This is a genomic window from Candidatus Persebacteraceae bacterium Df01 (assembly GCA_030386295.1).
GTDB classification, from domain to species: Bacteria; Pseudomonadota; Gammaproteobacteria; order Tethybacterales; family Persebacteraceae; genus Doriopsillibacter; species Doriopsillibacter californiensis.
This window is the reverse complement of sequence record JANQAO010000001.1, coordinates 461,372-519,042: the sequence shown is the minus strand read 5'-3', so window position 1 is coordinate 519,042 and position 57,671 is coordinate 461,372. Positions and strand designations below refer to the sequence as shown.

Here is a 57,671-nt window from a genome sequence, read left to right as displayed (position 1 = left end):
GATCACCAAGCCAGCCGCATGTTAATGTACCTATAATATTAAAAAGACCGATAAAAGCCAGTGCCGTTACCGCCGACGCTGGTGACAAGCCAGCATCGGCGGCGTACGCCGGCAAGTGTGTGGCCACGAACACCACTTGAAAACCACAGACAAAAAAACCGGTTAGCAGCAACACATAACTATGCGAACGCAGTGCGTAAGCCAATACCGTCCAACTTGATATCGATGTTTGCGTTCGCGGCACCGTAGTAGGCAATTTGAACAAAGGCGCGCACAATATTATTAAAAATGAAACCCCGCCTAATATCAGCAAACTAGAACGTGCGCCCAGTGCAGCAATAACCATTTGCGCGAGCGGCACAATGACGAATTGGCCGAATGAGCCGGCGGCGGTCACAATGGCTAACGAAAAAGCGCGGCGTTTGGGAGGAACAATCTTGCCCACTGTGCCCAGCACTACCGAAAACCCGGCGCCAGCGACGCCAAGCCCCACAAATATTTGTGCCAGTGTCAGCGTTCCGCCGCCGCCTGCCATCGCCATAAGCAGCATTCCCAGCGTAAACAAAACACCGCCCAACGTAACAGCAATTGTCGGCCCGCGGCGATCGGCCAAAGCGCCAAAAAAAGGTGAAGCGATACCCCACATGATGTTTTGCAGTCCGATAGCCAACGAAAAAGTATCGCGACCGATACCTAACGTTTCCGTATAAATGGGGAGATACAAGCCAAAGCTCTGTCGCACTCCCATCGTAACGCAGATAAAAAATGCACCGACAGCGATAATTACCGCCACACGGTCTTTGCCAGTCAATAACATGCAATCATTATAATGTGCCATCCACACACCGCTTGACATAATTCGCTAACAAAGTGTGCTAGCATTAAAGTCTTGCAAAAGGAGAAAAAATGGCAGCACATGTACCTTTGTTAATCAATGGGCGATTTATAAAAAGTCGCTCCAAACAAACCCTACCGGTCATTAATCCGACTAACCAAAAAATACTGGCAGAAGTACCGTTGACCACACCGGCGGAAATTAATGCCGCAGTACGCGGCGCACAAGAAGCTCAGCGAGCATGGCGTGAAGAATCATTGCCAACACGCATGCGCTTAATGTTGGAATACCAACGCTTACTCAAAAATAATCTACTGCCGCTAGCAAAAATCGTCGCCGAAGATAATGGCAAAACGTTGGAAGACGCCAAAGGTGATGTTTTTCGAGGCATTGAAGTAGTGGAGTTTGCCTGTTCGTTACCAACATTAATGATGGGGGAAACGGCGGAAAATGTTGCTAAGGGGGTAGACACTTATAGCATTCGCCAACCGCTGGGGGTGTGTGCCGGTATCTGCCCGTTTAATTTTCCGGTCATGATACCGCTGTGGATGTTTCCGCTAGCAACAGCCTGCGGCAATGCATTTATATTAAAGCCGTCTGAGCAAGTGCCGCTGGCGGCGATACGACTAGCCGAATTATTCATGCAAGCTGGCGCACCCAAAGGCTTACTGCAAGTGGTGCATGGTGGTAAAGAACAAGTGGACGCCTTGCTCACACACCCCGATATTCGCGCTTTGTCTTTTGTAGGTTCAGTAGCGGTAGGTCGCCATGTGTACGAAACCGGCTGCCGTCATCACAAACGAGTCAATGCACTAGCCGGCGCAAAAAATCATATGATAGTTATGCCCGACGCTGACAAAAATCAAACAATTAACGCACTGGTCGGTGCTTCTTGCGGCGCTGCAGGACAACGCTGCATGGCCATCAGCGCTGCCGTACTGGTCGGTAAAACCCGACAATGGCTACCCGACATCACCCGCGCAATGAAAAACGCTCAACCCGGCCCATGGAAAAACCCCAAAGCCGATTTTGGTCCAATCATTAATAAAATTTCTTTAGAACGCATCCGCTATCTAATTGCCGAAGGAAAAAAATCCGGCGCACAATGTCTTTTGGATGGTTCAAAATGCAAAGTGACAGGATATGAAAAGGGGAACTGGCTTGGGCCGACACTGTTCGCCAAAGTCACGCCCGACATGTCCATTTATAAAGAAGAGATATTTGGTCCAGTACTGGTGACACTAGAAGCTCCTTCGTTAGAAGCAGCAATTGAACTGATCAACGCCGATCCTCGCGGTAATGGCGCGGCGATTTTCACTTCATCGGGCGCTGCGGCACGGCGGTTTCAACATGAAATAGAAGCCGGACAAGTTGGCATTAATGTACCAATTCCAGTTGCGCTGCCGTTTTTTTCCTTTACCGGTTGGAAAGATTCGTTTTACGGCGACTTACGCACATATGGCAAACAGGGCGTAATGTTTTACACCGAAACCAAAACGGTCACTACGCGATGGCTGGATAGTAACAAAAAAACTGCCGCCAACATGACGATTCGGTTAAAATAGCGGCTGTTTATTGGCGGAGTAGCTCAGCAGGTTAGAGCAGCGGAATCATAATCCGCGTGTCGGGGGTTCGAGTCCCTCCTCCGCTACCGCTTTCGAGGAATAATATGACATTGGCTTTAATTTGTTGCGGCGGCACCATTGACACCGTTTACACCAACGATGCTGGCTTTCACGGCATTGGCGAACCAGCAGCGGTGGAAGCTTTTGTCCGTGCCGGCGTTGTCGCACCGACCATCACCTCGTTAATACGCAAAGACAGCAAAGACATGGACGACGCTGATCGCGCCTCCGTAGTGGCCGCTGTTCATAGTTGTTCGGCAACGCAAGTGATAGTAACCCACGGCACTGATACCATGGCACAGACCGCTTGCGCCGTTGCTTCATCCATTAAAGAAAAAACGGTGGTTTTTGTCGGTGCTTTTTTACCTGCTGCGTGCAAAAACAGTGATGCCGATTTTAATTTAGGTTTTGCCTTAGCGGCAGTGCAAACCCTGCCCGCTGGCGTTTATATTGCGATGAACGGCCGTCTGTTGCCGGCGACGGCAGCAGTAAAAAATTACGCGGCGGGACGGTTTGAAATGGCTAAGAATTAATAATCACCTAACGGGAAAAACCTACATAATGCAACAACGAGAAAAGCATATTGAGTGCAAAAGTTAACATCACCATAAATTTTAACAATAACTTTATTTAAATTTCTTCAGCAGTTTGACTTTGTCAAAAATACAGCGCCAAAAAATTGCCTCTATTTGCGCGCACTCATATAATTCATCTATGCAACACATTGTGCTCGCTTCAACTTCCCCTTACCGCCGGCAATTATTAACACGATTGCAGGTGCCATTTGACTGTGTCTCGCCAAATGTTGATGAAACACCGAATATTGCCGAGCCACCCGATGCGCGTGCCCTAAGACTGGCCGAAGAAAAAGCTCGTGCCGCCGCCGACACTCATCCGCACGCCCTAATTATTGGTGGAGATCAGACCATCTCCAGCGGTGGCACTATTTTTGACAAACCTGGTACCACCGCCAACGCGGTGCGCCAGTTGCAATATATGAGCGGCCGTGAACTACATTTTTTTACTGCAGTCGCTGTTTTTAATGCACCACGCAATCTAATACAACAACGGTTGATAAGCCATCGAGCCCGTTTTCGGCATATGAGTAATGATGAAATTGAGCGCTATGTGCAAAAAGAACCAGCACTCAATTGTGCTGGCGGTGCGCAAATTGAGGGATTGGGAGTCAGCTTACTGGAAACGATGGAAGGCGGCGACCCTACCGCTATTATCGGGCTACCGCTCATGCATGTGGCAGCTATGTTGCGCAATGCCGGCATCGCCATTCCCTGAGCAGTTACCTCCCGCACAACATAAAATTATTTCTGTGCGTGCGCGACAATCGTTGGCAAATGACGTTCAAAGCCGACAAAAGAATGATTGCCACCATCTTCCACAATCTGTTGGACACCAGCATAGTATGTCACCGCTTCACGATGGTCCAGTACTTCATCGCCAGTTTGCACCATAAGAATATATTTTTCTAATTGCGCTGCGCGCATTACTTCCAATTCTCGCAGCTCCTGCACGTGAACATTGGTAAATTGATAACTTTCATCGCTATGATACAGTTTTTGCTCTTTACCCACATAGTCACTAAGCTTATCAGCCAATCGCACAGCGGGATTAACAAGCACGGCGCGTACCGTGTCATACCGCTCACAAAACCAAGTGGCATAATAGCCACCCATAGAGCTACCTACCAACGTGTGATTGCCGCCGTCTTGCAATATGCTTTTAATTTGTGCTACCGCCTGACTGGGTCTGTGACGCAGCTGTGGCACGGCACAATCTATACCATGTGCTGCACAATATTCAGCCAATAAAATCGCTTTACTGGAGAGCGGTGAGCTGTTTAATCCGTGCAAATAAATAATCATGTAAGTTTAATCGCGAACGCCTTTACATTAAAGCATACCGCACCCGCTAACTTCTACGCATTATCAAGTATTTTATAATGCGTTAATGAACTTGCCGTCACTGTTAAAAGTAGACCGCGCTGGCGCTATTGCTTTACTGATGTTAATCATTTTTAGCTATTTATCTCTGCTAAATTTGAACGCGCTACCACTGTGGGACGATGAGGCAGTACAAGCATTTATTGCCCGCAATCTGCTAGAAACCGGATTACCAACCGTGTGGGACGGGAGAAATTTGTTCGCCGATGCCAATGGTAAAAATATTACATCTGATTTACGACAAATTTATCCACAGTTGGTTTATTACACTAAAGCTTTAGTTTTTTGGCTGCTCGGTGACAGTCCAGCATCGGGACGATTAATAAGCGCGTTATTTGGTATTACCTCTATGTTCATAGTATGGCGAATTTTGTGCCGTGAATTTTCTACCCGCCCACGTTTGGTACTTATGGCATTTGCGCTTACTTGTTTTTCACCACTTATCCTTCTGCATGTACGGCAACTGCAATATTATGCAGAATCGCTTTTTTTCAATGTGCTGCTCTTTTGGCTTTATCTTTGCTATTTAGAACGCCGTCAGACGTGGATTATTGTCGCCATTACTGTTGTTGCCATCCTTTCCTTTCACGCCAACTATCTCACTTGTGCCGCTTTTCTTATCAGCCTTGCAGTCATGCATTTTTCTTTTTATGCCCGCTCCTTAAATCTGCATGACTATATTTGCTTTGCAGTTGCTAGCATTGTCTGGATAGCTACGGCAGCACCTGCCCTTGCTTTCTTGACGGGATTCACTGAATTTAGCGGCACCGACCCTTTGCTGCGAATGACTAATGCACTAACCGCTGCTATTGCCCATATTTTTGGACTAAATCGAAATGCCGTATTGCCTTGGCCAATTTTTATATGGCTTTTTTGGTTCGTTATCAACTATTTGCGAAAAATCCGAAATACACCCTCTCCAACTACAAAAAACCCGACAGTTCCTTTTTCCACCGCTGGAAATGAACCGATTATGCGCTACGCCTGCATCACACTAATATATGTCATTATTGTCGGTATAGCTACCTCATCTCACACTTATTACCACTGGAGGGGAGTCAGCGCACGTTATCTGGTCCCCATTGTTCCTTTTACGGCGATAGTATGTTCCGCCGCTGCTGACTGGTTAATGAAAAAAACAACCCCTTTATGGGGATGGCTGTTGTTTGCCGTCATGCTGCTTTCAAACGTTTTGAGTGTGCCATTTATAAACCACATTGAATACGGCAACAAACCACTACTCACATTACCGTTGCTGGTCAGAGAAATCCACCAGTCCAATCGCACCACTGGTGTTTCCATTTCCGTAGATTATCTCGCACAACACGCAAAACAAAATGACAGTGTGCTAACTCTTCCCCATCATTACGCCAATCCTTTGCGCTATCATCTAGGTGACAAATTGCTAATATGCTGTTTGCTAGATGAAAATTCACATCTACATAATCGCTTCAAGCAATATCCGTATTTGTTCAAAGGCCATAGTCCAAATTGGATTATCGGCTACGGGTACCCAATAACAACGGATGATCTGAATAGTATAAATAAATCAACGGGGAAACAGTACCTACTTCGCATCGCATTTCCCATTTATGAAAACGGACTTCACCCTCAACGACCAGAACCAACGGCACACATTTATGAAATACCAAAAACATATGATCCAAATTATGGGGTGTACATTTATCATGCTGAGCCAACGCTAGATTCTCCGTCAGAATTGACTAAAAAATCACCCACGTCCGGCAGCAGTAAATAATTCATAAGAAACGCGGCCGGCAGCGGTAGCCACTTCATCAATACTTGGCGTTTTTCCCCAGCACACCACTTCATCTCCCACTGCTGCATCAGGCAAATTTGTTAAATCAATAATGATTAATTCCATGGACACACGCCCCAGCACCGGCACCAACTGTCCGTTCACCGCCACTTGCAAACCTTGGGCGCGTGGATAACCGTCACCGTAACCACAGGCGGCAACACCCACCCGCGTATCTTGAGCGGCACACCAAGTTCTGCCATAACCAACAGAATCCCCAACGCAAACAAGACGTATAGAAATTAATTTAGTTTTGAGCGTCATAACAGAACGCAATCCCAAGCTGTCGCGGTGGCACCACGTCGGTGCCGGCGAAGAACCATATAATGCAATCCCTACTCGTGCCCAATCATCACCAATATCTCCATGCAACAACGTAGCAGCGGAGTTACCCAACGACAACATTGTCACTTGTTGCCGCAATTCTTGTAGCCGATCTAACGGCACCTGCAAGCCGGCTGGCTCATCTGCATTGGCAAAGTGCGCCATTAATGCCGTGTGTTTTACTGCCGGCGCACACGTGATGGCGTCCAACACCATTTTTGCTTCGTCAACTGCAATACCAAGTCGGTTCATTCCGATATCTACCTTCACAAATACGTTAATATCAGCACTCGCTGGCAATGCGGAAACCCACTGCATTTGCTGCACATTGCATACCGCCGTCCATAACCGAAGTGAAGCCAACTCGGCAACCTCTTCAGTACTAAAGGGACCGCTCATCAATAAAATCGGCTTGTCAATACAAAGCGCGCGCAAAGCTCGTGCATCCGCCATTTCCACTACAGCAAAACCGTCCGCTAACCCACGCAGTGTTTCAGCAACAAAAGGCAATCCGTGCCCGTAAGCACGAGATTTAACTACGGCGAAAATATTTTTCGCCGTAGCGCGAGCACGAATAGTGTGCCAATTGTGGCGCAGCGCAGCGCTATCAAGCGTTTTTTGCAGTGGCCGCATCAATAATTCCAGCCGTTAATTGTTGTTGTGCCGTCAGCGAATCATAAATAATCTTAATATCTCCATCTCCCAATGGCTCAATCTGACGCAATGCAAAAGTAGGCGCTTCTGCCGGCGTTGATGGTGCAGGCGCGTCAAACATAGAAAAAGCACTGTCGCCAAAAACACGCGGCGCTTGGTACAAAACAATTTCGTCCACCAACCCAGCAGCCAGCAATGCACCAGACAAACGCCGTCCTGCCTCTACCAACACTTCGTTAATTCCCCGCGCACTCAGTTCACACATTAATTGCAGCAAATCCACCCGCCCACTGCTATCCGGCAGCGACAGCACTTCCACTCCATCGGCAAAAAAATCCGGCACCGATTGTGCACTGGCAACGATAGCACCACCTGCAAATAAGCGCAATGTCGAAGTAGCTTGCAAATGCCGATCCACCAATATTCGCTGCGGCTGACGCGGGGTGTGCACATGGCGCACGGTCAATTGTGGGTCATCCGCTTGTGCCGTGCCAATACCGGTTAGTATGGCACAGGAGCGCGCCCGCAAATAATGCGCATCAATACGCGCACGCTCACCGCTAATCCAGCGGCTAAGACCGGACGATAGTGCCGTTTTGCCGTCCAACGTGGCGGCAATTTTGAGTTGTAACCAAGGCCGCTTTCTCACCATACGGGAAACAAAACCAATATTGAGTGCCAACGCTTGTTGAAAAATAATATCACTTGGCGGCACCACTACAACGTCAATACCAGCATCACGCAACAGTGCCACCCCCTTGCCCGACACTGTCGGATTGGGATCAAGCGTGGCAATGACGACTCGTGCTGGCCGTGCTGCGGCTAGTAATGGTGCACACGGTGGAGTACGCCCTTCATGCGCACAGGGTTCAAGATTTACATACACATCGGCGTCGCGTAAATTATTATCGCATTGCCGCATTGCTATTATTTCAGCGTGCGCTTCGCCGGCAGCGCGATGCCAACCTTCACCAATAACACGTCCACTACGACAAATGACGCACCCCACGCGCGGATTAGGTGTAGCAGTGAACAATCCGTTTTCAGCCAACGTCAACGCGCGAACCAGCCAACGACGGTCAACCGCGCTTACCGCTTCACTCACCGCTTGCCTCACCCAACCGTTTGATAAGCGCAATAAAATCGGCGGGTGAATTTAATTCTTCATGCACGGAAGCATAGCGCAAATATCCCATATCGTCATGTTCACACAACCACTCCAACACTTGTGTCCCTAATTCAGTAGAGGAAACATTTTCACCAATACTAGCTTCTATTTGCTGGATAAAATTGTCTATAGGTAAATCGTCGCGTTTTGGTTTGCGCACTGCCATAGCAATGCTGTTGTGTAATTTTTTTTTGTTAAAAACCTCTAGAGTGCCATCTTTTTTTTCTACCATTGGCTGAAGCAAAGGCAAGTCCGCCGTTCGTAATCCAACAACTTCAGTGGTGGAAAAACGATATTTGCATGCGCTACATTCGCGCCGCCGCACTCGCTCTGCCTGCCGTTGCCGCGAATCTACAACGTTGGTATTTAGACCTTGACAGCGCGGGCATTTCACACCGACTTAGTTAGTCTCGCTGATAAATAGGGAATTTCGCACACAATGCACACACCTCATCGGCCACCGTCTTCAGATTAGTTTTATCATCTGGTGCGCGCAATACTCGCAAAATAAATTCACCAGTTTGCCGAAACTCTTTTTCTCCAAAACCACGTGTCGTCGCTGCTGGAGAACCGATACGGACACCGCTAGTCACCATCGGCGGCTGTGGGTCATTGGGAACCGAATTTTTATTGAGCGTGATGTGAGCAACATCCAAGACGTCAGCAGCGACCGTGCCGGTGACATTAAGTCCACGCAAATCCACCAGAACGATGTGTGAGTCGGTACCACCAAAGACCACGCGCAAACCACCGTCCATTAAAGTTTTTGCGATAGCACGAGCGTTACTTATTGTTTGTTTTTGATATTCTCGGAATGATGGTTCCATCGCTTCTTTAAAGCCCACTGCTTTGCTAGCAATAACATGCATAAGTGGTCCACCTTGCAATCCCGGAAAAAGCGCGCCGTTAATTTTTTTAGTATAAGCGTCATCACTCCACATTACCATACCACCCCGCCCCGAACGCAGCGTCTTGTGCGTGGTAGTGGTAACAAAGTGAGCATGCGGCACAGGATTAGGGTACAAGCCAGCGGCGACTAACCCCGCATAGTGAGCAATATCGGCTAATAACAACGCGCCAACGGAGTCAGCAATAGCACGAAAACGAGCAAAATCAATCTGTCTTGAAAAAGCAGATGCCCCACAAATAATAAGCTTAGGTTTGTGTGCTTCGGCTAATTGCGCGACTTCTTCATAGTTAATATCTTCAGTTTCTGGGTGCAAGCCATAACCGATAGCGTTGAACAGTTTGCCGCTTTGGTTAACTGCTGCACCGTGTGTGAGATGACCACCTTGAGCAATGGACATACCGAGAAGAGTGTCGCCTGCTTTGAGCACAGCGGCAAATACGCTTTGATTCGCCTGCGAACCGGAGTGTGGCTGAACATTGACAAAAGGCGCGCCAAATAACTTTTTTGCCCGCTCAATAGCCAACCGTTCAACTTCGTCCACATGAGCACAGCCGCTGTAATAACGCTTTCCCGGATAGCCTTCAGCATATTTGTTAGTCAGCACCGAGCCTTGTGCTTCCATAACTAACGGCGAGGCAAAATTTTCCGAAGCAATAAGTTCAATGTGAGACTCTTGTCGCAGCCGTTCAGCTTCCATAGCAGCACATAATTCAGAATCGTATGTGGCAATTGTTACATTTTTTGAAAACATGTGCTTATTCCTTCAAAATAAATTAATAAATACAAGCGATATTTTATCACTTGGTAACGATGGTTACTGGTGTTTTGATTTCCTCGATTTTTGCCGTTCGGCGATGGTTTGTGCCACTTGTGTACGGACGTACAGCGGCGTGGCGGCAAGCACATCCGTTGTTTCTTCGTGCATCAACATATTTGCAGCTATTGTCGCCACGGCAGCCGCGGTTGGATATGGCGCGGTCGTATTCAGCGTTCCCGCTGCTGACAAATAGCGCATAAAACCCTCACCACAACAATGCTGCCGGCGACGGTTTATTTTGACTGCACCGACTTCCAGCAATTGTGGACGGGAATTGTGCCAGCGCCCATCGTACTGCTGACACAATGCCAGATAAAGATGTCCACGATGCGCTGGCAATGCAGCATACGCTGCCGTTTCCGTCTCACCGTAATTTGCTTGTGCCAATGCCGCCAATGACGGCGTTGCTACTAGCGGGCGCTGCGAAGCATACGCAAATGTCTGCGCCAGCCCACAAGCCAAGCGCAAACCCGAAAATCGCCCAGGTCCGGCACCAAAAGCAAAGGCGTCGCATTGTGCTAAAGTCATTTCCACAGTCGCCAATAACTGCCTTACTAACGGTAATGCGTGTTCGGAATGCGGCGTTTTGTCAACAACCTTTTGTTGAATAACCTCATCGTTCGACCACAAAGCAGCAGAAAACATCGGCCCACCCGAATCAACGGCCAAAATAGTACTCATGTAAAAATTGCGCTGTTCATAACCGTCGCACATCCTGTTTGTAGCAGCGGCTCAACCCGTTAATACAAGCCTCCGCACCGCGTATATTAGAAAAATCGTCCCCGACAATATCCGCCAACGGCAATAACACAAAACCGCGCCGATACATGCGCGGGTGTGGCAGTGTTAATTTCGGGTGACGCAGGCGGGCGTTGCCATGCAATAAATAGTCCATATCAATACGGCGCGGGGCATTACGGCGGCGGCGGCGGCGTTGAATGCGGCGTTCCGCCACTTGCAATAAACGAAAAAGTCGCCCCGGCGGAAGAACGGTCTGCAATTGCACAACCGCATTGCAATATCGCGCCTGCCGCCCGGGACAGTCTAGTGGAGCGCTCGTGTATAACGACGACACCGCCGCCAATCGCGCACCGGGCAACAATTGCAACCGTTTTGCTGCCAACTGCACATCACGCGCCGCACGCCTCCCGTTACCTCCCAGCCCAATGTAAGCACAAGTCAACGATTTGGTGTGCCTGGGTTTTTAGTAGCAATCATCGTTTTGCGCTCATCGTCGCCGGCTAATTGATAATCACTCCACCATTGCACCACTTCTGGCTCAATATCACCACCACACAGAGTACCAAAAGCAATCGCGCGATCAAATAGCGGGTTTCGCAACACGCCACGGGTACGACGTAAAGTAACCTTTCCTACAAAACGCGCCACCAAAAAATATAAATCCACTGCGCGCGCAACAACGCGCCGCGGCACAATATTGTTGGCGGGAAAGTTTGCCGCTTCCAACGCCTGCTCCATAGCAGCAACACTTAGCATTCCTTCTTGTTGCAAGGCAAGCCAGCGACATCTCACTGGCATCCAAAATAGCGCCGCGATGATGAAAGACAAAGATATGTCCTTACCGCTTTGATGCCGGAGGTCGGCTTTTTTAAGCGCATTCATAAAAAAATCACCGCCAGAAGACACTGCGGGCAAAATGTGGTCGGTAATGCCGCATTCGGCACACCGTTGAATAATGTTGGCGCTCGCACCGGAATTGATGATTTTTGCAAATTCATCAAACAAGCGCGATGTCGTGATAGCGGTGAGCAAGGGCGCGTAAAGCGCAAACGTTTTTTGCGTAGCTTGGCTAATAGTGAGATTGAGCTTAACTCCCAACCGTAACGCTCGCAATAACCGCACTGGGTCCTGTCTGAAACGAATAGCCGGCGCGCCGATAAGACGCAAACGCCCTCGGCGAATGTCGTCATAGCCACCAGTATAGTCAATAATATTTTCCGTCGTCGGTTCATAAAACAAAGCGTTACAAGTAAAATCACGACGCACGGCATCGTCGGATGCGCTACCAAATAAGTTATCCTGCAAAATTCGGCCGCTATTTTCATCGCTGATAACTTCGTCACCGTCGGCACGAAAAGTAGTAACTTCAATAATACGCATTTTTTTCCCACGATAAAAATACAAATGTACGATTTGAAACCGCCGTCCAATAATACGTGAACGACGAAAAAGACGGCGTACTTCGGTCGGCGTGGCGTTGGTAGAAATGTCAAAATCTTTGGGCACAATATCAAGCAATAAATCACGCACCGCACCGCCCACCACATAGGCCTCAAACCCAGCTTTTTGTAACCGGCGAACGGCACTCACGGCATCTTCATCAAACATCGCCAACGCAATACCATGTTTTTTGACCGGAATACGGTTCGTCCGCTTCAACCACTTCGGTACTCTAATCATACTCGCGCCCCCGCATACACATCATCCGCAATAACAGCCAACAACGGGTACTTTCCTTCCAGCGCCCGATGCGCCGCTTCGTGAGAGTCAGCAGCACGCTGTTGCGCCGCTGACTCTCCCAACACGGTGACGTAAGTTTGTTTACCGCCGGCAGCGTCTACCGCCGCGTCTTTAATATCATTAGCAATTTGATACAACAGACCAAAAGGAGACGCAAACGCTTCCAACCGCGCATCTTGTTCTCGGCGACACAAAAGTCCCAGCTGTAAGGCACAATAAAACAAGGCACCAGTTTTCATCTCATGCATACATCTTAATGCAACTTCATCTGCAGCTACAGCTTGCAAATCCAGCGCTTGTCCGCCACCCATGCCTTTACTACCAGCCGCTGCCGCTAGCAAAGCAACTGCCGCCACCGGCAAACCGCTTTGCGCAACGATAGAAAATGCCAATGTTTGTAGGCAATCACCCGCCAAAAGCGCCATAGCTTCACCGTACGCACGGTGAGATGATGGTCGTCCACGCCGCGTGTCAGCGTTGTCCATGCAAGGTAAGTCGTCGTGCACCAAAGAATAACAATGTAAGCACTCCAAAGCACAACCCGCTTCCAATGCAAGTGCTAATGAGTCAGCGGGCGCACCATCAACGTCGGCAACAGCCATAACCATCGCCGGGCGCAACCGTTTGCCACCAGCCAGTACCGCATCACGCATTGCCGTTTGCAATAGCTCAGGCGCCGGTTGTTGCATAATTTCTTCCAATCGCCGCTCCACGCGACCGTTAATTTCCGCAAACCAAAAACGATAGTCAGCCGTCAACATTGTCCTTATCAATTAACGATTGTTTTTCTAGTTGTTGAATTTTCCCCCGCGCCGTTTCTAGTTGAAAACGACAAAAAGAAATCAATACAGCTCCCCGTTCACAAGCTGCCACCACTTTATCCAGCGGCACATCTCCGTTTTCCAACGCTGCCGTCATGCTTTCTAATTCGTGCAACGCTGCCTCAAAATTCTTGGGCACTTTTTTAATAGGCGCAGGTGGTGACATTACGGTGGGATTATAGCGTGTCGTTTTTTTTGTATTCTATAAAATGTGCAAATAACAATGCGTAATGCAGTTTTGTAACATTTTGTGCCTTCGTCAAAATTACCATTATTTTGTACCTGCTTCACACTTTTTGTTGTCTCGGGCAACACAGCTACTTGACATGGTGTTTTTATTTCTAATACAATGATAATGATTATCATTTTCATTGTATTGCATTTAGAAACTGCCTTATGTCACATTACACCAAATTCATCATTGCCGTTACTTTGCTGCTGTCAACAACCGCCCATGCGGGACAAATCAATTTGTACACCGACCGACAAGAAGTATTTATGCAACCCATCATTGCCGCTTACGAAAAACAAAGTGGTGATGAAGTGAAAGTTTTATTTATCAAAAAAGGTTTGCTGGAACGCCTCAAAGCTGAGAGCGACGCTTCGCCAGCAGATGTTATTTTGGTTAAAAATCAGTTACTGGATTTTGTTAAATCAGGACTCACCGCACCAGTAGTAGATGACAAGTTAAACCAAGCCGTCCCCGCCAACTATCGCGGTAATAATTGGTTCACTATAACTAAGCGGGTGCGCGCACTATTTACGGCACCTAACATAAACATTCAAAATTATGTTGATTTGGCGATGCCCGAATATAAAGGTGTGTGTTTGCGTAGCGGCACGCACGCTTACAATATTGCTTTGTTTGCCGACATGCTCTCTCGGCTTGGTGAAGAAAAAACCGAAGCGTGGCTACAAGGTGTTCACAACAATCTCGCCCGCCAGCCACAAGGCAAAGATCGCACACAAATTCAAGATGTAGCAACCGGCACTTGCGCCATTGGCATAGCCAATTCTTATTATTATTTCAATTTAATTAATCGTGCCGACGACGACGAACGGAAACAACTGCAAGAAAATGTACGTATGGTGTTGCCAACACAACCACATATCAACATTACCGGCATGGCGCTAGCCAAAAACGCACCAAACCAAGATGCTTCCCTGCGTTTTATGCGCTTTTTAGTAAGTGCTGAGGGACAGAAAATTTTTGCCTCACAAAATTTTGAATTCCCAGTACGTGATGACATCCCCTATCCTGATATGCTAGAACCTTACCGAACACAAATGCAAAACGCCCTTCCCACTACTGACGACTCTGCACTACGGCAGCGTGCATCCGAATTAGTAGAGGAAGTTAATTTCAACCGCTAACTAAACAAGTTTAGCGCCGCAAAAGAAACCGGTGAATATCAGCCTGCCGCTATTTCTTCGAAATCGCCGTTTTTCTTTGCGTTTGCGTGCTCCTATATTTCGGTTGGGAGCACTAGCAATTATCGCGCTGATGGCAGCACCCATTTTAGGCGTTGTTGGCGGCGCACTGTTTGGCCCCGGAGCGCATCAATCTGTTTCAGCGGCAGCACTTATCGATTATGCGTTACAAACCGCCCTATACGCCGGTGGTTCTGTATTGCTAGCGATGCTTATCGCTCTGCCTGCCGCCTGGATTACGGTTATGTATCGCTTCACTGGCGACAAAATTGTCACTTGGGCGCTATTTATGCCTTTAGCATTGCCTCCCTATGTGCTCGGTTACGCTTATTCACATTTTTTTGACTATTTTGGCGTTTCTATTCGCGGCATGATGGGAGCTTGTGTGGTGACAGCACTAGCGGTTTATCCTTATATTTATCTTTTCGCCCGCGCTGCACTCAAACAACAATCCTGCCATATTCAAAGTGCCGCCCGCCTGATGGGATACTCGCCACTGGTAACCTGTCGACTCGTATTATGGCCACTGGCTCGCCCAGCAGTGATGGTGGGCGCAACATTGGCGCTGATGGAAACATTGAATGACATTGCCATTGCCGAACACTATGGCGTACGCGCCATTGGATTGGCGGTTTATGATTTGTGGCTCAACCGCGGAGATTTGTATGCGGCCTGCCGCCTAGCAGTACTCATTATGCTGCTAGTACTTGGACTGCTGGCAATAGAAGAACAAGGTCGCAAAAAACAACGTCAATATGCGTCACTGTGTGACCGCCGCTTTGCTTGTGATGCCACTACTGTTTTGCGCGGGTTTCAGGCACATTGCTGTACTGGGCTGTTGTTACTGCCCGCAGTGACCGGTTTTGCCTTACCCGTAACATGGTTTGCCTTTCTTACTTGGAAAACTCCCGCCCATTTGTGGCGTGTATCTTTTGTCGATGGCCTCAGTGGTAGCCTGTGGCTAGCAGTGGGGACAGCCGTGTTGCTTATCGCACTGGCAGCATTGTTCGTGCTTGACAAAAGACAAAATGGTCGCGGTCTACTAATGCAACCATTAGCACGTTTAGCACAAGCCGGTTATGCCCTACCGGGGACAGTACTAGCCCAAGGCTTTTTCGTGTTAGCACTGGCTACTTCTTCTGTCATTGGCAAAAATTTGTTATTCGGTGGATTAGGATTAGTAATCATCGCTTGTTCAACACGTTTTTTTATTATTGCTACCGGTGCGTTGGAAACCGGTATGGCTAACATTTCTCCACAATTAGACGCAGCGACGCGGTTAGCCAGAAAAAGCGCATTAAGTGCCTTTTTTACCGTGCATTTGCCAATTTTGCGCCCAGCAGCAGCCATTGCTGTGCTGATGCTGTTTTTGGAAGGCGTTAAAGAATTGCCCATGACACTCATTTTGCGCCCCTTTGATTTCCAAACACTAGCAACGGTTGTTTATCAATATGCTTCAGACGAAGCGCTAGAATTAGCAGGTCCTGCCATACTTGCCATGGCTGCGATTGGCGGTGGTGCGGTATCGTCTTTGTTTTGGCTGGAAGGGCGCAGCCGCTAATCTTAACAGAGTACTAAGCGTATTTCGGCGCAAAAATTTATTTAACCACGCCTTAAAAACCCAATAATGTATATTTAATTTCAGTGTACTCTTCCATTCCATAAGTGCCACCTTCACGACCCATACCGGATTGCTTAATGCCACCAAACGGCGCTTCCTCACTGGAAATGATGCCCTCGTTAACTCCGATAATACCCGCCTCCAACGCTTCTGAGACGCGCATGGCACGTCCCAAATCGCGAGTGCATAGATATGCCGATAACCCATATATCGTATCGTTAGCCCTCTTAATAACTTCATTTTCATCGGTAAAACGAAACACCGGAGCCACCGGCGCAAATGTTTCCTCACAACACGGCAAGACATCATCGCACACATCACTCAACAGCGTTGGAGCATAAAAATTACCGCCCAATGCATTACCGCCACAAAGAACCTTTGCCCCTTTTTGCACACAATCGTCCACATGTTGCGCCGCCTTATTCGCCGCCGCACCATCAATAAGTGGACCGATAGTCACACCGTCATCCATACCGTTACCCACTTTGAGCGCCATGATACGTTCTTTGAACAACGCCATAAATTCATCATAAACACCGTTTTGAACGTAAATGCGATTGGCGCAAACACATGTCTGGCCTGCATTGCGAAATTTACTCAGCATCGCCTGTTGCACGGCGCGCGGCACATCAGCATCATCAAAAACAATAAACGGCGCGTTACCACCTAATTCCAGCGCCAGTTTTTTAATTGTCGGCGCGCATTGAGCTGCCAAAATACGCCCCACTTCGGTAGAACCGGTAAACGACAACACTCGCACCGCTGGATTGGCACAGAGTTCACTTCCAATCACCGTACCGCTGCCGAGTACTAAATTAATCACTCCCGCTGGCACGCCTGCTTGTTGCGCCAATGCCGTTACCGCAATAGCGCACAATGGTGTCTGACTAGCCGGTTTAATCACTGCCGTACAACCGGCAGCAAGTGCCGGTGCCGCTTTGCGAGTAAGCATTGCAATAGGGAAATTCCACGGCGTAATCATCGCCGCCACACCTGCTGCTTCACGCGTCACCCGTATTTGCGTATTGGTGCGTGGAGCCGGCACAATGTCGCCTCCGTCGCGCCTTGCTTCCTCGGCAAACCATTGCGCAAAAGACGCGCCGTACCGCACTTCACCACGTGATTCGACCAGCGGCTTGCCTTGTTCCAAGGTCATCAGTCGCGCCAAATCTTCTTCATTTTCTAATAGCAATTGGTGCCACGCCATCAGTACGGCAGCACGTTCTTTAACGGTTTTAGCACGCCACGACGGCCATGCCGATTCAGCTGCCATAATAGCTCGGCGCGCTTCTGCCTCGCCCATCGCGGGGACTCGTGCGATGATGCCGCCGGTAGCGGGATTATCAACCGTCAATGTGCCGCCATCGTCAGCTTGCACCCATTCACCGCCAACAAAGCCAGCAGCCTTAAGTAAATTTTGATTATTAATATCGTTAATTGTCATTGAAATAACTCCAAACTTTTTAGCTATAAAGATACATTAAAAACCTTAATATACCTTTTCGAATATAAGCTATCCTAACAACAGATGATAAATTCTGAACGAACACCTGAGCCGCATTACAGCTAAAAAAGCATGCAAAAGAACGGTAGTATTTTTTTGTAGTATGATATTAAAATAAAAAAAGGATTTTCTATGAAAATTATTCACACTGGGTTGCGAGCGAAGGATTCCCCCCACGCTTTAACTTTTCAAGGACCAATATTGCAATTATCCGCAGCCCATTTTGACTCACTCGGGAGTAATTGACTATGAGTACAAAAGGCAATGCTATCGGCACAATCTTGATTGAAAATACTCGGACTCGAGTTACAGAGTGGCGGTTTCCTGAACAAGGTTATCGTACTGGCATACACATTCATGAACATGACTACTGTGTCATTCCGATGTTCACCGGCACGTTAGAGATACAACATCCCGATGGCACCATAAAGCGCAGCGAACTCTCCAAAGGCGTTCCTTATTTCCGAAAAAAAGGAGTTCATCACGACGTGATTAGTGTCAATGATTTTGATTGCTGTTTTATAGAAGTTGAATATTTGTAAAGTAATCAGATCAACGCTTGCACTAACGTCTACCAAACAGGTAATTTAATTTTTTTCCGTTGTAACCACGAAAGCTCTAGCTTTTTATCTTTTTATGCTATAAATAATCATTGTATTGTTATAACCAATGCAAAGAGAGGAATTGCCATGAAAATCATTCACTCTATGGTGCGAGTACGGGATTTACCCCGCTCATTGGCTTTTTATGAAGCGGCATTGCAATTGTCCGTGGCTGCTCGTTTTGACTTTGAAGGCTTTACGTTAGCTTACCTACGCAACGAAGAAACCAGTTTTGAACTAGAACTCACCCACAATCACAACCAAGATTGCGATTATGAATTGGGCAATGGTTATGGGCATTTAGCACTGTCGGTAGCAAATCTGGACGCCGAACATCAACGGTTGCAGACGGGTGGTTTTGAGCCGACACCCATTAAAGATTTTTTTCGCGACGACGCCCTTATGGCACGCTTCTTTTTTTTGCAGGATCCAGACGACTACAAAATTGAAATTTTGCAGCGTCACGGGCGATATTGCTAATTGTTGTCAAATTCACAATAGATAAGTTTTAAGGAGGCCTTCATATGACACAAAACACCCACAACACCGGTCGCCGTGATTTTATACGCGGTGCCAGCTTACTTTTGACTGGCACGGCAGCTTACACGCTGACGCCAAATTTTGCTTTTGCGGCCGGAGACGACCTCTTGGAAGATTTAGCACAGGTTTGTTACGCAATGTACCCACACAAGCAAGTACCACATGACTATTATCGCGCTTGCGCACAAGGACTTCTAGACAAGGCAAAAGGAGATGTCGCGCTCAATAAGTTGCTGAGTGAGGGCGTAGCACAACTTAACGCCGCCTATCCCAAACCATTTCGCGAAATTTCCGCGGATGATCAAGTGTTATCACTAAAACAAATTACCAGCAGTCCGTTTTTTAAAACCGTGCGCGGTCACACTGTAGTAGGTTTATACAACATTCCCGAAGTGTGGAAATATTTTGGCTATCAAGGACCATCATTTCCGCACGGTGGTTATTTAGATCGCGGTTTCAACGATATTAACTGGATTAAATAATATTAAAGAGAATGAGGAGAGACACATGAAAATTTTTGATAAGAATAACGATAATGTAGTGGTAGTTATCGGCTCCGGTGCCGGCGGCGGCACTTTGTGCCACGAATTGGCCGAGCGCGGTGTAGATGTGGTGTGTTTAGAAGCGGGTAAGCACCTTAACTGGCGGACTGATTTCGTCAATGACGAGTGGGAGATGTTTGGGCGTACAACTTGGCTGGACAAACGAACGACTTCTGGTAACTGGCGAGTGGCAAAAGACTTTCCAAATTTGCCGGCGTGGATATGCAAAACAGTTGGCGGCTCTACTTATCACTGGGCGGGTGCCAGTTTGCGCTTCCAAGAATATGAATTTTCTGTTAAAACCACATATGGCGATATCACCGGCGCTAACTTGCTTGACTGGCCACTCACACTGTCGGAGTTAGAACCTTTTTATGACAAGGCCGAAAATAAAATGGGTGTCACACGCACAAACGGCATTCCGGGACTGCCCGGTAGCAATAACTACAAAGTGTTTGAAGCCGGTGCCAAAAAAGTGGGGTATAAAAATGTACATACTGGTCGAATGGCCGTTAATTCACAACCACGAGATGGGCGCGGCGCCTGTCGCCAACTGGGTTTTTGTTTTCAAGGTTGTCGCACGGGAGCAAAGTGGTCCACACTGTATTCTGAAATTCCCAAGGCGATTGCCACCGGTCATTTTGAATTGCGCCCCGAATCGCACGCAGTGCAAATTACTCACAACGCGGTCGGCAAGGTAGACGGCGTTTTGTATCACGACAAAGACGGAAACCTACATCGGCAGTCGGCAAGATTGGTGTGTGTGGCCGGTAATGCTTTTGAAAGCCCGCGTTTACTACTACATTCGGCAAGCGCCAAATATCCAGACGGATTGGCCAATTCTTCGGGACAAGTAGGACGCAATTACATGCGTCACATGACAGGATCGGTATATGCGATTTTTGAGCAGCCGGTAAACATGTTTCGCGGCACGACAATGGCCGGCATTTGCACTGATGAGGCGCGACACGAACCGGCGCGCGGTTTTGCCGGTGGTTACGAGCTAGAAACTTTGTCTTTAGGTCTGCCATTTATGGCCGCTTTTTTGAATCCGGGCGGCTGGGGACAAAAATTTTCCGAACTGATGGATAGTTTTCAAAATATGGCTGGCATGTGGCTGGTCGGCGAAGACATGCCACAAGAAAGCAACCGTGTGACATTGCATCCTAGTGAAAAAGATCATTACGGAGTGCCCATCCCCCACGTACATTTTGATGACCACGAAAACGACACGGCCATGCGCAATCATGCCTATGGTCGGGGGCGCGCGATTTATGAAGCAGTAGGCGCCCGCAAAGTAGTAGAAACACCACCGTATCCGTCCACGCATAATATGGGGACTAACCGCATGTCGGCAAGCCCTCGCGACGGCGTTGTCAACAAATGGGGGCAGGCGCATGACATTGACAATTTGTTTGTATCCGACGGTAGTCAGTTCACCACCGGTGGTGCCGAAAATCCAACGCTTACTATCGTAGCACTGGCCATTCGGCAAGCAGATCACATCGCTGATGAAATGGAACGCGGCAATCTATAAAATCGACAGCTCATGCTGATTTAATAAATCACAAGCTAGAGAAATTCCAGCTGCCATTGGGAGAACTCTCTGCTCTCCAAAAATAATTTATTTCTTCCCATTTTTAAATCTTTGCCTAGCCCAACCAACTCGCTACGTGTTTCTATATTGTAATAAAATACATTTTTAAATACGTCCTAGCATAACAACACAATTTTTCTACTTACTCACGAATAACTTGTGAGTTTCGTCCTGCTTATCTATAGCATTTTCCACTGGGATATCCAACTTCCAAAAACTTGTGACGCATGGAATAATATCGTCAAAATGTTCACTGGTATTATCACTGCTATTGGGCGCATTGACGCTTTTATTCCTGCAGGCAGCGGTGCGCGATTGCGTGTATGCACTCCCACCGACTGGCTGCAAAGTTCTGTAGTAGGCGACAGTATCGCCGTTAATGGCACCTGCCTAACTGCCATAGAAATTAATAACGACTGTTTCACCGTTGATTTATCCGCTGAAACGCTGGGACGTTGCACACCATGGCAAAACGGTACCGCAGTAAATTTAGAACAAGCGTTGGCGGTAGGGGATAAATTAGGTGGTCATTTTGTTACTGGGCATGTGGAAGGAATCGCCCACATTGATGTTGTTGAAGAAGATGGTGCTGGTGGACAACGCTGGCGAGTGGTACCGCCGCCAGCGTTGTTGCCATTGCTGGCGGAAAAAGGCGCAGTCGCCTTGGCTGGCGTGTCGCTAACCGTTTGTGATGTAAATAAAAATTGTTTTTTTGTCAATTTAGTTCCGCATACCTTGTCGGCAACTACGTTGGGGCAACTGACGGCTAACGAAGCGCTCAATATCGAAACCGACATGCTTGCCCGCCACGTAGCACGCTTATTAGCACTTCCGTCTTCGTCCTAACTGCCGTCAAACAGGCGGCTCTTGATACAATGTAGGATTAATTTTTTACGGAGTATTCAAACATGATTGATATTGCTTATGCACAAAGTGGGGCGGCACCAGAAGGAAGCGCACTGACAAGCTTTTTACCTCTAATTTTAATTGTCATCATCTTTTACTTTATGCTGATTCGTCCACAACAAAAAAACGCCAAAGCTCATCGCAATATGCTGGCAGCGTTGTCGGTCGGCGACGAAGTGGTAACCAGTTCCGGTATTTTTGGCAAAGTCACTAAAATCAATGACGGCGTCGTAGTAATCAATACGGGAAAAGTTGAAATCGCTTTTCAAAAGCAGGCCATTCAATCGCTGTTGCCTGCCGGTTCCATAGAAAAAATATAACAGTACATGTCACGGTTTCCAGTATGGAAGCATACGATGGTGGCATTGCTCATCATGATTGCCTCCGTTTATGCCCTACCCTCAGCGTATTCTAAATCGCCAGTAATTCAAGTACGTGCCGGTAGTGGTGCAGCGAACACGCCCGCCACGTTGGGCACCATACGTAAAGCACTGAACGAAGCCAACTTATCTGCTTCCCATTTGTCTTTGCAAAACGGTGTGGTGCAGGCGGTTTTTGAACAATCCGAAGATCAAGTTGCCGCTCGAGCCGTCATCGCCGAAGCGCTCGGCGGGCGCTATGTAGTAGCCTACAACACCGCCAGCACTGCACCAGCGTGGATGCGCTCCGTCGGCGCCGAACCGCTGGCATTAGGATTGGATTTACGCGGGGGAGTATATTTTTTGTTGCAAGTGGACTTGGATTTTGCCGCACAAAAACGCCTCAACGGTATTGCCGGTGAAATGAAAAACGCGCTGTCCGATACCGGCGCCCGCATCCGCATTGAAGAAGGTGCCATTGTGGTGGAAACCACTACCGCCAGTAGCGAACGAGTGCTGGCCATTATTGAAGATAAATTTCGCGACTTGCTGCCACCTGATGAATCGTCATCAACGATGCGCTTTACGCTCACTCCCACCGCGATGGATGAAATTATTGACCTTACAATGCAGCAAAATTTGCAAACACTGCGCAACCGGGTAGATGAATTGGGAGTCGCCGAACCGGTTATCACTCGCCAAGGGGCTGACCGTATTGCTGTACAACTTCCCGGTGTACAAGATACGGCACAAGCCAAAAAAGTATTGGGGAGAACAGCAGCACTGGAATTACGCGGCGTAGACGAAAGTAAGACAGCGTCCGAGGCCGTGATACGCCGCGCCAAACGTGGGCGTCCACCGGCAGGTACAGAATTATTTTATGATCGCGACGGCGACCCGTTGCTGTTGGAAAGACAAGTCGTTATCGGTGGCGACAACATTACTGATGCACGTCCAACCTATGACCAAAATAATCGTCCGGCAGTACATTTATCGCTGGATTCGGCAGGCGCCGAAAAAATCAAGCGCTACACTCGCCCGCGGGTTGGGCAACAGTTAGCAATTTTGTTATTGGACAAAGATAGTGCCGAAGTTATCAGCGCACCAGTAATCAATGAAGAGCTGTACGCCAGTTTTATTATTCACGGACGCATGAGTGCCTCCGAAGCGGCGGAATTGTCATTGTTGTTACGCTCCGGCGCGCTGGCAGCACCGTTGGAGATTGTAGAAGAACGCACCGTCGGTCCCTCACTGGGAGCTGATAACATTCGTCGCGGCATTAATTCGGTTATTGGAGGCTTTGCTGCCATCGCCTTTTTTATTGCTGCCTATTACGCCGCTTTCGGTATGATTTCAGTCGGTGCGCTACTGGCTAACTTAATCATGCTGACTGCGCTGCTGGCACTGGCAGGTGCAACACTGACGCTGCCCGGTTTGGCCGGTTTTGCGCTAACGCTAGGCATGGCGATTGACGCCAACGTACTTATCAATGAGCGCATTCGCGAGGAGGTGGACGCCGGCAAGTCAGCACTCGCCGCCATTAACACTGGCTACGAACGCGCCTTCACTACCATTATTGATTCCAATGTGACAACATTAATCGCCGGCATAGCTCTGTTTGCTTTTGGCTCCGGTCCTGTACGTGGCTTTGCCGTCGTCCTGTGTTTTGGCATTTTGACATCCATGTTCTCGGCAGTGCAAGGTTCACGTTCGCTAGTTAATCTCGCATTTGAACGACGTCACGCCAAATCACTGTCTTTGGGATTGCGCATTCTCAATCTTAAAAGAGTACTGCCGCTGATGAAATATCGCCGCTACACCGGCGCGCTGTCAGCCATTTTTTTGATTATCTGTATCGTGTCACTGGGGGCACGCGGACTCAATTTCGGCATTGATTTTACTGGCGGCACGGTAATTGAAACCGCTTTTGAGCGCCCGCCAGCAATTGCTACAGTACGTCAGTCCATGGCCAATATTGGACTCGCGGACGCGCCAATCCAGCAAAGCGGCGACGGATTACTCATCATTAAAGCGCCACCAGGAGAAAACGGTTCGGAGCTTTCTTCGCGAGTGCTGGAGGCTTTGCGCGAAGTGGACACTGACGTCACGCTACGGCGATTAGAATATGTAGGACCACAAGTAAGCGATGAATTGTTTATTGCCGGTGCACTGGCGTTGCTGTGCGTGGTGGCGGGAATTATGATGTATCTGTCCATGCGATTTAAGTGGCGAATGGCGGTAGGTGCGATTGTTGCCAACTTGCATGATGTAGTGTTTATTCTCGGCCTGTTTTCGCTCTTTCAGTGGGAATTTAATCTACCAGTACTAGCGGCAATACTCGCCATTTTAGGCTATTCCGTCAATGAAACGGTGGTAATTTTTGACCGTGTTCGCGAAAATTTCCGAGGACAACGCCGTCTTAATAGTCCCATTGACACTTTAGACAGCGCAATTAGCCAAACATGGGCACGCACGATTATCACCCACGGTTCCACGCAATTAGCAGTATTATCTATGCTCTTTTTCGGTGGAGATGCATTATTTTTATTTGCGCTTGCACTAACAATTGGTATTTTTTCTAGTATTTATTCGTCGGTTCTAATCAGCGGTCCAATTGCATTACGGCTTGGTATGTCACGTGAAGATTTTATTCAAAAAGAAAACGACCCTAAAGCAGAAAATTCTGCTGGAGCGGTAATCTGAGAGTCCATAAAGGCGTTTTAAATGTAATTAATCAGCAACGTTGCTGTGCTGATTAAATAGTGACTTCATCCACCCCAGCATTGCGAGTTTTACCCGTGGCGTCGCTGTTAGCCGCAGCGGCACTGCTGGCCTTAGGGCATGGACTACTGGGTAGCGTGCTGGCACTGCGGGCGCTTGGCGCTGGTGAAGATGCTGGCGCTATTGGTTTTTTCATGTCGGCACATTTTGTTGGCTTATTACTGGGAGCGGCAACCTGCCAATCAATGATTTTTCGTGTTGGCCGCATCCGTATGTTTGCGGCCTTTGCTTCGCTCATTTCTGCTATCAGTGTGGCGCACTTGTTGATCGAGGGAGTTGTTGCCTGGGCTGCATTACGTTTGGCACACGGTTATGCTTATGCCGTTATTGTGGTAGTGGTAGAAAGCTGGCTCAACGGTCATGCTGTGGCACAAACACGCGGACGGTTGCTAGCAATTTACGGGATTGTTTCCATGAGTGCGCTAGGAGCCGGGCAATTACTGCTAAATGTTGCGCCGCCATCAGAATTTTCTTTACTAGTGCTTTCATCTATTCTAATATCCCTATCTTTGCTACCGGTTGCACTAGCTGGTCCACAGCGCGAGCCTGCGATATTGGCTGCTGGACGGTTAAGTTTATGGCGGGTATGGCGGAAATTTCCTCTAGAAGCAGCAGGCGCCCTTATATTGGGCATGGTTTTTTCGTCATTGCTTGCGTTAGGACCGGTGTACGCGCGCGATATGGATTTTTCCCGCGGTGAAATCGCTATCTTTATGGCGGCACCATTGTTAGCATCAGTAGTGATTCAATTTCCGCTGGGTTGGTTATCTGATCGTATGGATAGGCGCTACATAATTCTTTTTTCCTCATTGGTTGCAGCAATGGCGGCAGCAATGCTAACGACAGAAGGTAGTTTTTGGCAGCGATGCGCTTTATCGTTGCTGTTGGGTGGCTTTTTTATTCCGCTGTATTCTTTGTGTTTGGCGCGCGCCAACGATAAAATTGGTGAGCAATCTTTGTTGGCGACAGCAGGGGCGATTATGATGCTGTATTCTTTAGGTTCGGCGCCAGCGCCTCTAGTGGTTGGATTTTTCATGCGCACACACACCCCTTCGGCTTTGTTTGCATCGCTGGCGGTGTTGCTATTGGGGTTAGCGACCATAGTAATTTGGCAATTAATTCGACATCCGTATTCACCAACACGAGCTGAACCTTTTCAAGTTACGCCGACGCCATCATCATCCACTTCTCCATTACTACGTACCGACCCTCGGTCTCAACGAAACGCTATTGCTAACGACAATAAAAAAAGCTGATGCTATAAATAACAGTTATGTTCGTAAAACACTTTGGACAATACCGTTGTGTTATTTTTGCGTTGCCTAGTCGATACTTTTGAAATCTTTGCTTTGTCATTACTAATCCAACGAACGATGACAAATTAATAAGCTAGTTTTATATTCACACTTATCGAAAAACCGTTCAAATTACTTGGCTTCATTAGACAACTGTTAATTTTCTATATAATGAAAAGATTGTTCATCATGGGATTTTATTCATGACCTCACCTCGAAAAAAAGACTTTATTGGTGCCGAAGCACGCGCTGATTTTATGGCATTGGACGCCTTACCCAATTCAAAAAAAATTTATGTAACTGGCAGCCGCGATGATATACGCGTGCCCATGCGCGAAATTTCCTTGTCACCTACCGAGCTCAACGGCGACACTCGGATTAATCTACCGGTTACCGTGTATGACACATCCGGCCCTTATACTGACCCGAAAGCAATTATAGATGTGCGCGCCGGTCTGCCCTGTGTACGCGAAGGATGGATTAGTGAACGCGGCGATACGGTTGCTCAAGATGAACCAACATCTGCTTTTGGTCGCGCTCGGCTGGCCGATAGTCGGCTGGATGTTTTGCGCTTTCCTACGCCACCACTACCGCGCAACGCCATTAATGGAGCTCGCGTAACGCAAATGCATTATGCCCGCCGCGGTATTATCACACCGGAAATGGAATTTGTCGCTATCCGTGAAAACCAGCGCCACAATGCTGCCGAAGTGCAAAACGCCCACCGTGGACAAGCCTTTGGCGCCGCCATTCCACGGGAAGTCACTCCCGAATTTGTGCGTGATGAAATAGCTCGCGGACGAGCGATTATTCCAGCTAATATTAATCATCCCGAGTCCGAACCGATGATAATCGGACGAAATTTTTTAGTTAAAGTAAATGCGAATATCGGTAATTCGGCCGTTTCATCTGGTATCGGCGAAGAAATTGAAAAAATGACTTGGGCAATTCGCTGGGGTGCCGACACAGTGATGGATTTGTCTACAGGAAAAAATATTCACGAAACGCGCGAGTGGATTGTCCGCAACGCCCCCGTCCCCATCGGCACTGTTCCCATCTATCAAGCGCTGGAAAAAGTAGACGGTAAGGCTGAAGATTTGACGTGGGAACTTTTTCGCGACACGCTCATAGAACAGGCAGAACAAGGAGTAGATTATTTCACTATTCACGCGGGCGTGCGGATGGCTTATGTGCCGCTCACAGCAAAGCGAATGACCGGCATTGTTTCGCGAGGAGGATCCATCATGGCTAAATGGTGTCTAGCGCATCACAAAGAAAGTTTTTTGTATGAGCGATTTGGTGAAATTTGTGAAATCATGCGTGCTTACGATGTAAGTTTTTCTTTAGGCGATGGGCTGCGCCCGGGTGCTCTAGCCGATGCCAACGATGAAGCGCAATTCGCTGAATTAAAAACGTTGGGCGAGCTCACTCAAACCGCGTGGGAAAACGATGTGCAGGTAATGATTGAAGGTCCGGGGCATGTACCTATGCAATTAATTAAAGAAAATATGGAAAAAGAATTGGACTCCTGTTGTGAAGCGCCGTTTTATACGCTAGGACCTTTGGTGACCGATATTGCACCCGGTTATGATCACATCACATCTGCGATTGGCGCAGCGCAAATCGGCTGGTATGGCACGGCCATGCTGTGCTATGTAACTCCCAAAGAGCACTTAGGCCTGCCTAACAAAGATGACGTAAAAACTGGCATTATCACCTACAAAATATCCGCTCACGCCGCCGATTTAGCCAAAGGACATCCGGGCGCACAAGCGCGTGATGACGCTTTATCGCGAGCACGCTTTGAGTTTCGTTGGGAAGACCAATTTAATCTGAGTCTGGACCCAGATACCGCACGTCGCTTTCATGACGAAACGCTGCCACAAGAGTCAGCTAAAGTTGCGCATTTTTGCTCTATGTGCGGACCAAAATTTTGCTCTATGAAAATCACCCAAGAAATACGCGATTATGCCGCCCAACAAGAATTAGATACCAATCATGCGGTGGCACAGGGAATGGAAGAAAAATCCGTTGAATTTCGGCAAAGTGGTGGAAAAATTTACAGCTAGCCGTCGTCTCAAAAAACTACGGCAAAAGAATCAAATTGTTACCAACGGCGAGTTGGATTTTGCCGGCATGGTTTTTATGAATCGCCTGCCTCGGCGCTTTTCATTTTTTTCTCCAATTCGGTCAGCGCCTGAAGATAACGCGATTCAGGGCGCAACGAATGCGCCATTTGATAATAACGCCGTGCCTTGCCCCACAAGTTAAGCCGTTCCGCCAACGCCGCTATCGCTGATACTTGCTCTGCACTACGGCTCGTTTCAGCTCCTTTTTCGCCCGCTGTAAAAAATGTTTCACACAATTTACGACTCCCCAACGCAGCAATAACTAATAATATTTCTGGTGCCTCACCATTCGTTTTTGCTGCACGTTCTAACGCGTCAGCAACGCTTTTATCATTTCCCAACCGGTGCAAAGCGTAAATATAACCGGACAGAAGCTCGGCATTCTTACGTTCGTCAGCGTGTACATGATTTTTCCAAAAATCCTCCAATTTTTCGGCATCATCAATCGTATCCAATCCTTGACGCACCATGTCGATTACCGCTTTTTTCCACTTGGCAGAAGGTGATACGGTACGCAATTGATATGCCGCGCCCAACGCCGCCGGCCATTCACTACGCCGCCGCGCCGTATCCAAAAACATCTTCGCCAGCACCGGAGAATGCCCCGGCGCACCCGCTGCCGCCAAAATATTAAAGGCTTCACTGAGTCGATCTTCATCACAAGCCAAACACGCCTTTGCTGCCGCCGCCAATTCGGCGGGACTGCTATTTGCAGTCAGCCGCAATAAATGTTTGCGCTTTTGTACGTCGCCTATCTTTTCTGCCGCCACCGCCGCCAACCAAGCGTGTGTCCCCGCATCCGAATGCTTGTCCTCGCTAAGACGCAAAAAGTGTTTGAGTGCCAATTTGCTATCATCTAACGCCAAAGCGCGCACGCCGCCAGCCAGTGCTTCCTGCCGTTGTGTAACCGCTCGCTGTCGCCCCCATGATGCCATACGTGATGGTAGTAACAGCAAAAAAGCCAACGTTTTTATAAAAAAAGCAACAACAATCAACGCAATAACGACCACTACCAACGCCAAAGACAGCGGCGGCGACGCTTCCCAACCACCAAAACGCAAATGCACCGGCGCTTGCAGATACAGTTGTGCCACGGCGATGCCCACAGCAACAAGGGCAACAAGAAATAGTATTTTGAGCCAGCGAGATATTTTCATCGAATTATTTGCGGTTACAGGTTGAGATAATACATTGGAGCGCCAAATTTTTGCAGCAGTTGTAATTGAACCGCAATATTGCGGTCAGCATCAACAGGCAAATTCCATTCGGCAACAAGGGAGTTTAAAGCTTGCTGATACGGGGCTCGCTGACTACCAATGAGCAATATTTCTAGCCGTGCCAGCTGTTGCCGCACAGCAAATTCATCTATGTGTGGGGCGGTGAGATTGCCATTATTTTCTACACGACGCAAATTAAACGTATTTTTAAACATCGCCTGCACATCAGCCAAAAATCCACTTTCGGTAACCTCTGGATCTAAATCAGTCTGCCGATAATGGGTAGCATTTTTTTCAGCCAAATCGTTAATGATGGTTATAATTTTTTTCCGATTTGGTGTTTCCTGCAACCGCCGCACTTCCCCGCTGAGCCAGTGAACGTCAATACCTTCATCATCTTGCAATTGCAATAGTGCGGCAGCAGCGGCAGCGGTATCACCGCTTTGTCGTAGCTGAATGTCGATGAGTTGCAAACGAATATCAATAGGGAACGCAGAAGCTTGTGCGCTACTCAATTCGGCTAAACGGCTTTGCAAAACCACTTGCTGTTGCTTGAGTAACACGATTTCGTTGCGCAACTCCGTCAATATATTCTGCATATCCGTCACATCAACGGCGATGACATTAGACGTTTGCTCCAACACACTAAGCTGTTCCGGCACATCCGCCAGTAAATTTGTTGATTTATCGGGCGTGTGCGAAGAAAGTTGCCAAGCTTCCCACGGCGGAAAGCCGTTAACACTCGCGTAATAACCGCCGCCTCCGAGCAAAAGCACTACTATAAAAAATCGAAAAAAACCACCGCGTTTAGGCTTGGCAGCAGTCGGTTGGCGTGACGGCGGCGGCGCTACTTTTTTTTGTGGTGGAGAAGTGTTGGCGTCGCTCATGACGGAGATTATAAACCGTTGATTGTATCGGGTAACTTACCAGATACAAAGTGTGAAATTGCCGCCGCCATACCTTCACTGCTTGCTGGTGCGAGAACAGGATAGAAATATCCCATATCTTTGGCGGCAAGCACTATATGTGAATGAATCACAAACAGTGGCAACCGTCGCAACCAATCGTTTGCCGGTGCCGTCATTACCAACATGTGACGCGCCGTATCACCACTATAAGCAACTGCGGCACATAATTGTCCCGTTGCCGCCATTTCTTGCGCGGTGGCGCTTTCTTTAGCGGAAAAAGAAGGTGGCGGTAGACGACGGTATGCGGCAAACGTTGTCACTTGTGCACCTCGCTGCCGTAAAGCTTCACATAACGGTGGCGAGATACTTTTCTCGTCATTACCGCTTATACCGCCCAGTACTGCGATACATTTCTCCCGCACTTGCTCCGGTTGCAAGCTGTCCGACGATAATAGCACGTCACTGTCGCCAATGGTATTGTCACTCAACAATGACACAGGATAATCAGCTTTTTCCATTGCAACACGAGTGCCTGAACCAATTGGCAGCATCATAGGCAAAGTTGGACTTGGCAACAGATGGGTGCGGCAGCGTAATACCGCTTCGGCACTGACAAAAATAACCATGTCAAAACGTGCTGACTGAACGGCGAACCAGCGCAACGAATCATCCTCATCCATATCAACAATGCGCATAGCAGAATTAATCCACGACCGTAAATGATATTTCTTGAGTGCTTCAGCCAGTTGCTGTACTCTCTCCGGCGGACGGGTAACCCAAACAGTTTTCACTGATGCAATACGATTTGTGCTGCCGTTTCTCCAGCTTCTTCGGGACTGTGCAACGGTGCTTGTGCCTCAGCAGCACGGTAGTGTCCATCACTGGCATAAAACGCTCGCAAATGCACTTTGCCCGCCATTATTTGTGCGTGTGCTCCCAAAGGGGTGTGACAGTCACCGTCAATAGCGGCGGCAAAAGCACGCTCAGCGCGAATACGAATAGCTGTTTTTTTGTCATTAATAATATTTAACTGTTGCCGCAATGTTTTGTGCTCTGTCAAACATTCAACCGCTAACACACCTTGTCCTGGTGCTGGAATAAAAATTTCTGATGGCAAATACTCACCAACAATTTCTTTCATATTGAGTCGATGTAACCCAGCAGCTGCCAGCAACAACGCATCACAGTCGCCTGCTTCCAATTTGGCAAGCCGTGTTTGCACGTTACCACGCATCATGACAGCACGCAACTTCGGTGCTTGTTTCGCCAATAATGCGGCACGGCGCGGGCTGCACGTGCCTACGGAAGTACCATCAGACATTTGCGCCAAAGTCGCATAGTGGCGCCCCACAAACACATCACGCGGGTCTTCGGCAAATCCAACAGCACCCAAAAAAAAGTCCGCATCCGATGTTGCCGCCATATCTTTAAGCGAATGCACAGCAGCATCTGCTTCATCCACCAGTAGCGCCTGTCGCAGGCGGTTTACAAATAATTCTTTGCCACCCACCTCACTCAGTGGCCGGTCAGTGATGTCATCACCAGTAGTGGAAAAAGTGCGAATTTCAGCTTCTATTCCAGCCGCCTGCAATGCCGCCGCTACGGTATACGCTTGCTGTTGCGCCAGTGGGCTTTTTCGGGCGGCAAGACGAATTACCATTTTTTAATCTAATAATAGCGACAAACAAACCAGTAGCGCTATCACAGAAGATATTGCCGCAGTACGCCAACGACTACGGCTACGGCTAAGTCGTATCGCCTCGTTATTAACCAAAGATTCTTGCTTTGCCCGTCTCAACAACAGTCGTGCTGCCAGCGGCAAATCATTAACCACTGCTAACCAATCAGGTGCCTGTCCTCGTAAAACGCTGATTACACGACGAGTGCTATATTGTTGCCGCGCCCATTTTTCCAAAAATGGTTTGGCGGTATCCCACAAGTTAATGTCAGGAGCTAGTTCGCGCCCCATTCCCTCTACGTTAAGTAACGTTTTTTGCAATAATAATAATTGCGGTTGTAATTCCAATTTGTACTGACGAGCAACTTGGAACATCTGCAACAGAAAACGACCAAATGAAATTTCTTTGAGTGGCCGAGAAAAAATAGGCTCACAAACAGCACGAATGTCGTTTTCAAATGCGGTCACTGGCGTATCTGGTGGCGTCCAGCCAGCGTCTACGTGCATCTGTGCCACAGCGCGATAATCTTGATTGAAAAAGGCAATAAAATTACGCGCTAAGTATTCTTTATCAAAATCCGTCAAACTACCAACAATACCATAGTCCAACAGAACGAAACGACCTTGGACGTCTACATGAACATTACCCGGATGCATGTCGGCATGAAAAAAACTGTCTCGAAACACTTGCGTAAAAAATAACTCAATCCCGTTTTTTGCCAACCGCGAAAAATCCACTCCGGCTTCTCGTAATGCCGCATGGTTGGAAATCGGTATCGCCGGCAGGTATTCCATCACCATAACATCATCGCGGCATAGCGGCCAGTGTACTTTAGGTGCTACGATAAACGGTGATGATACCAAATTGCGGCCAATTTGGGTGCAATTGGAAGCCTCCCGTAATAACTGAGTTTCATTTCCTAAATGGCGAGCGAACTCCTCTACCACTTCTTGCGGATGTAACCGCTCTCCGTGTTTGAGCAAAGTCTGTGCCCACCAAGCAAAACTACGCATCAGCCGCAAATCTCGCTGAATCCGTCGGCGCACACCGGGGCGCAAAATTTTAACAGCTACTTCTTCGCCGCTACCTTGCAATCGAGCGCGATGCACTTGTGCTACCGAAGCACTACCCAACGGTATTTCGTCAAATTCACTAAACACGTCAGCGATAGTACATCCCAAAGCATTTTCCAGCGAGGCGCGAATTTCAACCGTTGAATGCGGTGGAACTCGGTCTTGTAACCGCGACAATTCAACAATATACTCAGCAGGTAGTAAATCGGGACGGGTGGACAATAATTGTCCAAATTTAATAAATATTGGTCCCAGATGCTCAAGCGCCATTCGCAGGCGCGCCGGTGGCGGTGTTGCTGATCGCCGCCACCGACGCCAAAATCGCGACCAAAAATACGGCAACCGAGAAAGGACAATATCATCCAAACAAAAGCGCCAAGCAATAGCAAAAATGGTCAAAGCACGAAAAATAACCATATACGCGCATATTATCATTGCTACCAAACGAAGACGGTGTGCATCGACAATAATAAATGTGCTTTTTTCCAACAATTCTTTTCACTTATGTGAATGCGAAGAAGAAAACCACGCACAAATACTTCCTCATTTTTAGCTTTAAAAACAGACTTGCAAAGTGCTTTTTAATAATAACCCTTCTTTATATTAATAATGCGCAAATAGGTTAAGATTCAGCTCTTAACATGATTATTCATCCGCAAATTGATCCTATCGCTTTTCGCCTTTTCGGCTGGCCTGTGTATTGGTACGGCATCATGTATCTGTTGGCTTTTTGTTGGTTCTTTTTTATGGGTTGGCGTTTTTTGCAAACCCCAGCATTTGCCTATTTGCGCCGCCGCATCGTTATGGAAGATTTAACTGTTGCCGGTCTTTTAGGCGTCATTGTCGGCGGTCGCTTGGGATATGTGCTGTTTTACAATGCCAGCTTTTATATTTCCCATCCGACACAAATTTTTTACATCTGGGATGGCGGCATGTCGTTTCACGGCGGTCTCATCGGCGTTATGCTGGCGGTGCTGGCTTATGCACGGCTGAGTGGCAGCACATTTTTGCGGTTGATAGATTTCGTTGCTGTGCTTGTACCAGTGGGACTGGGTTTAGGTCGCATCGGAAATTTCATTAATGGCGAATTACCGGGACGAGTGGTCTCATCAGATTTGCCATGGGCAATGGTATTTCCACAGATAGATAGTTCACTCCGCCATCCTTCGCCGATATATCAAGCACTATTAGAAGGCGTAGTACTAGCCGCCGTGATGTTGTGGCTGGCGAAACGCCGCCGGCCACCAGGATTTTTGGTCGGCACATTTCTCATTGGTTACGGATTAGCACGCTTTTTTTCGGAACAATTCCGAGAACCAGACGCGCATATTGGTTTCTTAATCGGCGGCTTTACTATGGGGCAACTGCTGTCTTTGCCCATGTTGTTACTGGGCATCATTTTTATTTTTAACAAGCGCATCAATCAAACATTAAGCACAATGGGTGAGAAAAAAATCGCCACATCATCAGACAATTGGAACAACTCCGAATCATTTAACTTACAAGAAAAAAGCGACGTTCCACCATCCACTGTCTCACCACTCACTACAATTAATAAAAAACATCAAAAAACGAAAGCGCCGACCGACGATTGGAATGCCCCTCAATCAAATATGGAAGAAGCAGTAGAACACAAATCACTTAGCTGGTTTAGTGCGCTTTTTGGCGATGATGAAGACAATGATGAAGACGATGGGCGCATTTCTCGCCGCTACAAGCGTCGCCTACGAAAAAAACAACGAAGTTAACCGGCGAAATTTTTAACTTCCGACGACCTCATTTGCTACATTACAACCTGCTATTGCAGTTTAAATCAGTTTTTTCTCATGCTCCACAGTTTGTGCGAAACAATTTAAACTACGAACTCGCTAATTAATTTCCTTTAACTTGCCGAATAACATCAGCCGTCATTGGCATCACGCCTTCCCAAATAGCAAAAGAAAAAGCTGCTTGCTCGGCCAGCATACCGGCACCGTCAACACAACAAATCGCCTGATTGGCAACTCGTAAAAATGTTTTTGCCGCCTTACCATAACTTAGATCATACGCAAGCTCAGCGCCAGCAAAAACCGCTGACGACAACGGTAATTTTTCGCCAGATAATGCTGCCGAGGTGGCGTTAATCACAATATCAAACGGCTCATCACAATCTGCCAACGCAATGCCGCGTACCGATATCGTACTGTGTTCACCGACAGTTTCCGCAAGCGCCACCGCTCGTTTGGTATTGCGGGCGGCAATACACAAATTCGCCGGATTTTTTTCTGCCAGTGCCAACGCAACCGCCCGCGCCGCACCGCCGGCACCTATCAGCAACAACCGTTTGTCAGCAATGGCAACTCTCAAATTATGTGTAATATCTCTCACTAGGCCAGCCCCATCAGTGTTGTAAGCGACAATGCCAGAGTTCCTTGCTGCCAAAACATTAGCCGCTTGTGCGCGCTTGGAAAAAGCACTGGCGCTACTGGCAAAGGCCAATGCTTCTTGTTTGAACGGCACTGTGATATTCAAACCACACCCGCCGGCAGCAAAGAAATTTCTAGCAAATTCATCAAAGCCACTAAGCGGTGGCGCATAAGCAGCGTATACAATGTCGCGCTGAGTACACTCGGCAAAATGTGCGTGTATCCACGGCGACTTGGAATGGCGCACTGGATGACCGACGACGGCGTAACGACGGCTCATACTGGCGCAAAATATGCCCGTTGGGCGAAAAAATCCAAATCGCGTACTCGCACTTCTATCGTTTCATCCAATACTCCGGAAGCAGGTGGATTCAAAGTACCACAGAGCGGGTAACCTTCCAACCGAATGCGATTGCGCGGCAACAATTGCGCTTTCAACACCGTATTTGCTGGCAAATCCGCCAACGCCCGCAACACCCAATGGCGCTCCATTTGATCCTGATAATAACGCGCATGTACATACTGCACGTTAAACATTTTTGCCAGTTTCGGCCAATTTACCGCTGGCGATGGTGCCTGTCCTAGTAAAAACAGCAACAACCGCTGATTGGCAAGATCAACGTAGCGGCGCAACGGTGATGAAAGCCATGCGTACGGTTTCGTCGACGACGGTCTAGTAATCGTCACGCCATTAGCGCGAAATAAACCACCTTTTTTATACAATTGCTTCGCCCAGACGGAATTAACGTATCGCATCAATTTTTCCACAACAACACTTACTGAACTGCGCACATCAGCGATAACACCAGGAGGATTAGTACTGATGCGATAATTTAGGCGAGTGCCATCTTCTCTGCGGGCACTCGGCAGATGAGCCGCAAAAGTACACAACACTTCGTATTGTGTACGTACCGCTGCTGGCACTTGTTGTTCAAAATTTTCCAGCGCAAAATTATGGCTGATAAACACCTTTTCCAATCGTGTCTGTGGCGCACCAATGTTACCAGTAGTCGGATTAAAGTGACAGTACAGCGATAAAGTCGGGCAATAACAACCGGCATGCAATGAATACGCCTCAATTTGCTCGGATGATAGCATCGGATGTTTGACATCGGGAAAATATACGGACGTCAAGCGCATGGTCTCGTAGTCTCCTACCGATAACGGCGCCATTGCCGGTACTGCGATATGTAAACCAATAAGCCAGCCACTACCTTCTGCTTGCACACTAAAGGCGTCATCTACCTCAATAGTACCCGCGTCATCTACGCTAAATGCGCGCGCAGATGAAAACGGTAACGCCGGTAACGATACTTTATCCTCTGTTGACGGCGCTGGCCAGTTGTGAATAAACATCGCCTCCCAGCATGACCGCGCGTCAGCAAACAGCCCTATTTTGACCAAATATTCAGCAATATGCTGCTCACCGCCGGCAGCTTTCTTGACCGCCTTAAAAATAGAAGTATTTTTGTTTTTCCTCATCAACAAATTAACAGCGGCGGCAGCCACTTCCTGTGGTATTCGCCCAGCAGACAGTTCTGTCAATAATTGTTCTTCCTCTTTGGCATCACTGGCACGGCGACACAAGGCGGCTTTAGCTTTTTCCAACACTTCTGCCGCCGCCGGTTGAAAAACGCCGCTATTGCGATAAAAATATGCTGGATTATTAATAATTTTTTGCACTACCGCTAATGTACCGACATTTCCTTCAGCATTAACACACGCAGCCAACGTTGCCGCATCCAAAGAACGCCCAGCAGCGGCACGCCATAAAATATCAATGTCCATACTGGCTGCATATGCTTTTGCCTCCACCACAAGCGGTGTACTTTCCTCTTGCACAATCAGCCACACGCGGTGACGTGGTATTTTGTCGCCACTGGTTAGGCTAACAGTACGCGGCGTAACGACGGCAAGCGGTGCACAAACCAACTCACTACGTTTTTCATAAATTGCCCATTCCCTATGAACAGTCATATCACTAACAATAACAGACATAATGAAAGCTGGCGGGGTGGCTGATGGGACTCGAACCCACGACAACCGGGACCACAACCCGGGGCTCTACCAACTGAGCTACAGCCACCATTAAATTATTTCCTGCACGCCCGGCAGGACTCGAACCTGCAACCCCCGGCTTAGAAGGCCGATGCTCTTTCCGGTTGAGCTACGGGCGCTTAGTGAATATTGGTCGGGGCGGTGGGATTCGAACTCACGACTTCCTGGACCCAAACCAGGCGCGCTACCAGGCTGCGCCACGCCCCGATGCTCACTATTGCCAGAAATTTTCGGAATCGCCCCAAACGTTTGTAGGAACTGTTTTTCTCCGCAAATCTTCTCTAGCATCACGCACAAAACTGTACTCGTCCAAAGCTGCTACATCCACTAGCTCTCCTGTCTCCAACAAAGACTCCCGAACCCGAGCAACGTTCAGACCAGAAAGCGAATATCGCACTGTGTTATTCTCAATATAAGTGTTAGGAGAAGCGACCAGCTCAGCGGCAAGCCCGGGCGCATCAACAATAGAAGATGGGCCAAAAATAGGTATCACCAAGTAAGCACCGTCATTGCCAGTGTAAGCGCGAAATGTTTGACCGAAATCAGTTTTCGTCTGTTCAATATCCATCGTGTCAGCAATATCAATAAGACCGCCAAGACCAAAGGTTGTATTGAACACGAGCCGTGCTGTTGATGTCACCACATCATCACCCTGCTTTTGCAAAGTCTTGTTTATGATATTGGAAGGCTCACCTAAATTGTTAAAGAAGTTTCCTAATCCGCTTTTTAGTGGCGGCGGAAAATGAGTATAAATCTTTGCTGCCGGCTTAATAATTATGGTATCCACTACTTTGTTGATTCCGTAAATATTACGATTTATCGGTTCAATGGGATCAAAGGCACCGTCATCCTCAAAAGAATAATCTTTAGGTGCACATCCCGAAACCAGCAAAGCGGCAAACGCTAACGCACAATATTTTTGCTGTTTAGTCATCGTCCCAAATCCTTTTTTTGTACCAACCGCATGAGAGAGAGATTATACCGACTTTGTCTTTGTTTCATGTTTGAGCGTACTAACCGCTAGCTCATTAAATTGAATGCTCCGACTGTGTAGTCAACGCGGCTTTGTCCTCGGTAGCGAGCACAGATTTTTTTTTGTTGGCGCTTTCCAATAATCCGGCGACTGCATTTCAATAAGACGACTAAGTGTCCGCCCAGACTCGCCCCCTCCACAATCACCGTAAAGATTGTGTAGCGTATCAACAGCGCTCAGCACCAACGTTACACCCTGATCGTACAAAATGTCTACCAGCCAAGTAAAGCGTCGCGTCGCTGACGCTTGCTCCGCATCGTCCAGTCGCGGTACGTCCGATACTAAAATGGTGGCATAACGTTCGGCCAAAACCAAATAATCACTCTGCCCCAATGCATCAATACATAACTGCCCAAATGAAAACCAAATAGCATCAGACGTGCGCGCCAAAGCTGGTAATACCCGACCATTCACTCGCACTGCCGGCAATAATTGAATGCCGCAAGCCAGTTTGCCAAATATCCGCTGCATATCAGCGACGCCTTCGCCATCCTGAGAATCAAAAAACACGCCGCCACTTTTGCTCAAGTGCCGTAATCGATAATCTTCATCGCCGTCTAAAGAAAATACTTCCAGCTTAGTCTTCAGCATATCAATTGCCGGTAAAAAACGCTCACGTGCCAATCCGTTTGGATACAACCCATCCGGCGAATAATTAGAAGTCATCACTAGGTAAATACCATTGGCAAACAACCTCTCCAACAATCGCCCTAGAATCATCGCATCGGCAATATCCGATACATGAAATTCATCAAAACATATCACCTGATTTTTTTGAGCAATACTATCGGCAACACTAAGTAATGGATCGTTTTCGCCACTCCGTTTTTTCATATCATCATGCAAATGACGCATAAATTGATGAAAGTGCACTCGGATTTTCTTTTCTGTTTTTAATTGTAGATAAAAGCCGTCCATCAAAAATGTTTTTCCCCTCCCAACTCCACCGTGTAAATACAGTCCCCGTTTACATTCGGGAGGCGATGTAAACAACCGCTTAATAAAATTTATACGCGGCAGTGGCGTAGCACAATCACCGGCAACTTTTTGCAATTTAGCGACAGCTGCCGCCTGTATTTCATCGGCAAACAATACTTCATCACGCACCAGCGACTGGTACCAGTCCACGACGGCATTTTCGCCCAATCTGCAAACATTTGTGTTCATCAACAATCGCAGCTAGCGGAGGATTATTCCGACATTGACTGTAGTCAACTCATTAAAATGACAGAGAACGGTAATAAATAACGACGATAAAGAAAAGTGATTCATAATTGTTATATATAATTAACAGATGGCTTGCGCACGCACATTGTACGAAAAATTATGGCAAAAGCACGTCGTGCGAGAAAATGATGACGGGCAGGTGCTACTTTATATTGACCGCCACCTAGTACACGAAGTCACTAGCCCGCAGGCTTTTGAGGGATTGCGGTTAAACAATCGTCCTCTATGGCGAACACAATCTATTCTCGCTGTACCTGACCACAATGTTCCCACAGTAAATCGTAGCAATATCAGTGACGATATTTCAAAATTACAACTGCAAACGTTGGATGAAAATTGCCGCCATTTCGGCGTGTATCAGATTAGCATGAATGACCGCCGCCAAGGCATTGTTCATATTATTGGCCCTGAACAGGGATTGACCTTACCCGGTATGACCGTAGTGTGTGGTGATTCACATACCAGTACCCACGGCGCTTTTGGCTGTCTGGCGATGGGCGTCGGGACTTCCGAAATTGAGCATGTCATGGCAACACAATGCTTGTATGCGCGACGCGCCAAAACAATGAAAATTGAAATTAATGGTCTCTTGCGTCGCGGTGTCGGTGCCAAAGATGTGATACTGGCAATTATCGGCAAAATCGGTACTGCCGGCGGTGTTGGCTATGCCCTAGAATACGCTGGAGATACTATTCGTAATATGGACATGGCTGGGCGCATGACTATCTGTAACATGTCTATTGAAGCGGGTGCCCGTGCCGGTATGATTGGTGTAGATGACACTACGCTAAATTTTGTGCACCATCGCCCGATGGCACCACAAGGCGAAGAATGGGATAGCGCGTGTGAGTATTGGCGCACATTAAAAACTGATGACGATGCTCTTTTCGACCGTGTGGAAACATTAGACGCTGCCACCATTCAACCACAAGTATCGTGGGGAACGTCACCAGAAATGGTTGTCAGCGTCAACAGCTGTGTACCCGACCCTGCGAACGAACCTGATCCTATCAAACGTGCAGGTATGGAAAAAGCACTCGCTTATATGGATTTGAAGCCGGGAACCCCTATCACCGATATTTACCCAGACAAAATATTTATCGGCTCTTGCACTAACGCACGCATTGAAGACTTACGCATTGCTGCCGCCGTTGTCAAAGGACAGAAATTAGCCGGCAATATCAAACAAGCGATAGTAGTACCTGGCTCTGGGTTGGTGCGCGAGCAAGCTGAAAATGAAGGCTTACACGAAATTTTTATAGAATCTGGCTTTGAATGGCGTCATCCGGGTTGCTCCATGTGTTTGGGAATGAACGAAGATCGCGTGGGCGTCGGTGAACGTTGCGCTTCCACTTCTAACCGCAACTTTGAAGGGCGACAAGGATACAAAGCACGCACTCATTTGGTAAGCCCCGCGATGGCAGCTGCGGCGGCAATTAACGGAAGGTTTGTTGACATTTCCGGTTAAGAATGCATATTACTGGGAGGAAAAACGCAAAGCAGCGAGGACTTTCACTGCTTGTTTTTATTGTTGTTGTCATTGGCGGCACTCTCACTGGAACTTTGGCTTACAATGAATTATCTTATTTTGAAAATCATGACAACCTGCGACAGCAGGAAAGTAATCGCACCCTGCGACAAGCAAAAAAATCACTCATCAATTACATGTTACTGCGGGCTGATAACCCGCTGAACATTGCCGGGCCAGGAAAAATTTACCCGCGTTTGCTCATGCTGCCCTGTCCGGATAATTTAGGCGACCACATATTGGACGGTTCTCAAGATCCAACTTGCGGTGCAGAAAATAACAATGACGTTCTTGATAGCGGTAGCCGTTTTGGTCGCCTGCCGTGGAACACAAAAATAGACAAAGGTGTAGATGCAAATAATCAAATTGAAGACGGGCTAGGTCGTGACTTCAAAGATGCGTATGGCAATCGTTTATGGTACGCGGTATCAAAAAATCTAGTGCCTACTAAAAAAGAAAATAATTTAGATCTTAAGCCATTAAATCTGCACCGCTTAGCAGCATTGCAAGAGGACTGGCTTGAAGTCACGTCTTTGGTTGGGAGTGATAAGCGTATTGCTGCGGTTATTCTTTCACCCGGCAGTGATAAACAATTTCGACTGTCAGAAAGTATATTGATAACAATCAGCTTGAATCATAATAATGACAAAATTAATCCTACTTTATATTTTGAAAAAACACTAAGCGAAAGTAATGCCGACAAGGATGGATTTTTTGTACAGGCACATCCCAGTGATAGCTTTAATGACATACTTATCTACATAAGTATTGACGAGCTATTGGTAAACAATGGCACATTCATAAATCGCTACCGGCATGTAGTTGGCATAAGCGACTTGCACAACGCGCCCATTGAAAAACGTCCGCTGGCTTTGTTGCGTGATGCCGTTGTTAATTGGCGTGATTTTTTTGGCTTTTATCCGCTACCTGCTGCCAACAGCATAACAAATCTTGACGGCCTCCTGCGACATTGCGCCACTTACAATAGCGGAACACAGCCATTGTCTATTTCCGTCACTGCCGCATCCATAACAGTTATTTTGCCCGCATCTTTAGAAGCCATCGGTCCGACATCGTTCTCACAAAATATAGCAACGTTGACGATTACATCCATCGTCGGTTTTTTGCTTCATGATAATTATGCCTTTTCCACACCAACAACAGTTGTCGTAGCAGACATTTCTCTTGATGTTAATACCGTATCACTTTCTCGCTATGCTCGCGTATCAATGACAACCGGTACTTTTGTCGTCAACACGACAGAGATCCAAGGACACAACGGTATTTACACATTAAGCACGGGAATTACCATCATTCTGAATCGTGGCACACTAATTGTGCCGTCACAAACGCCACTTAATCCTAGCGAGAGCATTATTGGTTGGTTCCCAGAGCATTATAAAACCACAATGATAGCGAAATCAGATAACACAAAACTAACAGTACAAACCACAACAGCAGCTGGTTTTTTAGGCAAAATGATTCTTACTAATTCATCTGAAATGCTTACTATAAAGGCTACAGACAAATTAATATTTTCGACTGGCAGCGTAATAAAGCTAGAGAAAGATTATTCAGGGTCAAGTGATCTGTACAGTGGTGTCTCTTTGCGATATGCTAGCGGCACAACTACCGTGCTTACCGATCATCAACCCTCCCTTTCTTCCTATAAAAAACGACATTTTGTTGTTCTAATGCTCGCCGATATTGTGGGTTCAAATTATTCCGTATATGCGCCGGCAGTGCTTTATCCGTGGAATGAAGAAACAAATTCGAGCGCTGCCGCTATTACTCGAGACAATTGGCATCCATGGCCACCTTGCTTTGATGCGCGCAACATGAAACGCCAACTACGTACTTTTATTGAAGATCAGCCGATACATTATGCTGTTGCCGGTAATTGTCACCATAGCGGCGACAATACACAATGTGGACTTTCCAATGGCATCACGCTTACTATTAACAACGGCGCGTCAATCGCGCTACCAAAGGCGTTTACATTAACGCATTCTTATACGACAACCATTCAAATGAACGGCATCAACGAAAAAATCATTGTTAATAATGGCAAAGCGCAACTCAATTTAACCTTAATACATCCTGTTATTTTTTCTGTTACCGTTAACAACCAACACCTAGCTGATTTCTACTTACCTGCCAATTTTAAATTTTCTGATGGCGTGAGCATTAGCATACAAGTTGGCACTAAAATAATTGGCCGCAATGCTGCATATATAAAAAATATTCCAGCGTTATTAATTTATAGTCCAGCACCGCTTTCTCGGTCCGGTTGTATTAAAGATATGAGATATACCATCACTTCCACAGTTAATAGTAATGTCATAAAAATCGCCAGCCAGAAAGAAAGCGGTGCAGATTTAACTAATTTATGTCAATGGCTAGACAGTGATGAAAATGCCGACGGTGACCTGCTGTATGAAATAACCGCGCCGACAACTGACAATCGATTATCAACGCCCAACGATTACTTTATTCTTTTTGGTGGTCAGTTAATACTTGAATAAGCGTCAAAAAAACCTCTTTATCAATACCCTTCGTGTAATACTTCCTTGGGCACTGACTTTAAATTTTTTACCACCCGCAAAAATTGCAACACTCGCAATATTTGATAAGTCATATCAATTTGCCACCAAACAAAACCTTGTCGAGCACTACCGGGATAACGATGGTGATTGTTGTGCCAACCCTCACCAAAAGTTAGTAGAGCCACCAGCCAGTTATTGCGGCTATGGTCATCCGAAGTGTAGGGACGCTTACCAATTAAGTGACAAACTGAATTTACGCAAAAAGTAGCATGATACACCGCTACTGTAGAAATTGCCCCACTCCACACGAGCATTTGCAGGCCGTTAGTTTGCAAAAGCGGATTTGATACGGCAAGCCATTCACCTATCCCATAAAGCATTCCCATAAAACATGCCGGCACAATCCAATCAAAGCGATTAATAAAAACCAGCTCGGGATAACGAGAGAAATCGCGAATTACCTCATAATGCGTAGCAAAATGCCGCGCACATGTGAACCAGCCAAAATGACTCCACAAAATACTTTTTAAAGGCGAATGTGCGTCCTCTTCGGTATCGGCGTGCAAATGATGACGACGATGGTGCGCCGCCCACCACAAGGGACCACGCTGCATTGCCATCATACCGGAGATAGCAAAAACAAATTGCCAAAAGCGGTTCGCTTTGAATGCACGGTGAGCAAAGTAACGATGATAAAAAGCGGTCAGCGCAAACACTCGAAAAAAGTACAACCCCAATGCAACCCAAAACGCGGTAGCACTAACACCCGTGTAAATAACACCAAAACAACCCAAATGAATAACTATAAAAGGCAAGCACCGCACCCAGCTAAATCCACTTTGCTGTTTATCCATTCTACGCACGGCGGAGTCTGCATCAACCCAAGCAAGCATGCTGGAACCCAAATTAGTTAGCGCTGATTTCATGTCAACAATTTATTCCACAGAAATAAGCGAGCGATGGAACTCATAGCCCAGCTCTCTGCCGCAATTTTTTAATCGCTTGTAATTGAGCAGCAGCTTGCGCCAATTCAACTTGCGCTGCAGCATAATCCATACCCGTCACACCGCTTTGTAATTTGTCTTCGGCGGCAAGACGAGCTTCTTCGGCGCGCGCCTCATCCAGCGCATCACCACGTTCGGCAACATCAGCAAGCACGGTAACTTTATCCGGCTGCACTTCCAAAATGCCACCGGATACATAGATAAAATCTTCTTTCCCGTCAGGCAAGTTGAGTTTGATAACACCCGGCTTAATATTGGTAAGTAACGGCGCGTGATTGGGTAAAATGCCCAACTCACCAGCGACGCCAGGAACTACCAACATGGTTACCTCGCCGGAATACAGCGTTTTTTCGGAACTCACCACTTCAATTTTAACTGTGGACATGATTTTTCTTTTCTTTAAATTGCCGTCAAATTATTTTATTAACGCAAATTGGGAAACAAAAAGCTGAACACTTAATTGTGATTCCGTTTTTCTGTTATTTTTCATTCTCTTGAACATCCATAACGTTCTGCGTTATCAACATTGACATTGTAATGGACTAAGCTGCTTCCTTCTTCATTTTTTCAGCTTTTTCTTCAGCTTCCTCAATAGCACCAACCATATAAAATGCTTGCTCCGGAAGATGATCATAGTCGCCGTTGATGATTCCTTTAAAACCGCGTAACGTGTCTTTAAGCGATACATATTTGCCCGGTGAACCGGTAAACACTTCAGCGACAAAGAACGGCTGCGACAAGAATCGTTGAATTTTTCTAGCCCGCGAGACTACTAACTTGTCCTCGGGAGCTAATTCATCCATGCCCAGAATAGCGATAATGTCACGTAATTCTTTATAGCGTTGCAGGGTGTTCTGCGCACCGCGCGCAATTTCATAATGCTCATCACCCACCACCAGCGGATCCAACTGACGTGAAGTGGAATCTAGAGGATCAACTGCTGGATAAATACCTAACTCGGCTACCTGTCGCGACAAAACAACGGTCGAATCTAAGTGTGCAAAAGTTGTCGCTGGCGATGGGTCGGTCAAGTCATCTGCTGGTACATAAACCGCCTGCACTGAAGTAATAGAGCCTTTTTTAGTAGATGAAATGCGCTCCTGCAGTTTACCCATTTCCTCAGCCAATGTCGGTTGATAGCCAACCGCCGACGGCATCCTCCCCAAAAGCGCCGAACACTCGGTACCGGCTAGTGTAAAGCGATAAATATTATCTACGAACAACAGTACGTCGCGACCCTCATCACGAAAATTTTCAGCGATGGTCAGACCAGTCAACGCTACCCGCAAACGATTTCCTGGCGGCTCATTCATCTGCCCGTACACCAACGACACTTTGTCCAGCACGTTAGAATCTTTCATCTCGTGATAAAAATCATTACCCTCACGAGTGCGCTCACCAACACCAGTAAACACTGAATAACCAGAATGCTCAATAGCAATGTTGCGAATTAATTCCATCATGTTAACCGTTTTTCCGACACCTGCGCCGCCAAACAGCCCGACCTTGCCACCTTTGGCAAAAGGACAAACTAAGTCAATAACTTTGATGCCGGTTTCTAGCAATTCTTGATTGGGTGACAATTCTTCATAAGAAGGTGCAGACTGATGAATCGCGCGGCGTGATTTTTCACCAATAGGCCCTGCTTCGTCAATAGGATTGCCCAACACGTCCATAATTCGGCCCAGTGTTTGTTCACCGACAGGAACATTAATTGGTGCACCAGTGTTAACCGCCGTCCATCCACGCCGTGCTCCTTCGGACGAGCCCAAAGCGATGGTGCGCACCACTCCATCACCCAGCTGTTGCTGCACTTCTAACACCAACCCGGAACCTTCACTGACCGTAAGCGCGTCATACACTCGCGGCATATTTCCAGCTGGAAATTCCACATCAATTACCGCCCCAATAATTTGGACAATTTTTCCTTGTGCTTGTTCACTCATCAGAAGACTCCTTTTGTATCTTAAATCAATTTTTTACTTTCGCCAACGAACACCGCTTATTGCTGAGCGGCTTTCACCTTGTCGGCAAAAGACGTAAATAAATATCTGGCGCTACGGCGTAAATCAGCTTCCGTATCACCACTCATCACATCCAATCCCATTTTTAAATTACCACGGCTTGTTTTAATGACCATTTGAGCAGTTTCAGCATCGGCGACCGCCTGTAATAGTGACGAATTCATCTCAAAGGCTGCCGATGATGTTTCGCGTGTATCCAACTTTGATATTCCTGGCGTGAATTGAAAATTTCTTGCTTTGCTTAACAATCCGTAATTCTTTCCTGCCCAAATAGAAACTTCGTGAATGGTTACTTTGGGTCCAAAAGTCACAATGGTAAGAAAAACTTTTTTTCCACGCGAATGCCAAAACAATCCCGCTTGTGCCCACGCCTGTTCAAACACGCCACCACTATGCCGCTTACGTACGTAAAAAGCGCGACCGTCTACTTCCACCTGCACTGATTCGGAAGTATTTTTTTCGTACCACACATTTACTGGATCAAGGACAAGCTCCACATCACCCACATCATTACTATTAGAACGAATACTGGGCGGCTCTCCCAAAGACCCACCGACACACGACTGCAGCAAAACCACCGCCGACAATAGCAACAAACGCAGCATGGTCATACCGCCGCCGCTCCACCAACAATTTCGGCAATTTCCTGTGTGATAGAGGCTTGACGTGATTTGTTGTACACCAGCTGCAATTCGTCAATGAGATTGCCTGCGTTGTCTGATGCTGCTTTCATTGCCACCATGCGCGCCGCTTGTTCAGAGGCGATATTTTCTGCCACCGCCTGATAGACCACTGCTTCGACAAACCTTGTAAGCAACGTATTTACCACTGGTGCCGCCTCCGGCTCGTACAAATAATCCCACGAATGACTGCGTGGTGCTTCCACCAGTACTGCATCTGAAATCGGTAATAATTGCTCCACCACCGAGTCTTGCTTGACCGTATTGATAAAACGAGTAAAAACCAAATGTACTTCGTCCACATCACCGTTGCGGTAGGAGTCCAACATCGCCGTAACAGCACCAATGAGTTCGGCTGCCTCGGGGGCATCACCATAACCAGTGTACTGCGACAAGATATCTGTTTTTAAGCGCCCCAAGAACGCAGCTCCTTTATTACCCAACACTGCCGCTTTAATGCCAAGCCCTGCCGCTTCTTTTTCGCGCATACTCGCCACTGTTGAGCGCAACGCGTTGGTATTAAGACCTCCACACAACCCTTTATCGCTAGTAACAACGATAAACCCAACATTACGAACATTATCACGAGGAGTAAGAAATGGATGCCGATATTCGGAATTGGAGCGCGCTAAATGGGCACAAACTTCACGAATTTTTTCTCCATAAGGACGCGCTGCAGACATACGTTCTTGAGCGCGCCGCATTTTAGACGCTGCTACCATTTCCATAGCCTTAGTAATTTTTTGCGTGTTTTTAACGCTTTTTATTTGGTTACGAATTTCTTTTGCTGCTGGCATATTTGCTCCTGTACGTTAGCGCAATGACACCGCCGTGCCTGAAACCGATACCATCAGCATGCTACCGGAGCTGCCGCCAATAACTTCATAGTCTATGTCAATGCCCACTACCGCATCTGCGCCTAATTCTCGTGCCTTGGCCCCGATATCCTCGAAGGCAGCAGCACGGGCTTTTTCCAACTCTTGTTCGTAGGCACCAGAACGTCCACCGATAATATCGCGAATTCCGGCAAATAAATCTTTGAAAATATTAACACCCATAATTGCTTCACCAGCGACAATCCCGCGATAGTCGGTAATAGTCTTTCTTTCAATCGAAGGCGTGGTGGTAAAAATCATTACGACATTCCTCTATAAAAAATGCTCTATTTAAGATCTAATAAAGATAGCATTTTCTATCTTTTTAAAAGCAAAAAGTTGAACAACTTCTGCTTGATTAGTTTTATCCATTTTTGAATTTAATTGAATATTTTCATCATTCAGTTCACTGTTTCTTACCGTTTTGGGATCAACATCAACTCGGAAACCGCCCCCAAAAAACAAGTCTTTCCTCATAATATGTTTCTCTTTGATTTTTTTGAAAATTGACAGTGCCAATTATGCCACTGTCTCGAAAAACTCTTCCATTGCCGCTTTCAATTTACCGTCCACCTCATCGGTTAATTCTGGTTTAGCATCAATTACCGCCAGTAAATCGTCGTGTTTAGATTTCATGTGCGAATGCAAATTAGTTTCGGTTTTGAGCGCGTCTTCCACTCCAATTTTGTCAAAAAATCCATGCTCAATGGCATACAACGTCAGTGCTAACTCCGATACTTTAAGCGGCGAATATTGTTTTTGCTTCATCAACTCGGTCACCACCTTACCCTTGTCCAATTGCCGACGAGTAGCTTCATCCAAATCGGAAGCAAACTGGGCAAAAGCCGCCAATTCACGATATTGCGCCAACGCCAAACGCACACCACCACCGAGTTTTTTAATAATTTTGGTCTGCGCTGCACCGCCCACCCGCGACACGCTCAAACCGGCATTCATCGCCGGACGCACGCCAGCGTTAAACAAATCGGTCTCTAAAAATATTTGTCCGTCGGTAATGGAAATAACATTCGTCGGCACAAAAGCGGTGACATCGCCGGCTTGTGTTTCAATTACGGGCAGTGCCGTCAGTGATCCGGTTTTTCCTTTGACTTTGCCATTGGTTAATTTTTCAACATAATCAGCGTTTACTCTAGCACCACGCTCCAAAAGACGAGAGTGCAAATAAAACACATCACCCGGATAGGCTTCACGTCCCGGCGGACGGCGCAACAACAAAGAGATTTGTCGATAAGCCCATGCCTGTTTGGTCAAATCATCATAAATAATCAACGCATCTTGTCCGTGGTCGCGGAAATATTCTGCCATTGTGCAACCGGCGTAGGGTGCGATATATTGTAGCGCCGCCGCATCAGATGCCGTCGCCGTCACCACGATAGTGTGTTTAAGCGCATCGTGCTCCTCCAACTTACGCACTACCGCCGCCACAGATGAGGCTTTTTGGCCGATAGCAACATATACACAAATACAATCCTGTCCTTTTTGATTAATAATAGCGTCCACGGCAATAGCTGTTTTTCCAGTTTGGCGGTCGCCAATGATAAGCTCACGCTGACCGCGACCAACTGGCACCATAGTGTCAATGGCTTTAAGTCCTGTTTGTAATGGTTGTGAGACAGATTGCCGCCAAATTACTCCCGGTGCAATTTTTTCAATTGGTTCATGCTCGGTAGCTTCAATTGCGCCTTTACCATCTACGGGCTCGCCTAACGGATTCACAACTCGCCCAATGAGACCTTCGCCTATCGGCACTTCCAATACTCGTCCGGTACAGGCAGCACGATCACCTTCACTAATGTGTTCGTATTCTCCCAATACTACGGCGCCTACCGAATCTCGCTCCAAATTTAGCGCCAGACCATAGCCACCGCTAGAGAAAGACAACATTTCACCTTGTTGCACATCGGACAAGCCGTGCAAACGCACAATCCCGTCACTGACCGACAGCACAATACCTTCATTGCGCATTTCGGCTTCTTGATTGATGTTGCCTATTTTTTTCTTAATAACGTCGCTGATTTCAGCCGGACTTAACTGTTTCATCTGTTGTCTCCTATGCTAACGCCGCCGCCAGTCGATTTATCCGACCGCGAATACTGGCATCTAACACATTGTCTTGCGCATATACGCGCACACCCCCGAGTAAATCGGAGTTTTCTTCATAAGTAGAGCGTACTTTACTGCCACTCCATTGTTCCAAAAAAACGTCGAAATCGCGCTGCGCCGCCGCATCCATTGGAACCGCCGTTTCCACACGTATTACCGATATACCTTCATCCTGCAAGCGCAATTGCTCAAATCGCGCGGCAATAGCGGCAGTCGCCTGCAACCGCTGATTTTGTGCCAATACACGCAGGAAATTTCGCTGCCCTGAATCAGTGATATCTAAGGCATCAATCAACGCTTCTGCAATTGTGTTTTCTCCCGCCGTATGACCGGAAATAGCACTTTGTAGCGTCTCTTCTGTCGCCACCAACGCGGTAAACATATCACCCCACAGCGACACGGCACCGGTCTCTTTGGCATGAGCAAAAGCTGCCGCAGCGTATGGTCGGGCGATTTTGTCGCTCATGAACGCAAGTTCTGTTTAAGAGAATCCACGATATCAACGTGAACGCCGATATCCACTTCACGAGCCAGCACTTTGGATGCCCCCGCAATAACTAATTCTCCCACTTTAGCTTCTAATTCGCGACACATAGCGGCGCGTTCCGACTCCAATTTTTGCCGTCCCTGCTCCAAAATCCGAGCATTTTCGCTTTCAGCTTCGCCGCGAGCGGCTTCTACAATTTCACTGCGCCGTTTTTCGCCTTCAGCAATGTAAACACTGGCTTTGGCACGGGCCTCGGCAAGCAATTCATCCTTGCGAGCACTGGCAGAAGAAAGCGCTTGCTTACCTTCCTCGGCAGCGGCTAACCCGTCAGCGATTTCTTTCTGGCGCGTTTCAATGGCATTCATCAATGGCGGCCAGACGTATTTCATCATCACCCAGATCAAAATACCGAAGGTGGCAATCTCGCCCAATAACGTGGTGAAGCTGAGTAGCTTGAGTCCGCCTTCCGCCGCCAGTGCCGGTGCTGGCAACAGTAGCAAAGGCAACGCCTTAGTGAATATATTCATCATGGCGCTCGCAAAATTAGGCAAACAGAACAATCATTGCCAATACAATGGCGATAATTGGCACGGCGTCGGTTAGGCCAACCGTCAAAAAGAAACGCCCCATTAATTTACCTTCTAACTCAGGCTGGCGGGAAATTGCCTCCAGCAAGCGCCCAGCAAGAATGCCAATACCAATAGCCGCGCCCATTGCTGCAAGACCGCCGCCAATAGCAGCCAATCCCTTACTAATGTTGTCGGCTTCTTGAGCCAAAACTTGCGTCGACAACAATAATGACGACAGTAAAACGGTGACTTTTTGAATGATTTTCATAGTTTTCTCCTTGTTTAATTTAATGTTTTTCGTGCGCCATAGCCAAATATACAACCGTTAACACGGCGAACAAATAGGCTTGCAGAGGCACTACCAAAATATGATAGATTGCCCACGGTCCGCCAAACAGCCACTGGCCCAAAAATGCCCCACCGGCGATATAAGAAATGCCGCCGCCAATAAGCAGAAAAATCATTTCTGCTGCAAATAAATTACCAAACAATCGCATGGCGAGTGACAACGGCTTGGCAAGCTCTTCAACTACTCGCAAAACGATATTAACTGGTGCCAACGTTGCGCCGAAGGGAGCAACGGCCACTTCATGCAAAAAACCGCCAACTCCTTTAACTTTAACATTGTAATACAAGGTCATCCCAAATACCGTCAACGCCAACGCTGCAGTCAGGCTTAAGTCAGCCGTTGGGAGCAGTTTAAAATGCGGTACTGAACCGGTCAACAAGTAACCTCCTGAAGCCACCAAATCAACCGGCACCAAGTCCATACAATTCATTAAGAAAATCCAAATAAAAAGGGTTAACGCCAAGGGCCCGACAACAGCCGGTGCGCTGGGAAACAAATCCCGCACTTGCCGGTCAAAAAAACCAAATAACATTTCAAAAAACACCTGCAGCTTAGATGGTGTTTGCACCGAGGCTCTTCGCGTCACTTTTAGCAGTAGCCAAAATGCAATAAAGGCCGTTACCCAAGACATCAACAACGTATCCAAGTGCAACGCCCACGTTGTCGGCCCGTCACCGACCTCTCCAACAGAAAAATGAGAAAAATGCCCGTTAATGTAATCGGTAACGTTACTTGGCCACGGCGTCGCTCCTGCCACTAGCTCGCCCTTGCGGCCATGCGCGCCGCTGAAAAAATATTAATAACTAGTGCCAGTATCACACCAGCCAGCAAAAAATCAGCTTCTAATCCGCCAAATGTATGCAATGTGCGAACGACTACGGCAAGCAACAAAACGGTTACGGAAAACTTGGTCCCCCACAACGAAAAAGCATATTTAGAAGAGCGTTGTGCGACGCAAAAAAAGTGTGGCAATGTCACTACCAAAAAGCCACCTGCTGCGGACAACACCTCTTCATGCTGATTTGCAATAAATCCCAGCGCGGCAGCCACCCACAAAAATTGGTAATAAAAGCGCATTTAATAAATAACGTGAAATTTCTTGAAAATTGGATTATATGCGAAATTGCTTTCCATCAAAATATAAAAATGTCATTTATTGAAAAATAGGTATCGGTAAATAAGTCGGATGTTATTCTATCAAGGTGTGTGTGTTTTAACTTATGAAATATTTTCAAAAAAAAATCAACACGCAACACGCATATTTTCCACTCCACGCACGGCGTTAAAGCGCTGAACGGCGTCTGCACGGCATAGCTCATCCTGCGTGATGACAGCTTCACGCAACTTTCCAGCGGCAAGCAATGCCGCCCGCTGGACACCCGGAAGCAAGCCGCAGCGAACGGGGGGTGTTAGCCACTCTCCAGAAATATGCACGGCAATATTAGCAATGCAGGTTTCGGTAATTTCGCCTTTTTCATTTTGTAATACAGCATCATCAAAACCGTCCGCACGTGCCGCTGTCAAAGCACTATCGTAAACCTCCCGCTGTGTAGTTTTATGGCGCAACAAACCATCATCAACGCGCACAGTATAAGAAGACAAACAAGCGCGCACTTCACTTATTGTCGCCGGAAAAACACGCTGCTCCAAAACTAACTCACCGTCGGGCGACAACGTCAAACGCAAACACACCGGCACACTAAGGGTTTTGCAATGCGCCTCCACCAGTTGAGTTGCCGCTACCCGATTAAAGCGAAAACCAAAATAGCGTGAGCTCGCCGCCAGACGTGCCAGATGATGAGACCACAAAACCACACCATTAATATCAGCACGCATGGTTTCAATAAGATGAGGCTTCTGTTTTGGCACGAGAATCGCTGCCTTTAAGCGACATTCACGCCATTCACCACTCGGACTGGAATCCGCTACCACGCCGCTGCCCACGCCATAATGGACAAGTTCGGCACGCTTATCTACAACCGCCGTACGAATACCAACATTAAATCGCGCTTGATTGCCGCCTGCCCATCCGCAAGCACCGCAATACAGGCCTCGCGGTATTTTTTCTAGTTGTCGAATCAAGTGCATAGCGGAAATTTTAGGTGCTCCCGTTATTGAAGCGCAAGGAAATAACGCATTGAAAATATCATGCAATCCGCTTTGCGTCTGACAGGCAATGGTTGATGTCATTTGTAGTACCGTCGGATATTCTTCTACTGCCAGCAATGCTTCTACTCGCACCCGCCGCGCGTCCGGCAAGCGCGACATGTCATTTCTGAGCATGTCCACAATCATCAGGTTTTCGGCACGATCTTTGGCGCTGGCAGCTAGACGAACTGCTTCACCTGGAAAATTGCGCCGCGTACCTTTCATAGGCTTGGAAATAAGTGTGTTGCCTTGCTTCTCAAAAAAACATTCTGGCGATACCGAACAAACTGCCCAGTCGTCGGTTTCCACATAAAATGCCCATGCCGAAAGCTGCCGTGTGCTGAGCATTGCGAACAAAGACAGGGGACTACCAACAAAAGAGGCACGCAAAGGGTACGTAAAATTTGTTTGATAAACATCGCCAGCAGCAATGCGCTGTTTGATAGTGCCTATCGCGGTCTCGTAATTTGCGCGATTAATGGCCGCCTTCCACCTCCCAGTCAAATGCGCCGAAGCAAGTGGCGCAGAAACTGGTTCGGGCGGCGCATCGTAAACGGCAAACCATGCCAGTGGCAACAACGACCACGACGCATGGACTGTTTGCGCCGCATCAAAAGCCGGCGCTGCTTCATACGTAACAAAACCGGCCACGTAAGCCCCAGATTTTGTCTCACTATCAGCAGCAGCAATAACATCAGTGACTTCATCCAGACAAGTCGCCACCAAAACCTGCCGCGGCACAGCAAAACGCAACCAACCACCCGATGGTGACGGCACAATAACGTAAGGGAAAGGTCGCATTTTATAAAAACAATGCAAAACCGCTTTGCCTTAAAGCGGCTTCAAGGAATAATTTTTACTTGTCGTTTTCTTCGTTAACAGGAAAATAGTCAACCAAGCAACGTGGTAAATGAGAAAAAGCGGCAATTATTTTAAAAGGCACAGTAATAATTTCAAGAATCGGGTTAGACGCGCGCTCTATGTTTGTCTCACACTTCCCCTCCTCTTCGGCAGCCAGCACGCTCGGCGAGGCAACCAACAATAATGCAATCAGCGTTTTTTTCATCCTATTTCTCCTGATGGAATTACACAACGTTTATTATTATCTCATAATGGCAGAAGCTGTAACCCGTTATTGTCCCTCAACTCATAAATTGTCCAAAAATTTCTGGTTTTCGGATTTGAGCGATGGATCTGTACCCATAGCGTAGTGCTTACTCATATCTGGAGAATAGCGACTAGCTTCAGTCTGACGTCCTAATTCCTCGGCAATAGCGCGCACATGATGCGGACCACCACCACAACAAACCCCCACCATACGAATGTTGTTATCAAAACATTCGCGGGCAAAAGCGGCCATTTCGTAGCGAGTGCACGTAAAAGCGTCTAACGCCGCCGGGAAAGCCCGCATCCCTTCTGGCAGATGGTGTTCCCCACAAGGATCTTTGATTGACTGAAACGACGGCATCTCAGCCGATGTGCGAAATGTTACTGGAATACCGGCCACGTGCCCAGACACGGCAGCACGAATATCTTTAAGTTGCGGCAACATTGTCGCCGGACCACGACAACAATTCATACCCACCACGTCGGCACCGGCATCTTCTAATTGCTTACAAGCCTCTTCCGGCGGGATACCCTCCCGCAGTAAGCCAGTAGAATGCGTTATTACATTCACCACCACATCCACTCCCGCTTTTTTTGCTTCTTCTAGCGCGATAAGCCCTTCACCTAACCAAGAGAGCGTTTCCACCAAAATGAAATCCACTCCGGCGTCTGCCGCCCAAGCAACCTGCTCGGCAAACATCTTACGCACTTCGTTGTGAGATTGTTTGTCATCAGGAAAATAAACATTCGTATTGCAAATATTGCCAGCAACGAGAGTACGGCCGCTCTTATCCTCAGCAGCAGCCTGTTTAGCCAACAGCAAAGCATTTTTTTGCAGGGGCTCCAGTAAATCTTCTTTTCCGATAATACGCAATTTCTCACGATGCCCATAATAGGTAAACGCCACCATAGCGTCGCTGCCAGCACGCAAAAATTCGCGATGTAATTGCGCCAACACTTCTGGATTTTCCAGCACCACTTCAGGCACAAAAGAACCAGCCTGCAAATAACCGCGCCGCTCCAACTCAAACAAATATCCTTCGGCACAAATAAATGCTTCTGCGTCCAGTCTCTCGGTCAACTTACCCATGAATATCTCCTTTACGATATAACTGTATTGGTAATTTAAAGCACCTTTGCCCAGTAAAAATTACTAGAATGTCTACAAATTGTAACCTAGTATTAAAAATTAATTGCATGCCTATCAATTTCACTTTCTGGCTTTTTCAGTGAAACACATCTCAGATTAATTTGACATTTTTACTAGTCAGTTTTTTCTATGACTCTGATTTTAACTGAGGATTAGAAAACTACTACACTGCGAATGGACTCGCCTTTGCGCATTAATCCAAAAGCACGGTTAATGTCCGACAGTGGCATAGTGTGAGTAATCATTGGGTCAATTTCTATTTTTCCTTCCATATACCAATCCACGATCTTTGGCACATCAGTACGCCCCCGCGCCCCACCAAATGCCGTTCCACGCCAGACGCGACCAGTTACCAATTGAAACGGCCGAGTTGTTATTTCCTGCCCAGCACCGGCCACACCAACAATAACCGACTCTCCCCACCCCTTGTGACAGCACTCTAGTGCTTGTCGCATGGTGTCTACATTTCCTATGCATTCAAAACTAAAATCAGCACCGCCTCCCGTCAAATTGACCAAATACGGCACCAAATCACCTTCTACTTCCTTCGGATTAACAAAATGCGTCATGCCAAACCGCTCTGCCATTTCACGCCGCGCCGGATTAATATCCACTCCAACGATTTTGTCTGCGCCCACCAGCCGAGCGCCCTGCACTACGTTCAACCCGATGCCGCCAAGCCCAAACACCACCACATTGTCGCCAGGCTTGACTTTGGCGGTGTTAATAACTGCACCGATACCGGTGGTTACACCACAACC

General features: G+C 47.4%; 55 protein-coding genes, 4 tRNA genes and 1 pseudogene (2 of these 60 running past the window's edge). 19 read left to right on the top strand and 41 right to left on the bottom strand.

Going from position 1 to position 57,671, the window contains the following annotated elements; genetic code table 11:
• On the bottom strand, positions 1 to 838 hold the 5' portion of the coding sequence (locus tag NQX30_02550) for an MFS transporter (GenBank protein MDM5147254.1). The gene continues 389 nt to the left of window position 1, outside the view; 838 of the gene's 1,227 nt are visible here — the first part of the coding sequence; it begins with the start codon at positions 836 to 838; the stop codon falls past the left edge of the window.
• A 68-nt stretch (positions 839 to 906) separates the two neighbouring features.
• Here NQX30_02550 and NQX30_02545 point away from each other — a divergent pair, with 68 nt between their 5' ends.
• The 4 genes from NQX30_02545 to NQX30_02530 all read left to right on the top strand — a co-directional run bounded on the left by NQX30_02545 (position 907) and on the right by NQX30_02530 (position 3,753).
• On the top strand, positions 907 to 2,400 hold the full coding sequence (locus tag NQX30_02545; GenBank protein MDM5147253.1) for a CoA-acylating methylmalonate-semialdehyde dehydrogenase: 1,494 nt from the start codon (positions 907 to 909) through the stop codon (positions 2,398 to 2,400).
• Between the two features lie 12 nt (positions 2,401 to 2,412).
• A tRNA-Met gene (locus NQX30_02540) sits at positions 2,413 to 2,486 on the top strand.
• Positions 2,487 to 2,504: 18 nt separating this feature from the next.
• Complete coding sequence (locus NQX30_02535) at positions 2,505 to 2,993, top strand: asparaginase domain-containing protein (protein ID MDM5147252.1); 489 nt, start codon at positions 2,505 to 2,507, stop codon at positions 2,991 to 2,993.
• A 181-nt stretch (positions 2,994 to 3,174) separates the two neighbouring features.
• On the top strand, positions 3,175 to 3,753 hold the full coding sequence (locus tag NQX30_02530) for a Maf family nucleotide pyrophosphatase (protein ID MDM5147251.1): 579 nt from the start codon (positions 3,175 to 3,177) through the stop codon (positions 3,751 to 3,753).
• A 26-nt stretch (positions 3,754 to 3,779) separates the two neighbouring features.
• Here the strand turns inward: NQX30_02530 and NQX30_02525 are convergent, their stop codons facing one another.
• Positions 3,780 to 4,340 (bottom strand): esterase, encoded by a 561-nt coding sequence (locus NQX30_02525; protein ID MDM5147250.1) that lies wholly within the window; start codon positions 4,338 to 4,340, stop codon positions 3,780 to 3,782.
• 85 nt (positions 4,341 to 4,425) lie between these two features.
• Between NQX30_02525 and NQX30_02520 the strand changes: the two genes are divergently transcribed.
• Entirely contained in the window at positions 4,426 to 6,177 is a 1,752-nt protein-coding gene (locus tag NQX30_02520; protein MDM5147249.1) for a glycosyltransferase family 39 protein, read from the top strand.
• Here NQX30_02520 and alr read toward each other — a convergent pair.
• From alr to xseB, 9 genes are all read right to left on the bottom strand, one after another.
• The gene (gene alr, locus NQX30_02515) at positions 6,151 to 7,194 is read right to left on the bottom strand and encodes an alanine racemase (protein MDM5147248.1); all 1,044 of its coding nucleotides are present in this window, start codon (positions 7,192 to 7,194) and stop codon (positions 6,151 to 6,153) included. The two genes, NQX30_02520 and alr, sit on opposite strands and share 27 nt — an antisense overlap.
• Positions 7,169 to 8,353, bottom strand: coding sequence for a bifunctional diaminohydroxyphosphoribosylaminopyrimidine deaminase/5-amino-6-(5-phosphoribosylamino)uracil reductase RibD (ribD, locus tag NQX30_02510; protein MDM5147247.1), 1,185 nt, complete (start codon positions 8,351 to 8,353; stop codon positions 7,169 to 7,171). The genes alr and ribD overlap by 26 nt, the downstream gene beginning before the upstream one ends.
• The gene (locus NQX30_02505) at positions 8,313 to 8,777 is read right to left on the bottom strand and encodes an ATP cone domain-containing protein (protein MDM5147246.1); all 465 of its coding nucleotides are present in this window, start codon (positions 8,775 to 8,777) and stop codon (positions 8,313 to 8,315) included. The genes ribD and NQX30_02505 overlap by 41 nt, the downstream gene beginning before the upstream one ends.
• 10 nt (positions 8,778 to 8,787) lie before the next feature.
• A complete protein-coding gene (locus NQX30_02500) occupies positions 8,788 to 10,044 on the bottom strand; it encodes a serine hydroxymethyltransferase (protein ID MDM5147245.1) in 1,257 nt (418 codons plus the stop codon).
• A gap of 63 nt (positions 10,045 to 10,107) precedes the next feature.
• A complete protein-coding gene (tsaB, locus tag NQX30_02495) occupies positions 10,108 to 10,791 on the bottom strand; it encodes a tRNA (adenosine(37)-N6)-threonylcarbamoyltransferase complex dimerization subunit type 1 TsaB (GenBank protein MDM5147244.1) in 684 nt (227 codons plus the stop codon).
• A gap of 16 nt (positions 10,792 to 10,807) precedes the next feature.
• Positions 10,808 to 11,293 (bottom strand): 2-amino-4-hydroxy-6-hydroxymethyldihydropteridine diphosphokinase, encoded by a 486-nt coding sequence (folK, locus tag NQX30_02490; GenBank protein MDM5147243.1) that lies wholly within the window; start codon positions 11,291 to 11,293, stop codon positions 10,808 to 10,810.
• Positions 11,290 to 12,531 (bottom strand): polynucleotide adenylyltransferase PcnB, encoded by a 1,242-nt coding sequence (gene pcnB, locus NQX30_02485; GenBank protein ID MDM5147242.1) that lies wholly within the window; start codon positions 12,529 to 12,531, stop codon positions 11,290 to 11,292. Before pcnB ends, folK begins: the two co-directional genes overlap by 4 nt.
• Positions 12,528 to 13,352 carry a polyprenyl synthetase family protein gene (locus NQX30_02480; GenBank protein MDM5147241.1) on the bottom strand — a complete coding sequence of 275 codons (825 nt, stop codon included), beginning with the start codon at positions 13,350 to 13,352 and terminating at the stop codon, positions 12,528 to 12,530. Before NQX30_02480 ends, pcnB begins: the two co-directional genes overlap by 4 nt.
• Complete coding sequence (xseB, locus tag NQX30_02475; protein MDM5147240.1) at positions 13,339 to 13,578, bottom strand: exodeoxyribonuclease VII small subunit; 240 nt, start codon at positions 13,576 to 13,578, stop codon at positions 13,339 to 13,341. Before xseB ends, NQX30_02480 begins: the two co-directional genes overlap by 14 nt.
• Positions 13,579 to 13,808: 230 nt before the next feature.
• Between xseB and NQX30_02470 the strand changes: the two genes are divergently transcribed.
• Entirely contained in the window at positions 13,809 to 14,786 is a 978-nt protein-coding gene (locus NQX30_02470) for an extracellular solute-binding protein (GenBank protein ID MDM5147239.1), read from the top strand.
• A 31-nt stretch (positions 14,787 to 14,817) separates the two neighbouring features.
• Complete coding sequence (locus NQX30_02465) at positions 14,818 to 16,404, top strand: iron ABC transporter permease (GenBank protein ID MDM5147238.1); 1,587 nt, start codon at positions 14,818 to 14,820, stop codon at positions 16,402 to 16,404.
• A gap of 52 nt (positions 16,405 to 16,456) precedes the next feature.
• Here NQX30_02465 and NQX30_02460 read toward each other — a convergent pair whose 3' ends face one another.
• A complete protein-coding gene (locus NQX30_02460; protein ID MDM5147237.1) occupies positions 16,457 to 17,908 on the bottom strand; it encodes an NAD-dependent succinate-semialdehyde dehydrogenase in 1,452 nt (483 codons plus the stop codon).
• A 308-nt stretch (positions 17,909 to 18,216) separates the two neighbouring features.
• Here NQX30_02460 and NQX30_02455 point away from each other — a divergent pair, with 308 nt between their 5' ends.
• The 9 genes from NQX30_02455 (at position 18,217) to thiC (ending at position 28,659) form a co-directional block, all read left to right on the top strand.
• Positions 18,217 to 18,510 (top strand): cupin, encoded by a 294-nt coding sequence (locus NQX30_02455; protein ID MDM5147236.1) that lies wholly within the window; start codon positions 18,217 to 18,219, stop codon positions 18,508 to 18,510.
• A 147-nt stretch (positions 18,511 to 18,657) separates the two neighbouring features.
• Positions 18,658 to 19,050, top strand: a complete 393-nt coding sequence (locus NQX30_02450; protein MDM5147235.1) for a VOC family protein — start codon at positions 18,658 to 18,660, stop codon at positions 19,048 to 19,050.
• Positions 19,051 to 19,094: 44 nt separating this feature from the next.
• Positions 19,095 to 19,592: a hypothetical protein gene (locus NQX30_02445; GenBank protein ID MDM5147234.1), complete on the top strand. Its 498-nt coding sequence runs from the start codon at positions 19,095 to 19,097 to the stop codon at positions 19,590 to 19,592.
• A 25-nt stretch (positions 19,593 to 19,617) separates the two neighbouring features.
• Positions 19,618 to 21,189: a GMC family oxidoreductase gene (locus NQX30_02440; protein MDM5147233.1), complete on the top strand. Its 1,572-nt coding sequence runs from the start codon at positions 19,618 to 19,620 to the stop codon at positions 21,187 to 21,189.
• 306 nt (positions 21,190 to 21,495) lie between these two features.
• Positions 21,496 to 22,095, top strand: a complete 600-nt coding sequence (locus NQX30_02435) for a riboflavin synthase (protein MDM5147232.1) — start codon at positions 21,496 to 21,498, stop codon at positions 22,093 to 22,095.
• 62 nt (positions 22,096 to 22,157) lie between these two features.
• Positions 22,158 to 22,475, top strand: coding sequence for a preprotein translocase subunit YajC (gene yajC, locus NQX30_02430; GenBank protein ID MDM5147231.1), 318 nt, complete (start codon positions 22,158 to 22,160; stop codon positions 22,473 to 22,475).
• A gap of 6 nt (positions 22,476 to 22,481) precedes the next feature.
• Positions 22,482 to 25,217 carry a protein translocase subunit SecD gene (gene secD, locus NQX30_02425; GenBank protein MDM5147230.1) on the top strand — a complete coding sequence of 912 codons (2,736 nt, stop codon included), beginning with the start codon at positions 22,482 to 22,484 and terminating at the stop codon, positions 25,215 to 25,217.
• A 59-nt stretch (positions 25,218 to 25,276) separates the two neighbouring features.
• Positions 25,277 to 26,551 (top strand): MFS transporter, encoded by a 1,275-nt coding sequence (locus NQX30_02420; GenBank protein MDM5147229.1) that lies wholly within the window; start codon positions 25,277 to 25,279, stop codon positions 26,549 to 26,551.
• A 296-nt stretch (positions 26,552 to 26,847) separates the two neighbouring features.
• On the top strand, positions 26,848 to 28,659 hold the full coding sequence (thiC, locus tag NQX30_02415) for a phosphomethylpyrimidine synthase ThiC (protein ID MDM5147228.1): 1,812 nt from the start codon (positions 26,848 to 26,850) through the stop codon (positions 28,657 to 28,659).
• Positions 28,660 to 28,733: 74 nt separating this feature from the next.
• On the opposite strand, the gene NQX30_02410 is transcribed toward thiC, so the two are convergent.
• From NQX30_02410 to ubiB, 5 genes are read right to left on the bottom strand one after another with little or no spacing between them, the layout of a single operon-like run.
• Complete coding sequence (locus NQX30_02410; GenBank protein ID MDM5147227.1) at positions 28,734 to 29,876, bottom strand: hypothetical protein; 1,143 nt, start codon at positions 29,874 to 29,876, stop codon at positions 28,734 to 28,736.
• A gap of 14 nt (positions 29,877 to 29,890) precedes the next feature.
• Positions 29,891 to 30,823, bottom strand: coding sequence for a hypothetical protein (locus NQX30_02405; protein ID MDM5147226.1), 933 nt, complete (start codon positions 30,821 to 30,823; stop codon positions 29,891 to 29,893).
• An 8-nt stretch (positions 30,824 to 30,831) separates the two neighbouring features.
• A complete protein-coding gene (locus tag NQX30_02400; GenBank protein MDM5147225.1) occupies positions 30,832 to 31,635 on the bottom strand; it encodes a uroporphyrinogen-III synthase in 804 nt (267 codons plus the stop codon).
• Positions 31,632 to 32,504, bottom strand: coding sequence for a hydroxymethylbilane synthase (gene hemC / locus NQX30_02395; protein ID MDM5147224.1), 873 nt, complete (start codon positions 32,502 to 32,504; stop codon positions 31,632 to 31,634). Before hemC ends, NQX30_02400 begins: the two co-directional genes overlap by 4 nt.
• A 3-nt stretch (positions 32,505 to 32,507) precedes the next feature.
• On the bottom strand, positions 32,508 to 34,013 hold the full coding sequence (gene ubiB / locus NQX30_02390; protein ID MDM5147223.1) for a 2-polyprenylphenol 6-hydroxylase: 1,506 nt from the start codon (positions 34,011 to 34,013) through the stop codon (positions 32,508 to 32,510).
• Between the two features lie 224 nt (positions 34,014 to 34,237).
• On the opposite strand from ubiB, the pseudogene lgt reads away from it, so the two are divergent.
• Positions 34,238 to 34,996 (top strand): annotated as a pseudogene (gene lgt / locus NQX30_02385) (prolipoprotein diacylglyceryl transferase).
• Positions 34,997 to 35,468: 472 nt separating this feature from the next.
• Here lgt and aroE read toward each other — a convergent pair.
• The 7 genes from aroE to zapE all read right to left on the bottom strand — a co-directional run bounded on the left by aroE (position 35,469) and on the right by zapE (position 40,259).
• On the bottom strand, positions 35,469 to 36,281 hold the full coding sequence (gene aroE, locus NQX30_02380) for a shikimate dehydrogenase (protein MDM5147222.1): 813 nt from the start codon (positions 36,279 to 36,281) through the stop codon (positions 35,469 to 35,471).
• Positions 36,278 to 37,999, bottom strand: a complete 1,722-nt coding sequence (locus NQX30_02375) for an RNB domain-containing ribonuclease (GenBank protein MDM5147221.1) — start codon at positions 37,997 to 37,999, stop codon at positions 36,278 to 36,280. Before NQX30_02375 ends, aroE begins: the two co-directional genes overlap by 4 nt.
• A 15-nt stretch (positions 38,000 to 38,014) precedes the next feature.
• Positions 38,015 to 38,087 (bottom strand) — tRNA-His (locus NQX30_02370).
• Positions 38,088 to 38,104: 17 nt separating this feature from the next.
• A tRNA-Arg gene (locus NQX30_02365) sits at positions 38,105 to 38,178 on the bottom strand.
• 11 nt (positions 38,179 to 38,189) lie between these two features.
• Positions 38,190 to 38,266, bottom strand: a tRNA-Pro gene (locus NQX30_02360).
• 7 nt (positions 38,267 to 38,273) lie between these two features.
• Positions 38,274 to 38,993 carry a VacJ family lipoprotein gene (locus tag NQX30_02355; protein ID MDM5147220.1) on the bottom strand — a complete coding sequence of 240 codons (720 nt, stop codon included), beginning with the start codon at positions 38,991 to 38,993 and terminating at the stop codon, positions 38,274 to 38,276.
• Between the two features lie 120 nt (positions 38,994 to 39,113).
• Positions 39,114 to 40,259 (bottom strand): cell division protein ZapE, encoded by a 1,146-nt coding sequence (gene zapE, locus NQX30_02350; protein MDM5147219.1) that lies wholly within the window; start codon positions 40,257 to 40,259, stop codon positions 39,114 to 39,116.
• Between the two features lie 127 nt (positions 40,260 to 40,386).
• On the opposite strand from zapE, the gene leuC reads away from it, so the two are divergent.
• Together leuC and NQX30_02340 are read left to right on the top strand one after the other, a co-directional pair.
• Entirely contained in the window at positions 40,387 to 41,787 is a 1,401-nt protein-coding gene (gene leuC / locus NQX30_02345; protein ID MDM5147218.1) for a 3-isopropylmalate dehydratase large subunit, read from the top strand.
• 2 nt (positions 41,788 to 41,789) lie between these two features.
• Positions 41,790 to 44,372, top strand: coding sequence for a hypothetical protein (locus NQX30_02340; GenBank protein MDM5147217.1), 2,583 nt, complete (start codon positions 41,790 to 41,792; stop codon positions 44,370 to 44,372).
• Between the two features lie 20 nt (positions 44,373 to 44,392).
• Here the strand turns inward: NQX30_02340 and NQX30_02335 are convergent, their stop codons facing one another.
• The 17 genes from NQX30_02335 to NQX30_02255 all read right to left on the bottom strand — a co-directional run.
• A complete protein-coding gene (locus NQX30_02335; GenBank protein MDM5147216.1) occupies positions 44,393 to 45,319 on the bottom strand; it encodes an acyl-CoA desaturase in 927 nt (308 codons plus the stop codon).
• A gap of 40 nt (positions 45,320 to 45,359) precedes the next feature.
• Positions 45,360 to 45,782: a F0F1 ATP synthase subunit epsilon gene (locus tag NQX30_02330; GenBank protein MDM5147215.1), complete on the bottom strand. Its 423-nt coding sequence runs from the start codon at positions 45,780 to 45,782 to the stop codon at positions 45,360 to 45,362.
• A gap of 157 nt (positions 45,783 to 45,939) precedes the next feature.
• Positions 45,940 to 47,343, bottom strand: coding sequence for a F0F1 ATP synthase subunit beta (atpD, locus tag NQX30_02325; protein MDM5147214.1), 1,404 nt, complete (start codon positions 47,341 to 47,343; stop codon positions 45,940 to 45,942).
• Between the two features lie 56 nt (positions 47,344 to 47,399).
• On the bottom strand, positions 47,400 to 48,032 hold the full coding sequence (locus NQX30_02320; GenBank protein ID MDM5147213.1) for a hypothetical protein: 633 nt from the start codon (positions 48,030 to 48,032) through the stop codon (positions 47,400 to 47,402).
• On the bottom strand, positions 48,029 to 48,898 hold the full coding sequence (gene atpG / locus NQX30_02315) for a F0F1 ATP synthase subunit gamma (GenBank protein ID MDM5147212.1): 870 nt from the start codon (positions 48,896 to 48,898) through the stop codon (positions 48,029 to 48,031). The genes NQX30_02320 and atpG overlap by 4 nt, the downstream gene beginning before the upstream one ends.
• Before the next feature lie 15 nt (positions 48,899 to 48,913).
• Positions 48,914 to 49,237: a heavy metal-binding domain-containing protein gene (locus NQX30_02310; GenBank protein MDM5147211.1), complete on the bottom strand. Its 324-nt coding sequence runs from the start codon at positions 49,235 to 49,237 to the stop codon at positions 48,914 to 48,916.
• Positions 49,238 to 49,267: 30 nt separating this feature from the next.
• Positions 49,268 to 49,495 carry a hypothetical protein gene (locus NQX30_02305; GenBank protein ID MDM5147210.1) on the bottom strand — a complete coding sequence of 76 codons (228 nt, stop codon included), beginning with the start codon at positions 49,493 to 49,495 and terminating at the stop codon, positions 49,268 to 49,270.
• Positions 49,496 to 51,037, bottom strand: a complete 1,542-nt coding sequence (gene atpA / locus NQX30_02300) for a F0F1 ATP synthase subunit alpha (GenBank protein ID MDM5147209.1) — start codon at positions 51,035 to 51,037, stop codon at positions 49,496 to 49,498. It lies immediately after the preceding gene.
• Between the two features lie 10 nt (positions 51,038 to 51,047).
• A complete protein-coding gene (locus NQX30_02295) occupies positions 51,048 to 51,566 on the bottom strand; it encodes a F0F1 ATP synthase subunit delta (protein ID MDM5147208.1) in 519 nt (172 codons plus the stop codon).
• Positions 51,563 to 52,117: a F0F1 ATP synthase subunit B gene (locus NQX30_02290; GenBank protein ID MDM5147207.1), complete on the bottom strand. Its 555-nt coding sequence runs from the start codon at positions 52,115 to 52,117 to the stop codon at positions 51,563 to 51,565. The genes NQX30_02295 and NQX30_02290 overlap by 4 nt, the downstream gene beginning before the upstream one ends.
• Before the next feature lie 13 nt (positions 52,118 to 52,130).
• Positions 52,131 to 52,343, bottom strand: a complete 213-nt coding sequence (gene atpE / locus NQX30_02285) for a F0F1 ATP synthase subunit C (protein ID MDM5147206.1) — start codon at positions 52,341 to 52,343, stop codon at positions 52,131 to 52,133.
• Between the two features lie 100 nt (positions 52,344 to 52,443).
• A complete protein-coding gene (gene atpB / locus NQX30_02280) occupies positions 52,444 to 53,262 on the bottom strand; it encodes a F0F1 ATP synthase subunit A (protein MDM5147205.1) in 819 nt (272 codons plus the stop codon).
• On the bottom strand, positions 53,262 to 53,582 hold the full coding sequence (locus NQX30_02275; protein ID MDM5147204.1) for a hypothetical protein: 321 nt from the start codon (positions 53,580 to 53,582) through the stop codon (positions 53,262 to 53,264). Before NQX30_02275 ends, atpB begins: the two co-directional genes overlap by 1 nt.
• Positions 53,583 to 53,747: 165 nt before the next feature.
• A complete protein-coding gene (locus NQX30_02270) occupies positions 53,748 to 55,454 on the bottom strand; it encodes a chorismate-binding protein (protein ID MDM5147203.1) in 1,707 nt (568 codons plus the stop codon).
• Positions 55,455 to 55,509: 55 nt separating this feature from the next.
• Positions 55,510 to 55,719 (bottom strand): hypothetical protein, encoded by a 210-nt coding sequence (locus NQX30_02265; GenBank protein MDM5147202.1) that lies wholly within the window; start codon positions 55,717 to 55,719, stop codon positions 55,510 to 55,512.
• Between the two features lie 81 nt (positions 55,720 to 55,800).
• Positions 55,801 to 56,850, bottom strand: coding sequence for a homocysteine S-methyltransferase family protein (locus NQX30_02260; protein MDM5147201.1), 1,050 nt, complete (start codon positions 56,848 to 56,850; stop codon positions 55,801 to 55,803).
• A gap of 212 nt (positions 56,851 to 57,062) precedes the next feature.
• Positions 57,063 to 57,671, bottom strand: the 3' portion of a protein-coding gene (locus NQX30_02255) for an S-(hydroxymethyl)glutathione dehydrogenase/class III alcohol dehydrogenase (GenBank protein ID MDM5147200.1). It continues 501 nt past the right edge of the window; the window shows 609 of its 1,110 coding nt (coding positions 502–1,110); its start codon lies off the right edge, out of view — the gene reads right to left on this strand; it ends in the stop codon at positions 57,063 to 57,065.

Excerpts from the sequence above, each read along its gene's own strand:
- NQX30_02450 (MDM5147235.1), top strand. The coding sequence starts at position 18,658 with ATGAAAATCATTCACTCTATGGTGCGAGTACGGGATTTACCCCGCTCA.
- NQX30_02435 (MDM5147232.1), top strand. The coding sequence starts at position 21,496 with ATGTTCACTGGTATTATCACTGCTATTGGGCGCATTGACGCTTTTATT.
- NQX30_02445 (MDM5147234.1), top strand. The coding sequence starts at position 19,095 with ATGACACAAAACACCCACAACACCGGTCGCCGTGATTTTATACGCGGT.
- NQX30_02545 (MDM5147253.1), top strand. The coding sequence starts at position 907 with ATGGCAGCACATGTACCTTTGTTAATCAATGGGCGATTTATAAAAAGT.
- NQX30_02455 (MDM5147236.1), top strand. The coding sequence starts at position 18,217 with ATGAGTACAAAAGGCAATGCTATCGGCACAATCTTGATTGAAAATACT.
- NQX30_02310 (MDM5147211.1), bottom strand. The coding sequence starts at position 49,237 with ATGATTTTTACCACCACGCCTTCGATTGAAAGAAAGACTATTACCGAC.
- xseB (MDM5147240.1), bottom strand. The coding sequence starts at position 13,578 with ATGTCACCACCTGCGCCTATTAAAAAAGTGCCCAAGAATTTTGAGGCA.
- NQX30_02530 (MDM5147251.1), top strand. The coding sequence starts at position 3,175 with ATGCAACACATTGTGCTCGCTTCAACTTCCCCTTACCGCCGGCAATTA.
- NQX30_02405 (MDM5147226.1), bottom strand. The coding sequence starts at position 30,823 with ATGAGCGACGCCAACACTTCTCCACCACAAAAAAAAGTAGCGCCGCCG.
- NQX30_02275 (MDM5147204.1), bottom strand. The coding sequence starts at position 53,582 with ATGCGCTTTTATTACCAATTTTTGTGGGTGGCTGCCGCGCTGGGATTT.
- NQX30_02440 (MDM5147233.1), top strand. The coding sequence starts at position 19,618 with ATGAAAATTTTTGATAAGAATAACGATAATGTAGTGGTAGTTATCGGC.
- atpD (MDM5147214.1), bottom strand. The coding sequence starts at position 47,343 with ATGAGTGAACAAGCACAAGGAAAAATTGTCCAAATTATTGGGGCGGTA.
- NQX30_02460 (MDM5147237.1), bottom strand. The coding sequence starts at position 17,908 with ATGACAATTAACGATATTAATAATCAAAATTTACTTAAGGCTGCTGGC.
- pcnB (MDM5147242.1), bottom strand. The coding sequence starts at position 12,531 with ATGATTAGAGTACCGAAGTGGTTGAAGCGGACGAACCGTATTCCGGTC.
- NQX30_02470 (MDM5147239.1), top strand. The coding sequence starts at position 13,809 with ATGTCACATTACACCAAATTCATCATTGCCGTTACTTTGCTGCTGTCA.
- atpG (MDM5147212.1), bottom strand. The coding sequence starts at position 48,898 with ATGCCAGCAGCAAAAGAAATTCGTAACCAAATAAAAAGCGTTAAAAAC.
- yajC (MDM5147231.1), top strand. The coding sequence starts at position 22,158 with ATGATTGATATTGCTTATGCACAAAGTGGGGCGGCACCAGAAGGAAGC.
- NQX30_02320 (MDM5147213.1), bottom strand. The coding sequence starts at position 48,032 with ATGACCATGCTGCGTTTGTTGCTATTGTCGGCGGTGGTTTTGCTGCAG.
- NQX30_02375 (MDM5147221.1), bottom strand. The coding sequence starts at position 37,999 with ATGTCTGTTATTGTTAGTGATATGACTGTTCATAGGGAATGGGCAATT.
- NQX30_02535 (MDM5147252.1), top strand. The coding sequence starts at position 2,505 with ATGACATTGGCTTTAATTTGTTGCGGCGGCACCATTGACACCGTTTAC.
- NQX30_02330 (MDM5147215.1), bottom strand. The coding sequence starts at position 45,782 with ATGTCCACAGTTAAAATTGAAGTGGTGAGTTCCGAAAAAACGCTGTAT.
- NQX30_02260 (MDM5147201.1), bottom strand. The coding sequence starts at position 56,850 with ATGGGTAAGTTGACCGAGAGACTGGACGCAGAAGCATTTATTTGTGCC.
- NQX30_02410 (MDM5147227.1), bottom strand. The coding sequence starts at position 29,876 with ATGAAAATATCTCGCTGGCTCAAAATACTATTTCTTGTTGCCCTTGTT.
- NQX30_02265 (MDM5147202.1), bottom strand. The coding sequence starts at position 55,719 with ATGAAAAAAACGCTGATTGCATTATTGTTGGTTGCCTCGCCGAGCGTG.
- NQX30_02355 (MDM5147220.1), bottom strand. The coding sequence starts at position 38,993 with ATGACTAAACAGCAAAAATATTGTGCGTTAGCGTTTGCCGCTTTGCTG.
- NQX30_02335 (MDM5147216.1), bottom strand. The coding sequence starts at position 45,319 with ATGAAATCAGCGCTAACTAATTTGGGTTCCAGCATGCTTGCTTGGGTT.
- NQX30_02500 (MDM5147245.1), bottom strand. The coding sequence starts at position 10,044 with ATGTTTTCAAAAAATGTAACAATTGCCACATACGATTCTGAATTATGT.
- leuC (MDM5147218.1), top strand. The coding sequence starts at position 40,387 with ATGGCTTGCGCACGCACATTGTACGAAAAATTATGGCAAAAGCACGTC.
- NQX30_02480 (MDM5147241.1), bottom strand. The coding sequence starts at position 13,352 with ATGTTGACGGCTGACTATCGTTTTTGGTTTGCGGAAATTAACGGTCGC.
- NQX30_02340 (MDM5147217.1), top strand. The coding sequence starts at position 41,790 with ATGCATATTACTGGGAGGAAAAACGCAAAGCAGCGAGGACTTTCACTG.
- NQX30_02520 (MDM5147249.1), top strand. The coding sequence starts at position 4,426 with ATGAACTTGCCGTCACTGTTAAAAGTAGACCGCGCTGGCGCTATTGCT.
- hemC (MDM5147224.1), bottom strand. The coding sequence starts at position 32,504 with ATGGTAATTCGTCTTGCCGCCCGAAAAAGCCCACTGGCGCAACAGCAA.
- zapE (MDM5147219.1), bottom strand. The coding sequence starts at position 40,259 with ATGAACACAAATGTTTGCAGATTGGGCGAAAATGCCGTCGTGGACTGG.
- tsaB (MDM5147244.1), bottom strand. The coding sequence starts at position 10,791 with ATGAGTACTATTTTGGCCGTTGATTCGGGTGGGCCGATGTTTTCTGCT.
- ubiB (MDM5147223.1), bottom strand. The coding sequence starts at position 34,013 with ATGGTTATTTTTCGTGCTTTGACCATTTTTGCTATTGCTTGGCGCTTT.
- NQX30_02295 (MDM5147208.1), bottom strand. The coding sequence starts at position 51,566 with ATGAGCGACAAAATCGCCCGACCATACGCTGCGGCAGCTTTTGCTCAT.
- alr (MDM5147248.1), bottom strand. The coding sequence starts at position 7,194 with ATGCGGCCACTGCAAAAAACGCTTGATAGCGCTGCGCTGCGCCACAAT.
- thiC (MDM5147228.1), top strand. The coding sequence starts at position 26,848 with ATGGCATTGGACGCCTTACCCAATTCAAAAAAAATTTATGTAACTGGC.
- NQX30_02525 (MDM5147250.1), bottom strand. The coding sequence starts at position 4,340 with ATGATTATTTATTTGCACGGATTAAACAGCTCACCGCTCTCCAGTAAA.
- atpA (MDM5147209.1), bottom strand. The coding sequence starts at position 51,037 with ATGAAACAGTTAAGTCCGGCTGAAATCAGCGACGTTATTAAGAAAAAA.
- aroE (MDM5147222.1), bottom strand. The coding sequence starts at position 36,281 with ATGAGCCGTCGTTACGCCGTCGTCGGTCATCCAGTGCGCCATTCCAAG.
- NQX30_02290 (MDM5147207.1), bottom strand. The coding sequence starts at position 52,117 with ATGATGAATATATTCACTAAGGCGTTGCCTTTGCTACTGTTGCCAGCA.
- NQX30_02270 (MDM5147203.1), bottom strand. The coding sequence starts at position 55,454 with ATGCGACCTTTCCCTTACGTTATTGTGCCGTCACCATCGGGTGGTTGG.
- secD (MDM5147230.1), top strand. The coding sequence starts at position 22,482 with ATGTCACGGTTTCCAGTATGGAAGCATACGATGGTGGCATTGCTCATC.